Source organism: Streptomyces sichuanensis, from assembly GCF_020328095.1.
Taxonomy (GTDB): domain Bacteria; phylum Actinomycetota; class Actinomycetes; order Streptomycetales; family Streptomycetaceae; genus Streptomyces; species Streptomyces cinnamoneus.
Genome location: NZ_JAIXMK010000004.1, coordinates 167,837 through 223,626 on the forward strand (window position 1 = coordinate 167,837; position 55,790 = coordinate 223,626).

Genomic DNA, 55,790 nt, shown 5'->3' on the forward strand with positions numbered 1-55,790 from the left:
ACGGCCGGGGCGCCCACCTCCGCGACGCCCTGCAGCTCGGCGCCACCTGGAACCAGGCCGCCGCCGCCCTCGATCTCACCCCCGACGAAGCCCGCCGGCTGCTGCGCGCCTGGGCCGAGGGCCAACGCCACCAGTACACCGAATCCGAAGAACGCGGCGAACAACCACTCGGCCTCACCACCGAACAGCACACCGCCGTCCTCGCCCTGACCGAGCTCGCCGACGACGAGCCGGCCACCGGGCAGCCCGAGACCGGCCAGTGATCAGCCCCCGGATCGATCGTCAACCTCGTCACTGCCGTCGGCACCGGCCAGTCGGGGCGGCGGTCACTGCTTCGGCAGCCGGTCGAGGCGCTGGAGGGTGAGACCGTGTTCTGCGAGCGACTCCGGGAGGCGGGCCAGGGTGGGCAGTTGCTCGATGTGGTGGACTCCGGCGGGCAGAGAGCCGCTGAGCAGTTCCCGGGTGACATGTGCGGCCACCAGTGCCGTGATGCGGCTTTGCGCCTGTCCCGTGAGGACGTACGCCACGCGGCGGTCGCCGCGGTGGGCGTCGGCTCGCAGGACGAATCCGTCGCCTCCCACGTGGATCCGGCGGAAGACGGCGGTCAGGGCCCGCCGAACGGCCGGCCAGCGGGCGGCTTGCCGCAGTGCGAAGAGGGTCGCGGTCAGCGGCCTGGAGTCCAGGCACAGGCGGGTGGTCACCCGCTCGACGCCGAGGGTGCGGGGCAGGGTGTGCTGGTCGGAGAAGGGGAACGGGTGCGCGGTGCGCATGCCGTAGCCGGGCAGCTCGGTCCTGAGGGAGCCGGCCGCGGCCGGTTCGGGGAGGTGCTCGACCGTCCAGCGGACCGCGTCGGCGCCATGGCGTTCACCCGCGCCGAGCAGCACCGTGAGGTCGATCCGTTCGGCTCCCCCGACGGCCTCATGTGCGCGACGAGCCAGGAGGTTGGTCAGGCCGGGGGCGGCTCCGACGCTGAACACCCCGGTGGCTCCGGCGCCGGCCGCCACCTCGTGAAGGTCTGCCACCTCGTCCAGCAGGTGCCGGGTCGCGCCGATGTCCACCAGATGCACACCGCGTTCGAAGCAGACGCGTGCGACGCCGGCGCCGGGCGGCTCCACGCACATCACGACCGCCGTCACGTCCCCCAGCTCTCCCAGCGTCCTCCGAAAGGCAGCCGGATCGGTGACGTCCACCCGCAAGCCGCCCAGACGCTACGCCCTGGCCGCGTCCCGCCCACCCACGACGACCCGCCGCGGGAACCAGCCGGCGAGCGTCGACGTCACCGTCGCTCCCACGGCTCCGTAGCCCCCGACGACCAGGACCCGCCCCGACTTCACTGTAGTCACACTCCAGTGAAATACACTGCAGTGTCATGTGCAGTCAAAGTCCTGAGGCAAGGGAGAGCCGGTGGCCGCAGCCCTGACCCGCGCGGAGAAGGCCCGCCGCACCAGGCAGCGGATGCTCGACGCCGCCGCCCAGCTCTTCACCGAGAAGGGCTGGACGGGCACAACCGTCGAGGACATCGCCCGCACCGCCGAAGTCGCCGTGCAGACCGTGTACTTCACGTTCGGCAACAAGCGGGAGCTACTGAAAGAGCTCCTGGACACGGCCGTCGCCGGTGACGCTGACCCGGTTGCCACCCTGGACCGGCCCTGGGCCCGGCAGGTCATCGACGAGCCCGACCCCACCACCCAGCTCGCCCTCCAGGCCGCCGGAGCCCGGCACATCCTCGACCGCGCCGCGCCGGTCCTCGACGTCGTACGCGGTGCCGCGACAGCGGACCCCGAGATCGCCGCCCTGTGGCGCGCCAACATCGCTCAGCGGCACGCCGTCCAGCTCCGCTTCGCTCAGGCCCTGGTCACAAAGACAGGCGGAGTCCTGCGGCATGGCAACGACAACGAGTCGGCAGCGGACATCACGCTGACCGTACTCGGCCCCGAGAGCTACGGCCTGCTCGTCACCCTGCGCGGCTGGACCCCCACCCGCTGGGAGGAGTGGGCCACCGACTCCCTCGCACGCCAGCTCCTTCCCTGAACACGCAGCGCAGCACCCGCTGAGGCAAGGCAGTTGCGGCGGTCCCTCATGTCCTCGGGACCTTGTGCTGTTCAGTGCTCGGGTGCTCAGGCCGACGGCCGGTGGCATGGCTGGGCACGGCCGGCGGAACGAGTGGTTCCCGGCCAAAGCCCGTCCGGCACCGCTCCGGCACTACCGAGTGTGCGCGCCCGGGGGTAGCGTCGCCCTGCGCGATGATCGAACGATTTTCGACAGGAGGGCACATGGGAATCCGCTATCGGGTCGCGACCGCCGGCATGGCTCTCGCCCTCGCAGGCGGGGGTGCGGTGGTCGGGGCAGCACCCGCTTCGGCCACCGGCAAGACTGCCGCGTCCTCGTTTTCCTGCGACGCCTGGCAGTACCAGCGGGGCAGCAGGGGGCATGGCGCGTCGATCACATGCCACGGCAGTTCCTTCACCGGGTACGTCGTCTGTCACCAACCCAACGGCTACCTGTACGTCCGCTTCGGCAACCGGGCTCGGTCCGGTGGCACTTCCACCGCCTGGTGCGACCTGAACGCCGAGGTCAGCGAGGCCGGGGCTCTGCCGATCTGATCGGTGCGGAGGGGCCACCCCCGGGGGTGCGTCCCGGGCGGACGCGAGGACGACGACCGCTTCGGGCCGCCGAAGCCCCGGGAGTGGCTCAGCTCCGGCTTTGGGGTCCTGCCCCATGGGCCCCCGGGGGCAGGCGGTTGACGGGGTCGCCTCGTTCCCTGACATTGCGCCTCTGCACCTCTCGCCTCGTTGACGGGGGCCTCGGCCCGGCCGGCCTCCGACCACCGTTCCCCGACCGGCCGCGTGCCTGGCCGTACGCAGCCGAAAACCTGGCGACATCCGGCACCGAGCGCGCTAACGTCCGCAGGCGTGTCCCCTGAACTTGAACGTCCCCCGTTGCAGGCCGACGAGCGCACCGCGCTCCTGGGCTGGCTGGATCTCCAACGGCAGATCCTGCGCTGGAAGTGCGAGGGCCTGAGCGAGGCTGATGCGCACCGCTCCGTCATCCCGACCTCGCCGGCGATGACGATGGCCGGGCTCATCAGCCATATGCGGTGGGTCGAGCACACGTGGCTGGAGGTGCTGTTCCTCGGTGGTGACGAGAGGCAGAACCCGTCCTTTGACGAGACGAACGAGGACGGCAACTGGCGCACCGACGGCCTCACGCTGAAGCAGTTGCTCGCGGCTTACGAGGCCCAGTGCGCCCGGAGCAACGAGATCGTGGCCCAAGCCTCCCTGGACGACGTCGGTCGCCATTCCGGCTACCGCTCGGGCAGCGCCAATCTCCGCTGGATGCTCATCCACCTCGTCGAGGAGACCGGACGGCATGCCGGGCATGCGGACATCGTGCGGGAGCTGCTCGACGGGGCGAAGGGGTACTACTGAGGACGAGTTCGGTGTGGTGGTCGCCCGCTCGATGTCCCGCCGTCACGGCAAGGGCATGAGCCGGTAGAGGACGGTGGCGACCAGGTCGCGGGCGTGCCCTGCGTCGAGTGGCCCCGGGCGGAACAGGACGCGGTACATCATCGGGGCCACGACATGGTCCATAACGGTGTCGGCGTCCGGTACGTGTTCGCCGCGCTGCACGGCCCGGGTGAGGATCGTCCCGACCTGCTCGCGCGCGTATGCGGAGCACCGGCCGGCGTTGGATCCGTCCGGGTCGCCCGCGAGGGCGTCCCGGACGTAGGACCGGCCGGGCCCGGACGACATCTCCTCCAGGAAGCCGGCGGCCCAGTGCTCCAGGTCCGCGCGCAGGTTCCCGTGGTCGGCCGGAGGGGACTCGGGCCGCAGCCGCTCCACCGCGACGTCCGAGAGCAGCTCCTTCAGGTCTCCCCAGCGGCGGTAGACGGTCGACGGCGTCACTCCCGCCCGCGCTGCGACGAGCGGCACGGTGAGAGCGGCCTGCTCGGACTGCAGTTCGCGCACGGCCTGGTGCACCGCTTCCTGGACACGGGCGCTTCGTCCGCCGGGGCGTGCCGCTGGTCTGGGACTCATGACACCTACCTTAACGCGAATTCATTGCGCGAACCGCAGGCGGGGAGTGCCAGGTTGCAGGGGCGGCCACCCTACCCAGCCCCACTGAAGGCATGATCTTTGCGTGAGTGGCGGGACGCGGACTAGTGTGCGGCTAACGCAAAGAAGATGCTTTTAGCTCTCACGGAGGACCTCCCCATGGACCGGCCCGTTCAGTCTCCCCAGCCGCCCGGCCAGACCTGGACGGTCGGTGGAATCGTCATCCATCGCATCGACGAGACCGCCCTCCCGCCGCAGACCGGTGCCTGGCTGCTGCCCGCCGCCACCCCGGAGGTCGTCACCGGGCAGCCCTGGCTCCGGCCCGACTTCGCCGCTCCCGACGGCACCCTCCGCCTGGCCAGCCACACCTTCGCCTTCGAGGTGGACGGCCTCCGGGTCCTCGTCGACACCGGCATCGGCAACCACAAGCCCCGCGCCAACCCCGCCTGGAACCACCTCGACACCGACTACCTCCGGCGACTCACCGACGCGGGCTTCCCGCCCGAGAGCGTCGACCTCGTCGTCCTGACCCACCTCCACACCGACCACGTCGGCTGGAACACCCGCCGCGCGGACGACGGCTCGTGGACCCCCACCTTCCCCAACGCCCGCTACGTGACCTCCCGCACCGAGTGGGACTACTGGGCCGGCATGGCCGAGCACATGGACGACGGCCGCCGGCAGATGTTCCTCGATTCCGTCCACCCGGTCCACGACGCCGGACTCCTCGACCTGATCGACGTACGGCACGAGCCCACGGACATCGCTCCCGGTCTCCGGCTGCTCCCCACCCCCGGGCACACGCCGGGTCAGGTCGCCGTGGAACTCCGCAGCGCGGGACAGGCAGCAGTGATCACCGGCGACTGTGTCCACCACCCCGTGCAGCTCGCGCACCCCGGCATCACCAGCTGCGTCGACATCGACCCCGCCCAGGCCGTCCGCAGCCGTCGCGACCTCCTCACCACGCTCGCCGGGACGGACGTCCTGCTGCTGGGCAGCCACTTCCCGCCCCCGACCGCAGGATTCGTCGTCGCCGAGGCCAACGGCCACCGGCTCGTCCCCGCACACTGAGCACGGGGTTCAGCCCCGGTAGGCGCGGGCGAGTGCGAGGGAGTCCTCGTAGATGCGGTAGGCGGTGATGCGCCCGTCGCGGACGGTGAAGCGCATGACGAACTCGTCGTCGTACACCGCCCCGGTGGCGTGCATGCGAAAGACGAACCGGCCGTTCACCAGGACCTGGTCCGGGCCGAACGCCGTCATCCCGTACAGCTCGAAGTCCTTGCGCTCCCCGGCGCCGGCGAGCAGGGGGAACCACTCGCGCATCGCTGCGTGGCCGCTGCGCGCGCCTGCCCAGGAAACCAGCGCGGCGTCACCGGGAACGAACCACTCGACCTCCGCATCGAGCAGAGCGAACACCGCCTGGGCACCCTGCTCTTCCACCGCGAGAACCGTCGCATGACCCCCACCCCCGCAGGCGACGCGGTGCTCGCCCGCGCCCGGGTGATCCTCGCCGAAGCCCAGGCCGCACGGGAGGACGTACACCTGGCTGCACAGGGGCTGCGTGGACGGCTGACCATCACCTTCGCCGGCTCCGGGATCAACGGCCCGCTCGGCGCCGCCCTGCGCACCGTCCGCGAGACGCTCCCCGACGTCGAGCTGCGCCTGGTGGAGAGCTTCGACGACGCGCGGATGTCCACCGAGGTGCTGGAAGGCCACTGCGATCTCGCCGTACAGCGACTGCCCGCACAGGACGAACGGCTCGCCGTACGCGCATGGTGGCGCGAGCCCCTCACGCTCTTCCTGCCCTCCGCACACCCACTGGCCGCAGGCAACGGCGAACTGCCGCTCACCGCACTCGGCGACGTGCCCCTGGTCCTGTGGCCGCGGGAAGCCTCACCACTGTCGTACGACGAGATCACCGCCCTGTGCCGACAGGCCGGGGTCACCCCGCGGATCGCCGCCGAGGCCCACACGGTGCAGACGCTCCTGGCCCTGGCCGTCGCCGGCTTCGGCGCCGCCGTACTCGCCGACTCGTACCGGGTACTGCACCGCACCGGCGTCACCCCACGCCCGCTCGCCGACGCCACCACCTCCAACTTCCTGGTGTGGCGCCGCAACACGGCCAACCCGCTGGTGACCCGTTTCCGCGAACTGATCCGCTGGGGGGCCGGGGACCCGGAAGCGCAAGGGCGGTAGGGGCCCGGCCCGGGAGGTTCGACTACGTGAACATGCGGTCGCTGCTGGTGGCCATACGATGGGTGGCGCCGTGGCGGTTCACCCAGTCACGGATGAGGTTGATGGCGTTGGCGCACTGCCAGCCGTTGTCGTACTCGTGTTCTCCGGTGAAGTTGCCGTAGCCGGCGATGATGCCGTCCACCCGTGCCTCGCCCAGCAGCTTGTCGACGTACCACGGGTCGTTGTAGGTGGTCGTCCAGGACAGCGTGGCGGCGAGCCGTCCGGCGGCGCGGTCCCCGGCCCCCTTCTTCAGTTCCGCGCACGTGCTGCGGCCGGCTTCCGTGCAGTTGCCGAATCCGTTGGGAATGTTGCCGTCGCCGTAATCCATCACCCGTCGCCCGGCCGGGAACCCGGAACCGGACCGGTTGAAGGCGTTCAGGACCTGATCGCGGGTCCCGGTGGTCGTGATGCCCTCCAGTTTGCCGAGCTTGCCCTCCAGGCTCTTCCAGCCCCTGCCGCCGACGTCCGGGGTGCTGCCGCCGTGGTACTCGTAGAAACCGTAGAGCACCTGGATTCCGGCGGCCGTCAGCCGCTGCGCCTTGTCGCGCAGCCCGGCGACGCTGCACGTACGGTTCGGTGCTTCTCCGCAGTAGTTCGGGTCCTTGATGTCCAGCCAGACCAGCGCCAGCCGACGCCCTGCTTGGGCGTGGGAGAGAATACGGTCGATCATGCTGTCGAAGCTGGGGCCGTGCCGGGTGTCACCGGCCGAGGAGCAGTCGTGATAGGCGCGCCATTCGTTCGGGTTCCACCAGGCGCAGACGTCGACCTCGATGGCGTTGGCGCCATGCTTGAGCGCGGCGTCCACGCCGTCCAGGGTGTCGACCCGGTGCGCGATGGCGTAGATCGCCTGACGCTGATCGGCTGCCGCCGCCTGGGTCGTACCGAGCGCGGTGGCTCCGATGATGCCGCACAGTGCCGCCACCAGCGCCAGTAACCTCCGCGGGCCGGCGCCATGTCGAAGGTGAGTGGTCAAGGAAGGTACTCCTTCATGTGTCGGTGTCCTGAAGCGGACAGCCGATCTCATCAACTGCGGGTTGACATGTGATAGATGGGCAATAAACGAATTCCGGGTGGAGACGGGCCATGAGCGGCAGGTAAGCACGCTTAGGGTGTTCCGCATGCAATTTCCTGTACATGCTCTTGCCCACCGGCCGCTGACGGCCGGGGCCGTTGCTGAACTTGTGGGTCTGCCGGCCGCGTCCCACGTCTCCGACAGCTTTGACGCCGTCGATGCCGTCGATGCCGTCGATGCGGAAGTGCAGCGGCGGGGGTGGGACTGGGAGCACAGCCTGGTGTGTGAGTCCTTCCGCACCGCGGACCAGCATGTGCTGTGTTCCGACTCCGACAACCCGTTCGGGGACCCGGACGCACGGACCTTCCTGGTCTTCGGAGAGCTGTACCCCGTCGACCCGCACGACGAAAGCATGGCCAACGGATCGTGGTTGTACGGTCTCATGGACCGCTGGCAGGAGCAGCCCGGCTGGAGCGGCCGCAGGCCATGCACAATCCAGGACTGTGAAGCCGTACTCGCGCAGGCCGCGCAGGCGGTGACCGAACACCTCGGCGCGCCCCCTGAGCGGACGATTTCGTCCTCTGCGACCGTGGTGACCGGGCCCGCACTGACGCACCGCATCTGGCGCACCTCCACTCACGCCCTGATACTCGGGCCGGCAGCCGACAACGGCCCCTACGGCTACCTCACCCATGTGCAGCTGTCCTGCACCCCCCTCACCTGTGGCCCCGATCTTCCCTCCACCGACGACGAAGACGGCTTGGTCGGCTGGATCACCGCGCACATCGACTGGTGATGCCGTGTCGGGGCACCGGATCCAGGCGCATGTCTGTCCGGCATCGGGGTACTCAGCAGGCCCCGCCGTGTCCTGGGCGGGGCCTGCGAAAGAGCCGCACGAACGGGAGGTGGGCGAAATGGCCCGGGACAAGCGCAAGAAGGCCAGTTCCGATCCGTACGAACGAGCGCGGAGCGACGAGGAACCCGGATCGCACTCGGGAAAGGAGAGCCGCGCGCGTGAGCGTTCCATTCCCGGAACGGCCAGCGCCCGAGAGGGCTACCAGAACGAGGGCGGTACCGCGCGTGGCGATGCCCTCGGAGGCGTCCAGGGGCGAAGCCGGGACGCGGAGGGCAAACGCCCTGGCAAGGGTAGGTCCGGCAAGGACCGGCCGTCATGACGGACCGGCGCCGGGGCAGCATCCCCCGGGACATGCAGGACCAGCAGGCGCGTGACGACCGCCAAGGCCAGGTCCCGAAGACCGGCAGGAAGGCCGACGACCGGCGGGGGACCAGAACCGGCCACACCAAGGATACCGGCAAGGAGAAAACCCGGCGCCCCGACGACACGACCGGCCAGGCAGCCCCGCCCCCGAGCGAGCCGCCCGACTGACGTCGCGTTCCCGCAGCAATCCGGGCCGGAGACCGCTTTCCGAACGGGCCTCCGAGCTTTTGCCGACCGTTCGGCCGCGGGCGCGATCAGAGGTGGCTCCCCCGCATGGGGGAGCATGATCGTTCGCGCGGACGACGCCCTGTCGTCGAGGTTCGGCGACGGTGGAATCGTGACGATCAAGCTTTCTTTGGATGACGCAGTGCGTCCGGCCCCGGGCTGGGTGCTCCGTCTCCGTTCCCGTCCGGGCGTGTGGCCCGGGTTCGCCGTTGCGGCATGGGGGTTTCTGTTTGCGGTGCCCAGTTTCGTCTGGGCGTTGGGTGGCACCTTCGGTGCGCAGTCGACGGTGGCTCCGTCGCTGGTGAAGCTTGCTCATGACCGGGTGCCGTGGTTCCTGGCCGTCTTGTGGGTGACCGGTTTTCTGAAGCTCTTCGGGGCTTTGCTCGGTCTCGGCCTGACGCGCCGTCGTGACACCTGGGCGGGGCGTTTTCTGGTGTTCTGCGGCGGCGGTGCGACCGTGCTGCTCGTCTGGCACGGATGTCTGTTCGTCGTCCACGGAGTGCTGGTCGAGGCCGGGGCGCGCGCTGTCTCGCCTGATCTGCTCGGGTTGACCCGCTGGTACCTCTACCTGTGGGGGCCATGGTTCGTTGCCGGTGGTCTGGCCTTTGCCGCGGCCGCCACACGCTATGTCCGCCTCTACGATGGCCGGCGCGAGCTGAGGCTTTACGGCTCTGTGGGGGCGCTGGGCGCGTTGCTCCTGTCTGTGGCCTCGATGGTCACCGGGGTCGGCTGACGGCTCTCCCGCCCGGTCATGTGCCCTGAGCCGGGGGCATCCCGCCCTTTTCATCTGCCTCCCGCAGAGTCTGTGCTGTGGCCAGCTCTCGGTAGGCGGTGCTGCTCAGCAGCAGTTCGTCGTGGGTGCCGGAGGCGATGACGCGTCCGGCGTCGAGGACGTAGATGCTGTCGGCGTTCTGCACGGTCGAGAGGCGGTGGGCGATGACCAGCAGTGCGCACTCCCCCGAGATGTCCCGCATCACCTGGCTGAGAGCAGCCTCGTTGATCGCGTCGAGGTGGGAGGTCGGCTCGTCCAGCAGGAGCAGCGACGGCCGGGTGAGCAGGGCGCGGGCCAGGGCCACGCGCTGGCGCTCGCCCCCTGAGAGGGTTGTCCCGCGCTCGCCCAGGACGCACGCCAGGCCGCCGGGGAGGCGTTCGACGACGTCGGTGAGGTTGGCCAGCCGCACCACACGGTCGACCTGGGCCGCGGCGGCGTCCGGAACCGCGTAGGTGATGTTGTCCCAGAGGGTGCCGTGGAGGACGTGGGTGTTCTGGTCCACCAGGGCGATGCGTTCGCGGCACTGCCGGCGGGTCAGCTCCGATGCGGGCCGTCCGTCGAAGAGCACGACGCCGGCCTGGGGGTCGTAGAAGCGGGCGGCCAGGGAGAAGATCGTGGTCTTGCCGGCCCCGGAGCGTCCAACGAGCGCGACCTGGCCGCGGTGCGGTACGCACAGCGATACCCCGCGCAGCACCGGCCGGCCGGGGCGGTAGGCGAAGTGGACGTCGCGCAGCGTGAGGGCGTCAGGGGTGCGGGTGGTGGCCGGGGGGTTGCGCCGGGCGTCGGCAGTTCCGGAGGTTCCAGCGGTTCCAGGCGTTCGGGCAGTTCCGGAGGTCCCAGCCGTTCCGGCGGTCTCCCGGGGCAGGGTCAGGGCCTCGTCGACGCGCTGGTAGGCACCCATGCCCCGCTGGAGGAGGCCGATGGCCCGGAAGACGGACGACAGGGGGACGACGAGGTAGGAGGCGTAGAGCAGGAACGCCAGCAGTTCGCCGAGCGAGTCGGCGTTGCCCACGCGCATGCCGCCGATGACCAGGACGACGAGGAAGGAGCCCTGGACGGCGAGTTCGACGGCGGAGCTCATGAAGGAGGCCAGCTTGGCCGTGTCCACTCCGGCGCGGTACGCGCTGTCGACGCGGGTGCCGATCCTGGCCGCCTCGCGGTCCTCCGCGCAGGTGACCCTCACCATGGGCAGTGCGCCGAGGGCCCGTTCGAGGTCGGCGGCGATGCCGCCGATGGCCCCCTGGGTGCGTTCGGCGGCACCGCGGATGCCGGACAGCAGCGAGGTGACGAGGACGGCTGCCGCGGCCACGGTGGCGGCGACCAGCAGGAGCAGGACGGGGTCGAGCCAGGCCATCAGCGCCAGGGCCCCGGCCGAGACGAGCAGGCCGGTCAGCAGGTCGACCAGGGCCTGGGCGGTTGCCTCGCGCATGACCGTGGTGTCGGCAGTGACGCGGGAGATCAGGTCGCCGCTGCGATGCCGGCCGTACTCGCGCATGTCGAGCCGGAGCAGGTGTGCGACCAGGCTGTGGCGCAGGGTGCGGATGACGCGTTCGCCCATGCGTTCCAGCAGGAAGCGGCTCACCGCGCCGGTCACGGCCTCGGCCAGGAACAGTCCGGCCAGGAGCAGGAGGGGCCCTGCGACGGGTCCGTGGCCCGCGGCGTCGACGACCTGCCGGGCCAGCAGTGGCTGGGCCAGTCCCATGGCCGAGGCGGCCAGGCCGAGCGCGCAGGCGACGGCGATGGCGGGCCGGTGCCCGGCGGTCAGGCGCACCATGGTGGCCAGCGCGCGGGGGGTCGCGCGGCGGTCGCCTGCCACGGGGGCCGGCTCGGGGGTGACCGGTTCGCCGGGGCGGGGGCCGGCCTCCTTGGTGAGCTGCTCCGTCACGGCGCGCCCCGCCCGGTGGGCGCCACGGTCAGCAGGCGGCTGAAGTAGTCGTCGGGTACGCCCTCGCCCACCGGCCGGCCTTCTGCCTCGATCCAGGCGTGAGCGGCGAAGGGCGGCACCACGCGGACCCCTGCGCACCAGGTTGGCCACACGCCCCACAGACGGCACACCAGCGCTGCGGCCACCGAGCGCGGCAGGCATCCCCGCGGACCGGCGCAGTACAGGCTGACCGCGCACACCGCGTCCCGGGCGGCCTGCGCCCGTTCGCGGCCGGCCGGTGCGGCGCCCCGGCTCAGGACGGTCAGCAGGGCACGGATGCGGTGGGGGCTCAGCCGGGCCAGCATCAGGGCGGGCAGCAGGACGGCGCGGGCGGCCAGGCGGTGCCCGAGCGGCACGTCGGCCGGGCGGGCCAGGGCGCTGGGTGTGCTCACTTGGCCAGCCCGCTGGTGCGCAGGTGATCGGTCAGCGCGGCGACGTCCCGGGCCGCCTGGTCCCGGTCGATGTCGAACTCCGCGAGGAGGGCGTTCACCGCGTCCTCCTCGTCGCCGCCCTCCAGCAGGGTGCGCACGACGAGGGTTCCGGTCGGGTTGAGCTCCCAGTACGCACCGCTGCGCTGGTCCAGCAGGATGGTGCCGTACTTGGTCGTGGCGGTGCAGACGTCGGCGCCGAGCTGCAGTGCCATGTGCCGTACCCCCTCTTGTCGGGTTTTTCGGGTTTCCTCGACTTCTCTTTCTTGCGTGCTGTCGCTCAGGCCGGTCGCCGGGGTGCGTCATGGCCGGTGGTGCGTGCCAGGCTGCGCAGCCACACTTCGCAGGCGATGGTGGAGTAGAGGATCGCGTCCTTCAGGCCGGGGGCGTTCGGGCGGTGGGCCAAGGTGCGCAGGGCGTCGCGGTCGACCAGCCCCATCCGGGCCAGGTGGGAGTCCTCCCAGAGGGCGAGCAGGTCGCCGCGGTGCTCGCGCAGCCCGTCGGCGGCGTCCATCGATGCCTGTGCCTTGCTGGTGCGGCTCAGGCACTCGTCGGGGACGATGCCGCGCATCGCCGCGGTCAGCAGGGGTTTGTAGGCCCACGGGGTGACGCGGTCGGCGGGACGGACGGCCAGGGACGCCTCGATGACCCGGTCGTCGAAAAAGGGCGAGGCCATCGGGAGGCCCGCCCGGCAGGCCATCGTGTCCCACTGGCGGACGATGCGGGTGCAGCTGCGGATGGCCTCCAGGTCGGTGTGCAGCCCGCGGTCGGGGTGCAGCGGCCGAACGTCGGCCGCCGCGTCGGTCAGCGCGTCGCGGACGAGCGCGGCGGCGTCGTCGGTGACCCAGTCGAACAGCCGGGGTTCGGCCGACCAGCCCAGCGTCCCGCTGACCGGTGCGGGAAGGGGGTCACGCAGGCGGCCGGCGGCGTGGGCGAGCCAGCGGTCGTACGGCCGGGAGTCGGCCAGGGCGCGCGCCGTGCCGGGCAGGGGCCAGGTGAAGAGGACTTTGAAGCCGCGCAGCCGGCCGAGGGCGAACAGCGGCCGGCGGCGCAGCAGCCGGTGGTAGTACGCCTCCGAGCACCAGGCGATGTGGTCGCCGCCGATGCCGGTCAGGTGCAGCCTGCTGCCGCGCTCCCGCAGGCCGGGCAGGTGGTGCAGCACCCGGGCCCGGTCCATCACGCCGATGGTCGGCTCGTCCATGGGGTCGTCGATGTCCAGCAGGTCGGTGTAGACGAGCGGGGAGGCGTGGGCGTCCCAGACGACGTGGTCGACCTCGGGCAGGTGTCCCACGGCGCGTTTGGCCCATTCCAGGTCGTCGTCGGCCGGGTCGCGGCCGGGCCAGGTGCTCGCCACCACACGGGCGGGCGAGCGGTCGGCCAGGAAGCAGACGGACGTGGAGTCCAGGCCCCCGGAGAGGTCGCAGCTGACGACACCGCCCTGCCGGGTACGGGCGCCGACCGCGTCCGTGAGCGCCTCGCGGAGCAGCGGTGCGCCGTCGGCGAGGGCGCGCACCGGTTCGGGCGGTGTCCACCAGCGGGATGTACGGGTGGTGCGCCCGTCGGCCGACACGTACAGGGCCTCGCCGGGGGGCACGGCGCTGACGCCCTGCCAGACGGACGTCTCGTACAGGGGGTGGGGGACGGGCCACAGCAGGCGGACGGCCACCTCGCGCGGGTCCGGCCCGGCGCCGGTGGCGCGGGCGAGGAGCCGGGCGTCGGTGGCGGCGATCCGGAGGCCCTCCAGTGACGTGTGGAAGACCAGGCGCAGGCCGGAGGCCGTGCCCTGGACCCTGACCCGGCCGTCGAGGGAGGCCACCAGATGGAAGCTGCCGGGCAGGGCTCGGGCGAGGGCGTCCAGTTGGGCGAGGTCGGTCAACCGGTCGGCGTGGCGCCGGAGTGCATCGGCGTCGACGGGGCAGCAGCCCAGTACGGCGAGGGCGGTACGGCGGGTGGTGACGGCGACGCATTCGTCGTCGGCCCAGTGGCCGGTGATCCAGGGCCTGCGGGAGGGGTGGTCGAGGGTGCGCGTTCCGGGGCGGCGGGGCAGAGAGCGGGCCGCGGCCAGCGCGCCCTCACAGTCCGGGAGGACCGTGAAGTACGCGCCGCCGCAGCCCGCCTCCGCATGATCATGCGATGACGCCATGGCGTGCGATCAGCTGCCCTGCCTCAGTTCTTGCTGAGGACGAGACGGTCGTTGCCCTTGAACTGCAGCAGACCGGTCTCGGTCCGGAAGTCGCCCCGCCGGACCAGGGTGGGGGCCTCGTACGCCTTCTTCATGAGCTTCTCCTCATTCACTGGGAGGATGAACCAGTCCTGCATCAGACGTAACTCCCGCCTGATGCAGGGAGGTTCGCTGCTACGGAAAACGTAGCACCGGAACCCGGTAAGCCGACCATACGCTCATATGCGTATTCATAGAGCTATTCGCATATATATCCGCAGAAATGGCTTTCGAACCCTGTGTTCCGCTACTCCCCCAGGGGTCGAAGCGCCTTGGGGTGCAACAGGTAAGGCGGCTCACTGTTCCGGAGACCCGGTCTCCGTCAGTTCTCCTCCGGCCAGCCGTAGCCACCGCGTCACGCCGATCTCCTTGAGGAACCGTTCGTCGTGGCTGACGATGACGAAGGCTCCCTGGTAAGAGTTCAGGGCGCTCTCCAGCTGTCCCGTGCTGACGAGGTCGAGGTTGTTCGTCGGTTCGTCGAGGAGCAGCAGGTGCGGAGCCGGCTCGGCGTACAGGACGCAGGCCAGGGTGGCCCTCAGCCGCTCACCGCCGGACAGCAGGCCCACGGGCAGGTGGGCCCGGGCGCCGCGGAAGAGGAAGCGGGCCAGCAGATTCATCCGCTCGGCGTCCGTCCGGTGTGGCGCGAAGGCGGCGAAGTTCTCGGCGACGGGACGGTCCATGTCCAGCAGGTCGAGGCGCTGGGAGAGATGGGCGATCCGCCCGTCGGCGCGCTTGATCTCTCCGCCGCCAGGAGCGAGGTCGCCGTTGATCAAGCGCAGCAGCGTGCTCTTCCCCGCTCCGTTGGGGCCCGTCAGCGCGATCCGTTCGGGGCCCCGGATGGTGAGGTCGAGGCCCCGGCTCCCGAACACGGGCCGGTCGCCGAGCCGGACCTGCAGGTGCTCGCCGAGGAAGACGTTGCGGCCAACGGGGACGTTGGTGTCCGGCAGGTCGAGGGTGAGGCGCTGTTCGTCGCGCAGCGCGCGCCCGGCCTCGTCCAGGCGCGCCTTGGCCTCGCCTACCCGGGTGGCGTGCATCTGCCCTGCCCGCCCCGCCGACTCCTGTGCACCGCGCTTCATGTTTCCGGCGAAGATGCGAGGAAGGCCGGCGTTCTTCAGGTTGCGCGCGGCATTGCTCTGGCGGCGTTCGGCGCGTTCGCGGGCCTGCTGCATCTCCCGCTTCTCCCGCTTCAGCTCCTGCTCGGCATTGCGGACGTTCTTCTCGGCCACTTCCTGTTCGGCGCGCACGGCCTCCTCGTACTCGGAGAAGTTGCCGCCGAAGAGGCGCAGTTCACCTCGTTCGAGTTCGGCGATGCGCTCCATGCGGTCGAGCAGCGCACGATCATGGCTGACCACCAGCAGGCAGCCGTTGAAGTCCTCCAGCACGTCGTAGAGCTTGTGCCGGGCGTCCACGTCGAGGTTGTTGGTGGGCTCGTCGAGCAGCAGCACGTCGGGCCGCTTCAGCAGCTGGGCGGCGAGGCCGAGTGAGACGATCTGGCCGCCGCTGAGCGTGCCGAGGCTGCGGTCCAAGGCGAGATCGCCGAGGCCCAGGCGGTCGAGCTGGGCGCGGGTGCGTTCCTCGATGTCCCAGTCGTCGCCGATGGTCGTGAAGTGTTCCTCGTCCACGTCGCCCGACTCGACGGCGTCGATGGCCTGGATCACCGCGGCGACACCCAGGACCTCGGCCACGGTGAGGTCACCGGTCAGCGGCAGGCTCTGCGGCAGGTAGCCGAGGGTGCCGGCCACCGACGCAGACCCCGTCCAGGGGCGCAGTTCGCCGGCGATCACCTTGAGCAGCGTGCTCTTGCCGGAGCCGTTGGGGGCCACCAGCCCCGTACGCCCCCCGCCCAGGGCGAAGGAGAGGTCCTCGAAGACCGGGGTGTCATCGGGCCACGAGAAGGAGAGGTTCGAGCAAATGACGGCAGCGTTGGACATGAGGACGACCTCGTGGAAGAAGAGGGCAGGAAGAAATCACTGCCCGGGCAGACAAGGAGAAGGGGACGACTGAGGGACCACGGCGGCGGCGCTCACATGCGTCTGCCGGTGGTCGGTCACATCCGGGTATCACCCGGAGATGTCGTCTTCACCCGCCATGTCTGCTACTCCTCACTACATGACCAACGTCCGGGCCAGGCTAGCAGATCTTCGCGGCGCCCCGTGCCTGGGTGGGCGTCAGGTGCCATTGTGAGGCGCGGAGTTGCGGTGATGACCGATTGAGCGGACCGCTGCTGCAGTACTGCTTGTTCCGGCTGCGTCCGTCGCCGATGCCGGCGGAGCGATCAGCACCACGGAGCCGAGCCCGGCCGGACTGTCACCGCGTGTTACCCTCGGATGTTTGCACAGCCGTGACGGCTGGCGGTTCCGTGCGCCGGTTCCCCTCTGTTCGTCTTGTTCGTCGGCTACTCGTTCCTGCCGGGCCTTCCTCGGTACGTCCCCCTGCGGAAGGCTCTCCATGAACCACCCGGACCGCCCCGGCACCTCGCACGCCTCCTTCGCCGAGCTGGACCTGCCGGCCGCGGTGCTGCGCACGCTCACCGAGCGTGGTCTGCGCGAGCCCTTCCCGATCCAGGCGGCCACGCTCCCCCACTCCCTCGCGGGACGCGACGTCCTGGGGCGCGGGCGCACCGGGTCGGGCAAGACGCTCGCCTTCGGTCTGGCCCTTCTCGCGCGGACGGCCGGGCGGCGCGCGGAGGCGAAGCAGCCGCTGGCTCTGGTCCTGGTGCCCACCCGGGAGCTGGCCCAGCAGGTCACCGAGGCGCTCGCGCCGTATGCCGATGCGCTGCGGCTGCGGATGGCCACGGTCGTCGGCGGCATGTCGATCGGCCGACAGGCCGCTACGCTGCGTGACGGCGCCGAGGTCGTCGTCGCCACCCCCGGCCGCCTGCACGACCTGATCGAACGCGGGGCCTGCCGCCTGGGACGGGTACGGATCACCGTCCTCGACGAGGCCGACCAGATGTGTGACATGGGCTTCCTGCCGCAGGTCACCGAGGCGCTCGACCAAGTGCATCCCGACGGCCAGCGGATGCTCTTCTCGGCGACCTTGGACAGCGACGTCGACCACTTGGCCCGCCGCTACCTCCACGACCCGGTCGTCCACTCGGTCGACCCGTCCGCGGGTGCGGTCACGACGATGGACCACCATGTGCTGGTCGTCCACGGCCCCGACCGGTACGCCGTCACCACGGAGATCGCCGCCCGCGACGGCCGCGTACTGCTGTTCCTGGACACCAAGCACGCGGTCGATCTGCTCACCCGGCATCTGCGGGCCAGCGGAGTGCACGCCGCGGCCCTGCACAGCGGCAAATCCCAGCCGCAGCGCACACGGACCCTCGCGCAGTTCAAGAACGGCCAGATCACCGCCCTGGTGGCGACCAACGTCGCGGCCCGTGGTCTGCACGTCGACGACCTCGATCTCGTGGTCAACGTCGACCCGCCCACCGACCCCAAGGACTACCTGCACCGCGCCGGCCGCACTGCCCGGGCCGGCGAGTCCGGGCGCGTCGTCACGCTGGTGCTGCCGGGCCAGCGCCGCGAGGTGAGCCAGCTGATGGCCGGGGCGGGCATCGAGGCGACGACCACCAAGGTGCGCTCGGGTGAGGCGGCGCTGAGCCGGATCACCGGGGCCAAGGCCCCCTCCGGCACCCCGCTCGACGGCGGGCCCGCCGCACCCCGGGCCAAGAACACCAATACGCCCTTCCGCGGCCTGGGCACCAGCAAGGACACCTCCCGCCACGCCGGCGGCAAGTCCCGCAAGGCCAGCGAGGCCCGTATGCTCGCTGAAGCCCGCAAGGCGGCCCGGGTGCGCCGCGGCGGCTGAGAGCCGCTGCCCCGGCGGCCGCTGCCGTCCGCGGACGATGCCTCCGCTGCCCGGCCGTGAGAGAGCGTGAGGGAGGAGGCCGCCGTGCCGGTGGGGCCCGACCCGGGTGACGCGCGAACGGAGCTGGTCGTGCTGGTGGGTCTCCAGGCGTCGGGAAAGTCGACGTTCTACGCCCGCCACTTCGCCGGCACGCACGCACTGGTCAGCAAGGATCTCTTCCGCCGGGCCCGGCACAGACAGCGCCGCCAGATGCGTCTGGTCGACGAGGCCCTGGCGGAAGGGGTGCCGACGGTGGTCGACAACACCAACCCCTCACCGCACGAATGGGCGCCCCTCATCACGGCCGGCCGCGCGCACGGCGCCCGCGTGGTGGCGTACTGGTTCCCGCCCGACGTGAGGGAGGCACTGGCTCGCAATGCCGCCAGGCAAGGACCGGAGAGAGTGCCGGACGTCGGCGTGTACGCGACGTTGAAGCGGCTTCGCCGGCCCCGGCGGGCGGACGGCTTCGATGCGGTGTACGAGGTTCGGTTCGATGGTCGCGGAGGGTTCCTGGTGGCTCCCACGGAGGATCCCGGGCCGGCCTGCGACGCGACGTGACCGGTCGCCCGGAGCACTCTCGCCAGGACACCCTCGGCTGGCCGGCCCGTCACGCCCTGCCCGGCCCGGTCTCGAACCGGGGCGGCTTGAGGCCGGTGAGGCATCCGGTGTTCGGGGCGGTCGGGTTGTCGAAGAAGGAGGCGGTGATCTCCTGGGCGCAGTGTGAGGTGGCGAACACCACGTGGGGCTCGTAGGGGACCGTGACGACGGTGGCGCGGCTCAGCGTGCGGGCGACGTACGGCCCGTTGGCCGCCCCGGTCTGGGAGTCGAAGCCGCCGGACAGGGCGAGGGTGGGGATGTCGCTCCGCGTGACGTCCCGGATCGAGCGCGGCGCCGCGGGGACGTTCCAGACGTGGCAGTCCTGACGGAGGAAGGGAAGCTGCGGGGCCTGGGCCAGTACCGAGCGCGGGAACGACGGGAACGCGGCCCGCCCGCCCCGGAGCGCCTCGGCCCGGCTCTCGTAGGGCACCCACTCGCTGCAGAAGATGCCGTAGGAGAGCCCGTGGGCGACCCTGCCGACGGCCTGGGGGCTGAGCTTGCCGCCCGCCCACTGCTCGGCGATCCGCTGCGGTTTGCCGTGGGCCAGTTCGTCGAGGGAGCGGGGTACGCCCGGCGCCACGTGGGTGGCGGAGGTCAGCCAGTTCACCAGGGCTCCGCCGTCCAGGACGACCTTCACCGGCTGCGGGTGGCCGGGGACCGTGACGGTGGTGGTGACCGGGTGGGCTTCGAGTTTCCGGACGAGGCGCTCGAAGGTGGCGGACAGGTTCGGGTAGCGGAGGTTGCACGCGGGCTGCTCCGCACATGCCTTGAACAGGCCGTCGAAGCCCTGCCGGGCGCTGCTCCAGGTCAGTGCCGACCCCGCCGTGGACGGGGGCAGGATGCCGTCGATGCCGACCGACCGGATTCCCTGGGGGTGTTGGCGCATGTAGATGAGTGCCAGGTGGGTGCCGTAGGAGATGCCGAACACGTTCCACTGGTCGATGCCCAGCGCCACGCGGAGGTCCGCGTAGTCGGCGGCGCTCTCGGTGTCGTTGTAGGCGCTGAGGTCGGCGCCGCGGCCCGCCAGCTGTTGGCGACAGGTGCGCGTCGCCTCGACGTGCAGGCGCTCGGTGGACGGCGCGCCGTAGACGAGGCCGACCGCTCGGGCGTTGAACCGGTCGATGTTCGGGCAGGTGAGCGCCGGCTCGGCCGAGTACGTTCCCCGCTGGGACATGAAGATCACGTCCCGGTCGCGGTTGAGGCCGCCGTCGACCGCCATGCCCGCCTCCCCCACCGCGTCGTCGCCGGGTCCGCCGGCGAGCCACACGATCGGGTCGGGCTTCGGTGTACTGGTGGCCGCCGGCACGATCGCGACCCCGAGGGTGATCGTCCGGCCGTGGGGTCTGGAGCGGTTCTCGGGCACGGTGAGGGTTCCGCAGCGTGCCCCCTTGAGCGCGGGTACCGGATCTGCCGTCTTCGGGCAGGGACCCGGCACGAAACGGGCGTCGCCCACTGTGCGGGTGGCCGTGCCGATCCGGGCGGCGATGGTGGTGCCGTTGCCGTGCTCCGCGTGAGCGGGCGTCGTCAGCAGGCCGGTGACGAGGAGTCCGGTCGCCACGCCGGCCGACGTGGCGTGGAGCTGTCGCGCGGTGCGGCGGCGCCGGCGGGGCGCGCGGTCGAGTGTCATCTGGCCTCCCGGTCACTTGGGGACGATCGTGAACGGCTTCGGCGCGAGGCCGGCCACGCAACCGGTGTCGGGGGGCGCGGTCGGGGACGCGAGGAACGACGCGAGCACGTGCTGTGCGCAGGGCGACTGCGGGACCACCCAGTGGCCGATTCCGGGGATCCGCACGGAGGTCGAGCGGGACAGCGTACGGGCCGCGTCCCGTGCCAGGCTCGCCCCGGTCTTCGTGTCGAACGTGCCGGAGACGATGAGCGTCGGGACCGCGCTGACGGTGGTCACGCGCTGTGCGGCGGTGCGGTCCGGAACGTTCCAGATGCGGCACACCTCGTGCTGGAAGGGCAGTTGCGGTGCCTGGGCCAGGACGGTGTCGGGCCAGCCGGGGAAGGCACGGCGTCCCGCGTTCAGGACGTCGGACGGCGAAGAACCCGGGACCCACTCGCTGCACGCCACCGACTCCGTCAGCCCGTGGGCCCACTCGCCGATCGCTTGGACCGAGCCGGCCGCGCGGGCCTGCGCGAAGCGCTCCGGATGCCCGTGAGCGAGTTCCCCGATCGCCGCCGGGACATCGGTGGCCGGGACGGAATGGGCGACCAGCAGGTCCAGCAGCGCACCACCGTCGAGGACGACCTCGACCGGGTCTCCGCCGCGCGGCGGCCGGGCGCTGAGGGTCAACGGCTGTGCCTCCAGCCTGCGCACCTGCTCGGTCAGCGTACGGGGCAGGTCGGGGTAGCGGCTCTTGCAGCGGGGCTCGGCCGCGCACGCCTCGAAGAGGTTGCCGATCCCCTCACGGGCGCTGCGCCAGGTCACCGGCAGCACGGTGGTGCGCGGAGGCGCGACCGAGTCGATCGCGACCGCGCGAATCCCCCGGGGGTGTCTGCGCAGGTACGTGAGGGCCAGGTCGCTGCCGTAGGAGTACCCGTAGACGTTCCACGAGGGGATGCCCAGTGCCGTTCGCAGGTCGGCGAAGTCGGCTGCGTTCTCGGTGGTGTTGTAGGAGCTCAGGTCGATGCCGTCGGCCGTCAGGCGGTCCCGGCACGTCTTCACCGCGTCCAGCAGGAGCCGTTCCGTCGACGGTGCGGCGTAGGGCAGCCCCACGGCCTTTGCGTTGAACCGGTCGATCTCCGGGCAGGCGAGGTGCGGCTGCCCGTGGAGGTTTCCGCGCTGGGCCATGACGATCAGTTCGCGGTCCCGGTTCAGGCCGGAGTCGACCAGGAAGGGAATGTCGTCGAAGGTGTCGGCCCCTGGGCCGCCGGCCATGAACACCACCGGGTCCGTGGCCGGTTTCGCGGACGCGGCCGCGATGACCGCCACGGCCAGCCGGATGGTCCGGCCGCCGGGGCGGGCGCGGTTCTCGGGGACTTCCAGAAGGCCGCATCGCGCGGTGCTCAGTGCGGCGATCGGCTCAGATGTCGCCGGGCAGGGGCCGGGGACGAACCGGGGCGGGGCCGCCGGCCGGGAGCCGGTGGAGGGTGGTGGTGCGGCGCCGCTCGGTGCCGAGGCGAGCGCCGACAGGAACACCAGGGCCGCGGCAGTGGCCGCCACATGGGTGAGTACGCTGCCGGACCGCCGCCGGGCGCGCCGGCCCTGCGCTCTCGTCCGTATGGACCTGCCGTTCCCCGGAGCGGATGACGGGCCTATCGGACCGTTGCTGTCCTCTGCCATACGATCCCGCTCCTCTGCCGACGTCCACGGCTGCCCGACCGGACACGACCCCAGCAGTTCGGGCGAAACGCACGATACGGACCATACCGGGTGGCGTGAACCCGCGCACACGGGCGCCGGGGCCGGTCCTCACGCCCGGGTACGGCCGGGCCGGGGCGCCTCGCCGTCAGACGGTTCCCAGGTCGGCGGACACCCAGTGTTCCGGCTGCATGCAGATGACGACGTGCTCGCCGAGCCGGTCCTGGTCGTACGCGACGAAGTCGGCGACCTTGTCCTCGGGGAGGTACCGCGCGGCCATCTCCCACGATCGCTCCCTGCTGTCCGGCACCGTCCTGGTCACCGGCCCCTCCACCGACACGTAACGCACCGTCGGCTCGGTCTGTTGCACCATCAGGCTGAAACGGCCCGCGGACCGAATCGCTCGCGCCTTCCGGGAGTCAGGCCCGGTACGCACCCACAGTTCGCCGCCCGGCGTGTAGTGGTACCAGATGGGAACCGTCAGCGGTGCGCGGTCCGGTCGTTCGACCACCGACAGCGCACCGATATGAGGTTCCGCCAGAAACTGCTCCCGTTCCTCCATCGACAGCGTCATGCGCCGACCATAGCGGCGACCGGCAGGACCCGCAGGTACGGATCAGCAGGGATCGCCCGGCACGCCTCGACCACCTGGCGCCTGCAGCCGGGACTACGGACACACGCCCGCGCCCGGGCGGCCATCCGACGTCCCCGCAGAGCAACCCGCCCGGACCGGTGGACAGTTGAACTCACGGACGAGGTGAACGGTGCGGACACACTCGGCGAAGCGCCCGGATTCACAGGCACCGGGGGAAAGCCTCTGACCTGGGGTGGAGCAGGCCGGAGACTCTTCGCTCTAGCGCAATGCGCACATCGGCAAGGTGAATCCTTTGCGGGGAGAGCAGCCAAACTATGAACCACGCCACACACGAATACCTTGCACGCCCTGTCATGCACACCTAGATTTTTTCCCGCAACCTCAACTGCGAGAGGGGGTGAATGGCATGTCGGACGAGACTTTCCTCGGTTCGCGCGATGGCGGCGACGAGACGACCGCAAAGTGGGAGGCCTAAGCCTCTAAGCTGGGTGCCGCTTCCCGCTCATCCCGGGCAGCGGCACCCAGCTCGCTCTTATTTTCTCTCCACTGGCATGAACGCTGGCTGCCAGATTCCAGCACCTGCACCAATGCACGATTTTTCTCCAAGACCACGAAGGAGATCCGCGTTGGCATCCCACGCATATGAGGCGAAGGTCAAGGAAGGGATCTCCTTTGCCGAGAAGCTCGCCGAAGAGGGAAAGATCGCAGACCTTTGCGACATGTCGCGCGACCACAAAGAGTGGCCGGTAAGGGCCTTTTGTATCGCGCTGCTCGGTGAGCATTTCGCCGACAACAAGGACGCGAAGGAGGCCATCGCCTACGGCACCCACGACCCTGTCGACCAGGTGGCCTTCACGGCCATTCGCACGGCGGGTGAAAAGCGCGTCGATACCGCAGTGCGCGATCTCATCTGCATCTCGGGATGGCCCAGCAAACTGACCCGCGATCACACCAGCAAGCCGGTCGGTTTCGGTGCCGCCTATACCAAGCGTGCTCTTATTTCGATCTTCGGAAGCGATGATCCGGACACGCTGCGCCGGCTTGAGGACGAACATTTCGCCGGGCTGCGCGAGAAGGTGACGACCGGAAAGCGCCAGCGGAACAACGACGACGTCGTGCTCGTTCCGGGCGGACCGTTCATCGCCGGTGCGTCACAGCAGCAGATCCAGGAAGTCTACAAACAGTTCGGCTCGTTCAAGATGAACGACCAGGACAACCACTTGCGGGCCGTCGAGTTGCCGTCCTACTACATCGACCGGACAGCGGTGACGAATCGACGGTACGCGGAGTTCCTCGCCGACGCACGGGGCACCGAGGAGTTCGACCACCCTGATCAGCCCATCGGCCACGATCACACCCCGGCGCACTGGCACGACCCGCGCTTCAACCCCGCTGACCAGCCGGTGGTGGGCATCGACTGGTACGACGCCTGGGCGTTCGCCAAGTGGGCCGGCGGGCGGCTCCCCACCGAGGACGAATGGGAGAAGGCGGCCCGCGGCACGGACGCGCGCATCTTCCCCTGGGGCAACGAATGGGATCCCGAGTGTGCCAATGAGGTCTCGCGGGCCTTCGGCGTCTCGCCCAAGAACCGTGCCGAACTCGAAGAGCTGCTCCTCTCGGCCCACGCCGAATACCCCAAAACTCCGGTGCTGCCCGCGGACGCGTTGCCGGGAAGCGCGAGCCCGTACGGTGCCCTCAATATGGCAGGTAATGTGTGGGAGATGACCTCGACAAACTTCTACACCAAGGAAGACATGGATCCCTTCCTCAAGGGGAGGAAGCCGGTCGAGTTCATGAACAGGAAGGAGGCGTTCTTTGTGCTGCGCGGCGGAACATGGACCTCGCCTCCGGTGTGCCTGACCACGTACTATCGCGGAAAAGACCTGATCACCGACCGGCACAACGAGATCAGCTTCCGCTGCGTCTATCCCGCATAACGGCAGAACGATCAGAGGTACCTTGCTGTGCCCACTCTAAGGATCAAGCGACAGGCCGGCGTCCTCGAACCCATGAAGGACACACCGTTCGACGTCGAAGAATTCCTTCGCCAACCGCTGGTCGCGCGTGTCGCCACCGGAAAACGGATCGTCCGGCCCGTCTGGTTCCTCTGGGAGGACGAGTCCTTCTGGATTTTCAGTGGGCAGTGGTCCCGGTTGGCAGACCGGATTCGTTCCGACTCGGCCTTCGAGCTCGTCGTCGACACCTGTGACATCGAAACCGGACAGGTTCTTCAAGTCATCGCGCGTGGTCACGGATCAGTCGTGGAGTTCGATGTCGAGCGTGCCCGCCGCAAGCTCATCAGGTACCTGGGTCCGGACGAGAGCCGATGGGACGCACGCTTCAAGCCGCCGAAGGGCGCGGCCGCGAAGGGCATATGGTGGGTGAAATTGACCCCCGATAAACTCTGGATCTCAGATCAGTCGTTCAAGCCTTCCACCGGCGGTTCCTGAAACCTCCTGCCACGCAAACCCACAGGTACACAGGGTGAAGTCCACATGCCGCAATCCGCACAGCAGGAGATGTCCTACAGCCAGGCGCTGAGGAATCCACGCCTCGCCTTCTTCCTCTGCGGCGTCGGCTTTTCCAGTATCGGCGACGGCATGCTCATCGCCACGATTCCACTGGTGGCCCTCAAGGTTCACGGCAGCCTGCCGGCCGCATTCGCGGTGTCCCTTGCCGCAGCCGCGTCCTACGTCTCCTCCACGTGTCTCGCCATACCGTTCAGCCTGGGCAGGCTCCGTCTCCCCGTGAAGGTTTCCTTGATGGCGGACTGCCTGCTGCGCGGCATCACCCTGGCCGCTCTGGGTCTGACCGCCGCCGGCGGATCCCTCGGGATCGCAACCCTGATCGGTGCGCTGCTCGTGGGCTCGTGTCTGCGGTCCCTGGCGGCCTCCGGCACCAGGCTGGCGGCGGTCGGCCTGGTGCCGGGCCATGGGCGGTACGCGGTGAACGGACTCCTGGCCACGGTCAAGGAGTTCGCCCTGTACGTGGCAGGACCTGCCCTGGGCGGAGCGGTGGCCGCGCTCTTCAGTCCGGAGTGGGCCCTGGTGATCGACGGGGCGACCTTCCTCCCTCTGCTCGTCGCCACGCTCGTGGCGATACCGCGTGAACCGTCGGTGTCCAATGGACGGAAGAAAGCGGAATCCGGACTGAGCGTGCTCCGCAGACTCCCCATCACATGGCGACTGCTCGTCATCGTGTTCTTCTACAACCTGTTCTACATGCCCGTGGAAGTCGCCCTTCCGTTGTTCGTCGACGGTCCGCTGGACGGCAGCGGCAAGGCCCTGGGAATGGTATGGACGCTGTTCGGTGCCGGCGCGATCCTGGGCGCGCTCGCCACGAACTACCTGCGGTCGGTACCCCAGCGGCCACTCCTCATCGGCATCATCGCGGGCTGGGGCGGGACGATGGCCGGGCTGGCGAGTGCGCAGAGCGTACTGACGGCGTCGATCGCGTTCTTCGTCGCGGGGGTCATCTACGCCCCGTTCACACCTGTGGCGTACTCATACCTGTACACCTTCCTCTCCGAGGAAGAGGAGCAACCGGTCATCACCCTGTGGTCCACCATCTCCACGTTGGCCGCTCCGCTGGGCCTGGTGGCAGCCGGTCCGCTGGTCTACGCCGTCGGTGGAAGAGGCAGCATCTTCCTGTCGGCCTTCATCACCCTTGCACTGTCCCTGATCGCCCTGCGCATTCTCGGATCGCAGCCGGGGCCCGTGCTGCAGCGGTCGGACGGACATGCCTGAGAACAGCTCAAGAAAAAGAGAGACGTCAATGGACTACGACATTGCCGCGTACGGGGAACGGCGTCCGGACTATGACGCCATGGACTGGGCCCTACGGCACGACGAAGACGAGGCGAGCCGCTTCCTTGCCGAACTCGCACCGGGCGGCGCGGCATTGGAACTGGGCATAGGGACGGGGCGGGTCGCGCTGCCCCTGGCCCGTCGCGGCCTGAAGGTGGTCGGCATCGAGGGCTCCCCCACGATGGCCGCCGGCCTCGAACGCAACGTCGGTGACGAGGACGTCGAAGTGGTCATCGGAGATTTCGCCGACGTGCCGGTCGCCTCCACCTTCGACCTCGTCTACTGCATCAGCGAGACGTTCTTCCTTCTGCCGACCCAGGAGAGCCAGGTCCGGTGCGTACAGAACGCGGCGGAACGTCTCGCCGACGGCGGCCTGTTCGTCGTCCAGGCCATCGTCCCCGATCACGACCTCTACTGCGGGAAGCAGAGCACCGGCACACGGCAGGTGGGCGAGCAGAGCGCGATCATCTCCGCGCGGCGGCACGACCGGGCAGAGCAGCGGGTCGAACTGCAGAGCATCGTGCTCAAGGAGAGCGGGAATACGTTCTACCCCATGCTGTACCGGTACGTGTGGCCCTCGGAACTCGATCTGATGGCGAAACTGGCAGGACTCACTCGTGTTTCACGGTCGAGTGGCTGGCGCAACGAGCCTTTCACCGCAGCGTCCGGTGAATACGTGGCGGTCTACCGCAAGAACTGATTCCGGCAGGCGCGACAACACTTCGTGGTCCCTGTGCGGTTGAAAGGTGAGGGCTGACATGCAAACCACACTTCCCAGACTGCCGTTTACGAGGCGTGGTATTTTCGACCTGCCGGAGGAGCTCCGCGCGATGCAGCGCAGCGGTGCGCCGGCGAAGGTGCTCACGGCCGCGGGGGACGAAGCATGGCTCGTCACCCGCTATGCGGACGTGCGCCCCCTTCTCGCGGACACCCGGCTGGGCCGTGCTCACCCGGTTCCCGACGAGGCGCCCCTCCTGAGCAAGTCGGCGCTGAGCACGGCGGGGCCCGTCGGAAACTATGCATCCGAGCGGGAGGACCACGCCCGGTACCGGCGCAGGCTCACGCCCGCCTTCTCGGCGAAGCGGATGAAGGCGCTGCGTGGCCGGACCGAGGAGATCCTGGCGGGCATTCTCGACGAGATGGCCACGCTCTCGGGGCCGGTCGATCTGCACAAGACCGTCTCCATGCCGCTGTCCTTGCTCGTCATCTGTGAGCTGCTCGGTGTCCCGTACGAAGACCACGACCGGTTCCAGGCGTGGTTCGACGGCATCTCGAACATGACGGACTTCGAGCGGTCGACCGATGCCCGCCAGGAGATGTCGGAGTACATGCGCGAGCTCGCGCAGCGCAAGAGCGCCGCCCCCGGCGAGGACTTGATCAGCGATCTGGTTCTTTCCGGAACGATGGATCTGTCCCCGCAGGGTCCGGGCGGCGTGGCCAAATTGGATGATCTCTCCTACGTGGCCGCGTCGCTGCTCTTCGCGGGCTACCGGACCACGGCGATCAAGGTCGACCAAGGTGTGGTGCTGTTGCTGACGCATGATGAGCAGCGCACCGCCCTGTACGACGAACCGGCCCTGGCGGACGGAGCGGTGGAGGAGGTGCTGCGGTATTCGTCGCCGGATCTTCCGCTCCTCAGGTATGTCCGGGAAGACTTGGAGATCGCGGGGACGAGCATCAAGCGGGGCGAGGCCGTTCTCCTGTCGACGCTGGCCGCGAACCGTGACGGTTCCGTCTTCCCGGACCCGGAAGCCTTCGACATCACGCGGAATCCCAACCCGCATCTGTCCTTCGGTCACGGACCTCGCCTTTGTGTGGGAGCGACGCTCGCCCGCGTCGAACTCGCGGCGGCCTTCCGGATGCTGCTGAGGCGTTTTCCCGGACTCCGTCTCGCCGTTCCAGTGGAAAAGATCACCAGGCGGAGCGGAGTGTTGATCGGCGGGCTTTCGGAAGTCCCTGTGCGGTGGTAGGCAGAACGCTTTTGTCAGATGACGGTGAAGTATGGAGGCTCCATGTCAGCGGCTGTTCTCGTGATGGGCTGCGGCCCTCGCTCTCCCCATGGCCGCGATCAGATGCAGCGTCTGTACGCGCAAGCCCGGGATCGTGGCGTGGAGCTCGTCGGCGCGGAGAGGCCCGCTCACTTGGCCGATGCCGACACGTCGCTCCTCTCCTCCGTTGTCGCCTGTGACGTGGAAGACCCGGCCGCTGCCGTCGAGGCGTTGCGGGCCCTCGATGCGACATTCGTGGGTGGACTGGCCTTCCGTGATCTCTGCGTCGAGCCGCTTGCCGCCGTGGGAGAGGCGCTCGGCTTTCCGTGTGTCAGCCCGCTGACCGCGCGTACCACCCGGAACAAGGACCTGTGCCGGGAGCAGTTGCGGCAGGCCGCACTGCCGCAACCCGCGTCACGGTTGGTCAACGGTCGGGAAGAGGCGCTGGAGTTCCTGGGGAAGACCGCGCCCGGTCCGTGGATCGTCAAGCCACGGGACGGGATGGGGAGCGCCGACGTCGACCTGGTGCGTTCTCCGGACGCGTTGGACGCGGCGCTCGCCGGACGCCCGGCGGGCGTGCCCTTCCTGGTCGAAGAGTTCGTTTCCGGTCCCGAATACTCTGCCGACGGTGTGGTCCTGGGCGGCCGGCCCGTCATCGTCGCACTGGCCCAGAAGTCCTTGGGGCCGCGGTTCGTGGAAACCGGTCACCGCATCCCTGCCGACATGTCCGCCACACAGTCACAAGACGTGCACGAGCAGGTGGAGACGGCTCTGCTCGCGGTGGGCCTGACGCACGGACTCTTCCATGTCGAATTCTGGCTGACGGAGGACGGCGTCGTTCTGGGAGAGATCCACGCACGACCGGGTGGGGCCTTCATTCCGACGATGGCGGAATACGTGCGCCCCGGGCTGGAGCTCTACGGAATGTATGTCGACGACGCCCTGGGAGCCGAGCCGGTCCCCTTGCCGGTCCTGTCGCGAAGCGCCGGTATGCGGCACATCATCGTCGAACCGCCCGGCCGGCTCGTTTCGGTATCGGGGTGGGAGGATGCGGTTTCCGCTCAAGAGGTCATTGCGGCGCGTCTCTCGGTGAAGCCCGGGGACGAGATCACGCCGGTGTGCTGGTCGGCGGACCGGCATGGCTTTGTCGTGGTGGAAGGTGCGTCAGGGGCGGACGTCGACGCCCGGCTTGACCAGATCCAGGACCGGATCGTCTTCGAGGTGACGCCGACGGGGCAGCCGACCGGTTCCGGGGACGCGTAGGCACCGCCCGCACGACTCCGTCCGGCAAGGACGAGCGGACTCCAGCCGTCACCGGGCACCTCACCGGTGACGGCGCGAGCTGCACCCGCGCAGGGGCGGCCCACCAGGCGGCGGTCGGTCGCCGGCACGACAGTGTGCCGGTCCGCCCGACCGCCGCAGGTACTGCTTCAGGCTGTGCTCGCCTTCGGCTACGGCGTCACGGCACGATCGTCCAGCGCTGACGGGTGTCGTCGCTGCAGGTCGCGATCGTCACGTAGCCCGTCTCCCGTGCCGACGGCACCAGGCACAGGTGCGCGGCCTCGTTGCGGAAGCGGAGGGTGCCGTCGCCGTACATCTCGGCCTGCCAGCGGTGGCCCGTCCCGTCCGTCTTGCTGCCGCGGCCGGTGCAGTCGTGCAGCACGGAACGCTCACCGGGACGGGGCTGGGCGCTGTCCAGGACGTCGACGCACAGTCCGCCGCCGCGTCCCTTGAGCCGGACGAGGTTGTCGCCGCTGCCGGCGTACTGGACGTCCCACCGCTGGGTGTTGACGTTGTTGTGGCCGCGGGTGATCAGTGGGGTGCCGTCTCGGGTGCCCCCGCCAAAGGTGTCCAGGTACAGGCCGTTCCACGCGCGCAGCCGGACCCGACCGTCGCTGTCCTCCCACGCGCGCTCGGGCACCGCGCGGGAGGTGTCCCACCACTGCTGGGCGGGCATGTCGCCGCACGGGTAGGCCACGACCGACGCCTCGTTCCCCGTGCCGGTCAGGCACAGGTTGGGGTAGCGGGAGTTGTGCCAGCGCAGCGGGCCGCCGGGCGTGCCCGGGTCCTCGGGGTGCCACTGGGCCTCCGGCGACTCGCACGACAGCATGAGGACGGGGCCCCAGGGCATGAACGGATTGACGCCGGGGCACGCCTCGTCGGCGGCGAGGGCTGCGCGGTCGGCCAGGGCGCCGGACGCGGCCCGGGGGCTGTTGCCGTGGGCGAAGCGGTACCAGTGTCCCCGTACGCTGTCCACCCGGAACCGCTGCCGGGCGTTGTACGCCTGCAGGCGGGTGGTCACACGCCCGGTGTTGTTCGGAACGTCGAGAACCAGCCCGGTCTGGGCGTTCTCAAGGGCGGAGGAGAAGTTGTGAACCGGGCCGTCGGGCGCGGCCGGTACGGGGCTGGGGGCCGGTTCGAACTGGACGGGGTAGTGGTCCGAGCCGCGCCCCGCGGGGATGTCCGCGTTGAACCGGGGCGTGCCGCGCGTGATGGCGTAGTCCAGTTCGCCGCCCCGCTGGTGGGTGGAGCGGTGGGGCCGGGCCAGTTGCTCGTCGGGCCGCAGGCGGAGGGTCTGCTCCCGGGCCTGCCGGTCGGTGCGGTTGCGGATGTCGAGGTTGAAGTCGCCGACCACGACCCAGTTCTCGCCGGCCCGGGTGGCGGCGCGGATGCGCCTGAGCAGAGGGGCCACGTCCGTTCCGCGCGCGTGGACGTTGTAGTAGACGGTGTTGCCGAACCGGACGCCGAGGGCGCGGCGGTAGCGGTACTCGTTGCGGGGCTCGTCCCGGTTGTACAGCGGGTTCTCGATGATGCGGACCTCGTCCGCGCGGGCGTGGGTGACCACGGCCAGGTTGACCCGGCCGCCTCGCCAGCGGTCGCGTCCCGTGGCGCTGTCGCGCTGCGGGTCGGTCTGGAGGAAGTACACGTGGCGGGTGTGGTGGCGGTACCGCCACACCGTGTGGTTCACGTGGTCCGGCAGGCCCGCCGGGAACGGGCCGGGGATGCGGATGGACTCGCCGACGCCGTGGCGCTGGTGCGCCGCGGGGGGGAGGCCCGTTACCAGCCTCCTGGAGGGCGACCACCCGGTGACGCATCGTCAGTGGGCCGACCTCGCCGTTCCAGCGCAGCCCGTTGTCGGAGCCCTGCATGTTGTAGGTGGCGAACGGCAGGCTGCCGGACGGCGGCTCCGCCTGCCGTGCCGGCCGGTCGTCCGCCCGCGCCGTGGAGCCACCCGGCCCGGGGGCGGCACCGACGAGCAGTCCGGCCGCCATCAGCGCGGAGGTGAAGACCGCCGTCAGCCACGATCTGCGCGGTCCTGAGCGGGCCCGGGCGCGGGGCGGTGGTAACGGTAATCGCATCGTGGTCTCCTCATGGAGTGGTCGGGTACGAAGAACCGCAGGAACGATCCGCCCACGATTGGAGGGTTCATGTCAAGGGCCTTCGGGCGCCACACGCCCGCCGCGGGCGGACCTCCCGGCACGCGTCGCCCCTCGGGCCTGCGCCTTCCGGCAGGCACGACGTCGTCCACGAGCGTCACCGGATCGGGAATGGCCGGACGCCTGCCCCGACCCTTCGCGCCACGCGGGGGAGGTGGCGTCGGAAGGCATATCACCGGCCGGCGCCTGAAGACTGATCAATCCAACGGTGCGCGGGGTTCCAGGACTCTGGTGACGAAGGCTGCCAGCTGAGCCCGCATCTGTTCACGGGTCATCCGCCGTTGGCCGACGAGGTGTTCGACGAGGTCCGCGCGGGTGGCGGCAAGGAGCGCATGCGCAGTGAAGCCGCCGTCGGTGAGTCCGGGAATCTGTTCCAGGGCGGCCTGGAGCGTGCTGTGCCACCGCTCGTAGTGCTCGGCCGCATAAGGGCTGTCGCCGCCGGTCCCTTCCAGTGCCAGGGCAAGGTGACGGTTGTCGATTTTGAAGCAGAGGACGGCGTCGAGGAGGGCGGGAACACGCTGCAGCGGCGGGGTGGCCGGACCCAGAGGTGACTCCCCTTCCTCGGTGGCGCGCCTGATCGGTGCGAGCCGCATCTCGTACAGCGCATGGATCAGGCCGGTGCGGTCGCCGAAGCCGCGGAAGAGCGTCGCCTTGCCGACACCGGCCGCTGCAGCGACGTCGGCCATGGTGACGGACTCAGGGCTCTCGCAACGGGCGAAGAGCGCGTCGGCGGCCGCGAGGACCGCCTCCCGGTTGCGAAGGGCGTCGGCGCGTGGCTTGCGTTCGGGCTGTGCGGACCGTTCGGGCATGAGGCTCCTCCTTTACAAAACGGACCCCGGGTCCGTATCGTCGGGGCCACGGAGAAACGGACCCGTGGTCCGTATCGTACGGGAGGGAGTAACCCATGAGCACGAGCACCGCCCCGGGGGATCTGTACCGCCACGGCCTGCGACTCCTGCTGGACAAGGACATCGCCGCCTGGGTCGACCTGTGGGACGAGAACGGGATCTTCGAGTTCCCCTTCGCGCCGGAAGGCCGGCCCAAGCGGCTGGAGGGCAAGGCGGCCGTCGCCGCATACATGCGCGGCTATCCCGACCACATAGACCTCCACGACTTTCCCCACGTCGAGATCCACCAGACCACCGCCCCGGAGACCATCGTCGTCGAGATGCGCGGTGTGGGCCGGTGGGTGGGCACCGAAAGCCCCTTCGACATGTCCTACATCGCCGTTGTCACCGTCGAGAACGGCCTCATCACCCACTACCGCGACTACTGGAACCCGCTCGTCGTTCAGAACGCGGCCGCCGACTTCACAGGGAGCAACTGATGACCGAGCCTCAGGAATTCACCCTGGTCATCGGGGCCACCGGCACCACCGGCAGCCGCGTAGCCGCCCGGCTGGCCGCCGGGGGCCGCCGCGTCAAGGCCGCCAGCCGACGCGCCACCCCCGTGGACGGATCGCGTCCCGTACGGTTCGACTGGGACGATCCCACGTCCTTCGCGGGCGCCCTTGAAGGCGTGGACCGGGTCTATCTCGTCCCGCCGCTCGGCGATCCGGACCCGGCAGCCGTCATGCTGCCCTTCCTCCGACAGGCCCGCACCGCAGGGGTCCGTCGTGCCGTCCTGCTCAGTTCGTCGGCGATCCCTGGCGGCGGCCCGGCGGTGGGACAGGTTCATCAGGCCCTGAGCGGCCTGTTCGACGAGTGGGCGGTACTGCGGCCCTCGTGGTTCATGCAGAACTTCACCGGCAACCATGCGCACGCCCGGACCATCAGAGCGGACGGGACCATTTACACGGCAACCGGTGACGGCCGCGTCGGATTCGTCGACGCCGACGACATCGCCGCCGTCGCCGTGCACGCACTGACCGAGACGCAGGCCCCGAACACCGACCTGCTCATCACCGGCCCCCAGGCACTGAGCTACGGCGACATCGCCGCCGTCCTCACCCAGGTCACCGGCCGGACCATCGCCCACTGCCGACTGACCTACGAGCAGATGCGCGACCGCCTGGCCGCCGACATCCCCTCCGAGTTCGCCGCACTGCTCGCCGGCATGGACCGCACCATCGCCCAAGGAGCCGAGGACCGCACCACCGACACCGTCCAGCGACTGACCGGCCGCCCACCCCGCAGCTTCCGCGCACTCGCAGAGCGGGAACTGGGCCGGCTGCGGGGCTGACATCGTCGCTGCGGCGCGCCCCGCACTGGCCGTCACCGGCACGCAGGTCCGGGGCCGGGTACCAGCCGGACTAGATGCCCATCACGTACCACCGCCGGGGTGAAGGGCCTCGAAGGTACAGGTGCCGCCCCCGTCCTACGGGGCGCGCGTACTGCTTGAGTGGCCCGCCGTTGGGCAAGGTGAGGCACGCCTCTTCGATCAGCAGGGCCTCGTGGTCGGTCATGCGGCAGCGGTGAAGCCGGTCCCGCTGCCGATTGCCGCCGAGCATGGTGATCTCCTCCCCGTGGACAGCCATGCCCGCCGGTGCGACCACTGGCGTCTTCCGCAGCCGGATATGCCCGTCGGTTCGGGCCTCAAGCAGTGGGAAGGTCGGGTAGTAGCAGGCCCAGGCCACACCGTCGTCGACGTTGAGGGCATAGACCGTATCGATGTATTCGACGCCCTCCGGAGCGGAGTACCTCCACTGCGGGTTGCCTCCGCTGTCCCAGCGCACGAGACCTGCGGCGCTGATCGGGTCCACGTAGACACCCTCGTCGAAGTAGGCGCTCCAGATGTGGTGCCGACGGTCGCCCATCATGAACTCCATCGCACGCCCCATCGCGAAACCGCGCCGGCGTCGGCCGTCACGGCCGTAGATCTGCGCGTTCTGCTCTCCTGCAGCACCGTGGCCTTGCAGAATGAACCGCCCATTGGGCAGCGCATCCAGGTGAGTGACCCATAGCGTCACACCGTGCAGGGTCTGTTCGTGTACGGTGCCGCCGTCGCTGATGACGAGAAGCGCGTCGTAGCGACGGGCCGGGGGGCGGGGGTAGGGCGGTCTGCCGTACGAGCTCGGTACGCGTTCCGCGTCGGGGCAGATCAGCCAGATTGCTCTGCTCCAGGCATCCACTGTGGTCGCCAGGACCTTCTGGTGGTCGTACTGCCGAGGCAACAGTGCGTGGGGACGCAGTGCCACCTTTCTCAAAAAATCACCTCACGGGCGAACGGACATCACTCACCATGATCGCAGACGGCTCCCTTGAGGGCCGCACTGGGCGATGTCCCGTGAGGCAGATGGCCGGTGATTCACGGGCTCCCAGTCACAAGCCGCGGTATACGCCGTCCTCGTCGGCTGCCTCCGCGAATTCCTCGAAATCCATGTTCGCGATCGAGAGGTTGTTCTCGATGCTCCACAGCTCGGACGCGACGACGCGGACCGTGCGGCCTCGTTCCTCCCACACGTCGATGCAGAGCAGGGGCATCTCGGGCGAGGCAACGGCAATAGCGTCCACCACGATGAGGAGTGCACACTGCGGCTCATCCGGAACCAGAGTGAGGATCTGCTCCGGCGTGAGGCGCTGGTAGACGGGATCGTCGAAGTACTCCACGCTCGCGAGAAAACCCTCGTCGCTGGGTGTCTCGATCCTGCGACGGATCGCCTTCCACGCCGCATCGTCGGTGAAGTCGGTTCTGATGACCGGTGCGCAACCGCTCATGGACGCGTCGGTAAGGGGCAGCATGTCGATCGGCATGATCCTCACCCTCTCATCCAGGCGCCTCCTGGCTTGTCCCCGGCGGCGGGCCGGACCGTCACGAGCGGGGAACGGGCCTCGGTCGTCGCCGGCTGGCCGTCCGTCGGCGACAATCGTGGCCATGAGACTTGACGATCTTGTTCTTCCGGAGTCCGCAGCCTGCTCGGCGGCCCTCGAAGTGGCGAGCGCCTACTGCTCGCCCGCTCTCCTGCACCACTCCATCCGTTCCTACCTGTGGGCTGCAGCGCACGCGGCGGCGAACGACATAGCCTTCGACCCGGAGCTTCTCTACGTCGCCTCTCTGCTCCACGACCTCGGGCTCGTGCCGGCATTCGACAGCCACACCCTGCCCTTCGAAGAGGCGGGCGGCCACGTGGCCTGGGTCTTCGCTGCGGCCGCCGGATGGCCGGCGGAGCGGCGCAAGCGGGTCTCAGAGGTGATCGTCCGGCACATGTGGAGCGCCGTGGACGTCTCCGAGGACCCGGAGAGCCACCTGCTGGAATTCTCCACCTCCCTGGACATCTCGGGACGGGGCGCACACGAGCTGCCCGAGCGTCTGCGCGCCGAGGTCCTGGAACACTATCCGCGCGCCGGGCTCGCAGAGGAATTCGTCACCTGTTTCAAGAGCCAGGCCGCCCGCAAGCCAGGCAGCGCCGCGGCATCGGCGATCGGGGCCGGCATCGCCGAGCGCATTTCCGCGAACCCGCTGGATCGCTGAGCCGCTGCACGGGGACGGACGATTCGTGCCGGCCGGCTGTCGCAGTCGCGGGCTTCTCCTTCCTACCCGCGACCGTGACAGCCGGGACCGTGTTCAGTGGGAACGGTCCGCCAGCGCCTGGGAGATGCGCTGGATCGCCTCGCGGATCGTCTGCTCCTCGAAAGCGGTGAAGCACAGCCGGAAATAGCCCTGGTCGTGAGCGGAAAGAGTGCGACCCGGGAGGAGCTGGACGCCGGCGTGGTCCTTGATGTACTGGAACAGCTCGCTCTCCGCGCTGCCGATCCCGGAGAAGAGGACCGGCAGGCGCAGGTCTCCGGGCCTGCGGGACTCCCCGCCGGCGTTGCCGTTGCCGTCGTGTGCGCCACCGTTGTACGTGTGTCCGTTGTACGGGAAGTGCGGGCCCCGCTCGTAGGGGATCTCCTGTACGTCCTGCCGCAGGTATTCCCGTAGGTCGAGCCAGAAGAACTGGGCGGAGTTCTGTTCTTCCCGGAAGACGTAGGGGATGTTCTTGGCTTCGTCGAGGGCGGTCCGGGCCGAGTCGAAGGCGCCGGTGAGGATCGTGCGGTACTCGTCCATGAGCTCGGCGGCGAAACTCCTGCCGGTGTCCTGGGTCTCCAGGAGACTGCCGATGACGTAGTGCTTGAGGGAGTCGAAGGGGCTGAACCAGGAGTAGGGCTCGCCGTCCGTGCCGTTGAGGACGTCCTTGACCGCGGAATTGCGGGTGATGGCGACCCCGGCCTTGAAGCCCGAGAGACCGAAGTCCTTGGCGAAGCCCCAGACGACGTGCACCCGGTCGCGGGCGGCCGGGTTGTCGCGGTAGGCGTCCAGGGCGAAGGCGCTCACGAAGGGCCGTTGCGAGGTCTGGATCTGGGAGTGCGCATACATCTCGTCCGAGATGATGTGCATGTCCGTCTGGGTGAGGGCCCAGGTGTAGATTTTCTCCAGCACGTCCTTGTCGTAGTTGACGCCCAGCGGATTGTTGGGGTTCGTGAGGACGAGCAGCTTGGGCCGTTCCTGTGGCCGTGGCCAGTAGTACGCCTGCTGCAGGACGTCGAGGGTGAGCTCGAAGTCCGTGCCGAGGTAGGCGGGGATGCATTCCAGCCCGGGCCGTTGCTCGAAGCACCACTTGAAGCCCTGCCAGAAGGGGGCCGGAAGCAGCACCCGGTCGCCCTCGGCGAGGGTGCCGGTCTTCTTCAGTGCGAAGGCCAGGCACTCCAGGGCCGCCGACACTCCCGACGTCCCGAAGAGGTCGTCACGGCCGAGGTCGGCACCGAACTGGGGACGGAGCAGCTCCGCGATGTCCTCGCGCATCGTCTCCGTGCCGTAGATGGGCACGGAATACCGCAGGTCCTGCTCCGTCAGGCCCCGGAGCCTGCTGAAGACCTTGTCGTTCATCTGCTGGAACAGCAGGACGTTCTCGGCCGTTCCGAGGTTGACGAGGTCGGGGAACAGCTGCTGCTCGACGGACAGGCGGCGCTCGGGGTCGGTGGTGCGGGCCAGCAGCGCGATCACTTCGGCCGGCGTGCGGCCGCTGATGTTGCGGGGAGGCATCGTTGTCTCCTGTCGGGTCGGCATGGTGATGTCGGGCGCAGGTCGTCGTTCACACGTCGGGCAGCTTGCCCAGCAGCCAGCGGACGCTGTTGTCGCCGCCGAGTCGGGGGAAGGAGGCCATCGCCTTGTCGCACAGCTCGACGAGGTGGGCCTTCCTGCCCCGCTCCGGAAGCGGCCAGTGCTCGAAGGTCGGCCCGGCCGGTACGGCGGCCATCGTCTCCGCGAGCGTCACCAGAACGCCCTGCATGACGGAGATGAAGGAGCGCTCCAGGTGATAGCGGAGGTTGCTCTCGCCGGCCTTGAGGTCCTTCCACGACGTCCGGAAGATCACGTCCAGCATGTGCAGGACGTAGCAGTAGACCGCGTTGAAGAGGGAGTTGAGCGCGGTGAGCCCGGCGTCGCCGGCGTAGTCGGGGGCGTGCGGGTCGGTGGGGAGGGAACGGACGGTGCCGATGCCCTCGATGCCCTCGGCGATCCGCTGGAACTTGGTGTAGTGCGGGAGCTCGTCCAGTCCCGCCTTGGGGTGCACCGGGTCGATGGGCACGGACGGCGTGCCCGGTTCCATGCCCTCGCCCTGCTCCACGATGGTCTTCAGGGCGTCGAGGGCGCTCTGCAGGTCGTGGACGAGCAGGGGTTCGCCGCCGCCGTCCTTGTTCCAGTACGCGGCGACGTACTGCACGTCCGGCTGGTTGTTCGCCCAGAGTTTCGGGCCCATGTTCTGGTCGAGCCGGCGCAGTCCGTCCTCGACGGCGCGGTAGAGCTCGCCGATGGTGGAGTACCAGCCCTCCGGGGGCGGAATGTCCCAGGGGTTCGGCTTGGGCCGCTCGAACTCCATGAAGACGTCCCTGACCTGCTCCGTGGTGCACCGTCCGAGGTGGAGTTCGAGCGGCGGCCACCGGTGCAGCATGAGGCTCGGGTACCGCGGCAGGAAGCCCTGGTCGTAGAAGGTGACGTTGCCGCCGTCCCCCAGCGCCACCAGGAGGTTGCGCACCAGCGTCAGGTGCAGCATCTCCTCGACGACGATGCTGCGGATCAGCCGGGAGGCGCCCACTCCGGGATCCCACTGCGAGTAGCCGCGGGTCTCGATCGAGAAGCCCGCGTAGAGGTACATGGGGATGGTGGACATCTCCAGGTAGGCGGCCTGGTGCAGATGGTTGAGAAGTTGCTCCAGGGTTTCGATGGGCTCGGTGGGGTCGACGGGGTGGGATCGCAGGACGGCGGGCAGGGAGACGTCCGCTTGGCCGGTCATGCCGTGGTCTTCTCCTCTCGGGGTGCGGGTCCTGGGACGGGCCGTGGAACGGGGCCCGGGACAGGTCCTGATACGGGCGGCCCTGGTGTGGATCCGTGCAGGGAGCCCCGTACCGCGAGCCACCCGCGGTCCCTCCACTCGCCGAGCAGGGCCAGGGCCTCGGCCGGTGGGGTCCCGGACCTGCCGGCCGCCTCGCGCACGGTCGTCGCACCGTCGAGCAGCGCGCTCAACAGCCGGTACGGGCCCGCTGCCAGCTCGGTGGTGACGACCACGTAGTCGCGCCGGAACAGCGCCAGCGCCGTCGTGCGCATTCCGGGCGGCTCGGCGGCCCGGCCCCGGAAGACCGCGGCGAGGTACTCGTGCACCGGGGCGCACACGCGCATCAACCGCAGGCAGGGGGCGGGGAACGGCACGCCGTCGAGGAGCGCGCCCGCCGGCACGGGAGAGGTTGTGCTCTCGCTGCGGCCCTGGCCCTCGGTCCCCGGGCCGTCGTACACCTCGGCGAACGTACGCTCGTACCGGGCCAGGTCGATCAGCAGGTCGATCCACGGCTCGCGTCGTCGGGGCGGCTCGTCCCGGTCGGGCCGGTGGTCGGCGAGGTACGCGGGGAACCGCTCGCCGAGCCGGGCGAGGGTGTACGAACGGGACGGGCAGGTGTCGAGGTATTCCTGGGCGAAGTCGTCGAACAGCTCGGGGCCCAGCAGGGCGCGGAGGCCCGGGTACAGCGCCCGCATGGTCTCCAGCAGGCGGAGCCGGCAGCCGCGCCGGTAGAGGGCGAGCCGTTCCGTGGAGGTCACCAGGTCGCGGGCTGCCCGGGCCGCCTGCTCCGGTGCGTCGTGCGGGGTGAGCAGGGCGTGCTGGAACCGGCGCTGGGCATCGGCCAGCGAGCGCGGGCCCGTCACGGGGCCGCGCCGGCGCCGGCGTACCGGCGGGCCTTCGCCAGCTCGTCGAGCAGGTCGTCGAAGGGCGGAATGCGGTCGTCCCATTCGAGCAGCGTGGGGACCGGTCCCGTCAGGGCGACGGTCAGCGCGTAGAGCTCCCACACGGAGTCGGCGACGGGCCTGTCGTGGGTGTCCACGATGTGCGCGCCGAGGTCGGTGTGGCCGGCGAGGTGGATCTGCACCACCTTCTCGTGCGGCAGCGCCCGTAGGTACTCCTCCGGGTCGAAGCCGTGGTTGACGGAGGAGACGTAGACGTTGTTGACGTCCAGGAGCAGGCCGCAGCCGGACGCGTCGGCGAGCCGGGAGAGGAACTCCCACTCGGTCATGGTCGCCCCGCTGAACTCCACGTAACTGCTCGGGTTCTCCAGGACCAGCTGCCGCTCCAGCACGTCCTGCACGATGCCGACCCGCTGCACGACATGGGCCAGGGCTTCCTCGGTCAGCGGGAGGGGCAACAGGTCGTGGGTGTTCAGGCCCGCCACGCCCGTCCAGCACAGGTGGTCCGAGACCCAGCGCGCACGGGTGGCGTCGGCAAGGCGCCGCAGCCGGTCCAGGTAGGCGAGGTCCAGGGGGTCGGTGCTGCCGATGGACAGGGACACCCCGTGCAGGACGAGCGGATAGCGCTCGGCGATCCGGTCGAGGGCGTGGCGGCGGAAGCCGCCGGAGTCCATGAAGTTCTCGGAGATCGCCTCGAACCAGTCGACGGCCGGCTGCCGGTCCAGGACGTGCCGCAGGTGCGGGGAGCGCAGGCCGACGCCGAACCCGAGGCCGGCGCGTGTCATGCGCCGCTGCCGTTACTGCCGTTGCCGTTGCTGTCGTTGCCGTTGCCCGGGATCGGGCGCGGCTTTTCGTAGTCCGGCACGAGGTCGTCCGGGTACCCCTCCCCGGGCGAAGGGCCGAAGGGGACGCCGGCCTCGTACATCCGCTGCTCGAAGAGCTTGCGGGCCCGTTTCCATACGCTGGTTCCGCGGTACGGGCCGGCCGCATGGACCCGGCTCTCGTTGATCGGGCTCGCGCAGCTGCCGTTCCAACGGCAGTCCTGGTCACCGGGCTTGGCCTGTTCGGCGTCCGACCCGGTGTATCCGCAGCCGCCCTGGCCCCGGCACTCGTTGTGCCCGTGACAGACGTGGAAGACGGTGGCGCACTCCCCCGTGCCGGCCATGTCGCCGGTGCCGTCGACTCCGTGCCCCTTGCAGGCGTTGAGGCCCTTGCACACGTGCAGTTCGATCGCCGCCTGCTGCTCCCGCGGATCGGCCCGCGGCGGCCCGGCCTCCTGCGCCTTGGCCCGCCGGCGTGCTCCGACGGTGCCGTCTTCGCTGTGCGGAGAATGCATGGGTATGCCCTCCCCCTCTCGGGCTCGCATGACCCACCCATCCTTCGCAAACCGCCCCGCACCGGCCAGGGCGCACTTCGGCCACGGCGGCGGCCGACGCCCTTACCGGCCACGGTGCAGATGCGGCGACTACGGGTGACGACCGGAATTCCCACTGCGCAGCGGCGGCTCCGTTGAGGGATATGGCACGTGCGTCCGACGCCATCATGGCCTGTTGTGCCCACTCGGGTACCGGTCATTGTGAACTGCTTCGGTGTGGGACACACCGGTTATGCGGTGAGGCGCAGCTGCACTGTGGGACGTGCGTGAAGGCGGCGCAGAGCTCCCATGGCGTGCGTGGGACAACTGTCGTCAGCTGGTGCCGGGCTCGACCACATATTCACGTGGCGGGAATGGCATTCGCACCCCTACTCCCCCCTTTCGCTGCAGTCCGGATCCTCGCCAGCCTTGTCCAGCACGAAAAAGGCGGAAACTTCGACCTCTACGACGTGCGACGCTGGGACGACCTGTCCATGGGGGCGCTACGCGCCTACCTCGAAAGCATGGCGCAACGCTCCCCGGCTGATCTGGACCCAGGCACAGGGCAAGCCCAAGGGATTCGTCCGTCGCCTCAGGAACCTGACGCAGGTCAGCCTGCCTGATTCCGGGCACCAGGTGCCGGCGTTCCAGCCGCAGATCTGCCGGGAGATGCTGTACAACTGGCTCTTCGACCGCCCCTTCCCCGGCTACGACCCGCAACATCTGCTCAAGCAGTGCCATCGCAACGGCAACGCCGGCCTGCGAAAGGCGTGAACGCATCCCCGCCGAGGCCGAGGAACGACTCGGGAGGGTCCGCCTTTCCCCTGTCCGTTGCGCGCCACAGAGAGGCGCGGTCCGCTCTCCCGAAGGGAGGCGTACCGCGCCTCTCCCGTGCGGCGTGCGGGTCTCAGCTGGCCGGCATGTAGTACCACCAGCGGCCCGGCTGTCCGCCCTCGACGCGGTTGCCCGAGGGTGTCCCCATGGTCAGCTCGGCGAAGTCGCCGACCTCCACCATGGCGGGTGGTTCGTAGACGCTCTGTTCCTGATGCTGTGCCCTCTGCTGTTCCATATCGGTGTCCCCTCTCGTCCCCTGCCTGATCACTGGCAGGACGTGGTGTCCTGGCGGCACCCGGTGGCGTGGCCGCGCAGCCAGAGCTCGCAACCGAGGGTGGCGTCCAGGGCGTCGGCCAGTCCGTACGGGCTCGGGTGGACGGTGAGCAGTGCCGTGCGGAAGGCGGTCGCGTCGATCAGCCCTGCGCGGGCCAGCGCCGAGGTGTCGCACACGTCGAGGAGCGTGGCGCGGTTCCGGCGCACGGCGTCGTGGAAGTCGGTGCTGTACTCCCCCTTGGTGGACCGGTCCAGCACGGCGGCGGTCACGATCGGGCGCAGCGCGTCGACGAGCACCGGCTTGTAGCGCCCGGGGGCGTTGCGCTCGGCGACCCGTACGGACAACGCCGCCTCGATGACGCAGTCGTCCAGGAAGGGCGCGGCGTACTCCAGGCCCTTGGCCGAGGTGAGGCGGTCCAGCTGTGCTGCGCCGAGGGCGCCTGCCCGCACGCAGGCGAGCGCCATGTGCTGGCCGCGTTGCCGGGCGAGCGGTTCCGTGCCGGCGGTGGCGGCCTCGCGCAGGGCGTCCCGGGCGGTGCGTACCGCGTCGGGGGTCGCCCAGACCGGCATGCGCTGCTCCGTGCCCCAGGCGAGCGGGAGCGCGCGGGCGGTCTCGGAGAGGGAGGGAACCGGGCCGGTGAGGCCGTCCGCCCAGGTGGCCAGCCACTGGCTGTAGGAGCTGCGGTCGGCCAGGCCGCGGAGCACGGGCCAGAGCGGGCCCTGGAGGAAGGCTCGTTGCCGGCGGATGCGGGCGAGCGCTGCCAGGGGGTGGCTGCGGACGTAGTCGTGCAGGTGCTGGGGCAGGGCGGTGAACAGCTCGTCAGCGGCGCCGCCCGTCATGTGCAGGCGCGAGCCGCGGTCGGTCATCCACTGAGTGAACGCCTCGATCCGGGCGGCGTCGCGGGCCCACTGGCCGGGCTCTCCTCCGGTGTCGGTCGCGTCGGCCAGGTCGCTGTACCAGAGGGGTGCGCGATCGGCGTCGGACACCACGTGGTCGGCGGCGGGGAGTTCGGCCGCGGCGCGCTCGGCCCAGGCAGTGTCGTCGTTGCTCGCGTCGCAGCTCGCCCAGCGCATGGTGACCAGGCGTGCGGTGCCGTCGCGGGCGGCGAGGAAGCAGAGGCTGGTGGAGTCCATGCCGCCGGAGAGGTCCGCGCTGATGGTGCCACCGGCGGCCGTACAGGATCCGACGGCGGCCTCCAGTGCCTTCCGTACCGCGTGGGCGCCTTCTGCAGCCGGCAGTTCCGGCTCGGGTACGGTCCACCAGCGGCGGGTGTGTGCCTGCCCGTCCGGCTCGATGACCAGGCAGTCGTGAGGGCGGACCGTCTCGACGCCCTTCCACACGCTCCGGGAGTCGAGGGGGTAGGGGGGTGGTGCGGACAGCAGCCGCAGGGCCAGCGCCCTTTCGTCGAAGCTCGCTTCGGTGAGGGTTGCAAGCGTGTCCGTCCTGCAGGCTCCGATCGTTGCCGGGCCGACCCGCGCGTGGTGCATCTGTCGCACCCCTGACGCGCTGCCGCGGGCCGCGACCCGGCCGCCGATCGAGGCGGCCACGTGGAAGCTGCCCGCCAGCCCCCGTACGGCCCGCTCCATCTCCTCGACGTTCCGCACCCGCCGTAGTCCCACCGTGAGTGCTTCGGCGGTGACCGAGCACCGTCCGATCACTGCGAGCCGTGCTGTCCCCTCCTCGGCGACGGTCACTCGCCCGTCGGGCCAGTCGCCCATCAGCCACGGCCGGCCCGAGGCGTGCCCGATGACCCGGGCGGCGCGGGGACGCAGGTCCTGTACGGCAGGCAGGGCCGCGTCGCCGTCGGGGAGGACCGCGAACCACGTGTCGACGGTCATGATGCCCACCCCTTTCCGGCGGTCACGACCGCTGCCGGGTCACGCTCGGCACGACCATGATCCGGCTGTAGTACCCGGCCGGGAAGGGCTCGCCGACCGGCTCCCCGCCGACCTCGACCCAGGCGTGCGCACGGAACGGCTCTGTCCTCACGCCCGTGCACCAGTCGGGCCATGCGCCGCGCATCCGGCACAACACTGCGGTCGCGACGGAGCGTTGCAGGCAGCCCTCCCCCGCACAGCGGGCGCTGACGGCGACCACCGCCTGACGGGCTGCGAGCGCCTGTGCGGCGGCGGCCGGCCCGGCGCCGCGTCGCAGCAGGGCCAGTACGCGGCGGATACGGCGGGGCGGCAGCTGGACGATCAGGCGGGCGAGGCCGACCGCCAGGAGGGCGGGGAGCCGGTGGCGGAAGGCGATGCCTGCCGGGGTGGCCGGGATCATGGGCTGGCTCATGCCGTCATCACCAGGCGGGCCCGGCGCAGGGAGGCGACCAGGGTCGCCACGTCGTGCGCCGCCTGCTCCGCGTCGACGTGCGGATATCGTTCGGCGAGCCGACGGGCGGCCTCCTGCTGGGGCGCGCCGTCGAGCAGTGTGCCGAGGACGAGGGCTGCGGTGCCGTTCAACTGCCAGTAGCGCCCGGTCGCTTCGTTGAGGAGCACCATGCCGTGCTCGGCGCGCGTCGTGGACACCCACGGCTGAAGGACGAGGGTCACGATGCCCCCGGGGCCCGCCGGGGCGTTCGGGTGTGGTCGCCTGGGATGCAGCGCACAGCTGTCGTCGCTCTCACGGAAGGCCCCCCGGTTCTCGCCGTGTGTGCTCGCGCTTCGTGAACCGCCAGCGCAGTGCTGGGAGCCAGAATTCCACGGGTAGCGCTGCAGGGTGGCCGTTGTCCCTCCAAAGGATGGAATGTGGGATAAGCGGATTTGCGGCCCGATGCGCGGTTTCACGCCATCGTCACCGACCTCCCACGCCGTCCGCCCGACTCCCGGACACTGTGCTTGCGCAGTCACCGTCGGCCGGCACCGCGGTCGTCCACTGAGGAAAGTTGACGCAAAACCTTTGCTTTACCTGTATTTGACTTCTTCTTGACCGCGAGTTGCCGGTAGCGTCCGGGCCCGGGTCGGTGATCCCGGCCCCGTGAGCCGTTGATGTCACCGGAGGACGCATGCCTTCTCGTATCGCCACCGCCGTCGCCACGTGCGCACTGAGTCTCGGAGCCCTCGCCTCGGGCGCGGGCGCCGCCACAGCAGCGTCCACGGGTCCCGTCACTCCCCTCAGATCCGCCGACGGCGCGCCGGCTTCGCTCCAGCCGGCGATCGACGCGCGCGCCGCGGCCGTGGACCGGTGCAGCTACCAGGTGGTCCGCACCGACGACTCCCGCTACGTCTACTCCGTGAGCGGGGTCATCGGCGCCGGCACCCGCGAGCTGCCGATCCAGAAGGAGGACTTCGTGAGGTTCTCCGGCGGCTGGCTCAAGGTCGTCCAGGTGGACGCGTGTGCGGGCGGCCAGGGCCAGGCACCCTCCGCGCTCCGCGTCACGGGGAAGCTGGGGAATCCCGAGGGTTACGACCCGTCCGTGCCTCGGACGATCCGCAGCGACTACCTCAAGCCCGCCGCCTCCTCGGCGATCCCGAAGGCACCGGCGCTGACGGCCGTCGACCGCCTCGACGCGGCCACCGTCCGTGTCACCTGGAAGCCCGTGGAGGGCGCCCCGGACCAGGTCATGCTGATGGAGCGCAAGCCCTTCTACAGCAGCGAGGTCGGCATATGGCACCCCTACACGTTCCAGCGGGACGTCCCGGGTGGTGCTACCTCCATGGACCGCAAGCTGGAGCGTCATCGCGACATCCCGCCCGCGGAGCGCACGCACGCCTATTGGATGCGCGTGGTCAAGGACGGCTTCGTCAGCGACCTGCGCGCCGAGACGCCGTTCACGGTCGAGCCGTGAGGACCTGCCCGCCCAGGGCTCAGGTGGGCGCTGGGCGGGTGAGTGCGGTGAGAGCCTGAGGGAGCGAGGAGCCGCTCGGTGGGCCGTCGCTCCACCGGGCGCCGATGTGGCCGTCAGGCCGGACGAGCAGTGCCCCGCGCGGACGAAGGCCCCAGAGTTCGGCGTGCTCGCCGGGAAGGGCCTCGATGCGCACCGGCCATGGTGCGGTGGTCTGCCGCTCCCAGTGAGTGGGGTCCGGGGTGAGCAGCGTGAACCATTCGCCGAGGGCGTCGAGCGTGGAGCGGTTGCGCGAGAGCCAGAGGTGGGGCATGCGATGCCCCGGCTGTGCGGTGGGGACATAGTCCGTGCCTGCGTCGGACGGCTCGGTCGGGGTGCTGTCGTCGGCGAGGACGGCGTCGGAGTGGTAGGTGACGCCGAGCACAAGACCGAGTTGGGCGAAGTACCGCTCCGACCAGGGAAGTTCCATCGGGGGCGGTGTTGCTCCGCTGCCGGCTCGCAGCTGGTCGCGGCGCTGGTCGTGTACGCGGACCATGAGTCGGGTGTTGGCGACGGCCTGGCGGAGGGTCCGGTGGGCGACGGGGTGTCGTTCGGTCTCGTAGGTCTTCAGCAGGTCTCCTCCGGCCCACCCGTGGAGAACACCCGCCAGTTTCCAGCACAGGTTGTGCGCGTCGGCGATGCCGGCGTTCATGCCCATGCCGCCGACGATGGGGATCGCGTGCGCGGCATCGCCGGCCAGCAGGATCCGGCCGTGGCGGAAGCGTTCGGCGACGAACGCGTTCATCACCCAGTGCTGGACCCGCAACACGTCGGCCTGCACCTCGGCACCGGGGCCGAGAGCGCGCGTGACGAGGCCGGGCCAGTCGGCGCGCGCAGCGTCCTCGGGGGTCGGAACGAACCAGGCCCAGCCTCCTTCGGGGTAGAGCGGGGCGAACAGGCCGTGCGCGGTGAAGTAGACGCCGGCGGGCTGGTGGGCGCACCAGTGGTTGAGGTCGGCGTCGAACACGACGGTGGTGAAGCCCCCCATGGCTCCGGGGCCGGTGGTGTCGATCCGCAGCCGTTGCCGGACGGTGGAGTTCGCGCCGTCGGTGGCGAGTACGTACCGGGCACGGACGCGGGTCTCTTCACCGCTCGTGTGGTCGACGAGCACGGCCACGACGCTCTCGGCTTCCTCGGTCAGGTCGATGAGCTCGACCCCGAACCGCATGGGTGCGTCCGTTGCGGCGAGCAGAGTGGGTTCCAGCCGGTCCTGCGAGGTGACCGCGCCGATCACGGGGCTTTCGGGTACCGGCGCATTGATCCCGGTCATCGCGGCTGTGGCGAAGTCGTGGCCGTGGAGGGTGTCGCGGAAGCGGATGCGGCCGTATTCCGGCCTGAAGGCATTGGCCTTGATCCTGGCGGCGAGCCCGAGCTGGCGGTAGATCTCCATCGAGCGCACATTGAGCAGCCGGGACCGGGGAAAGGGCGACAGCTCGCTGTGTTTCTCGACCAGCAATGCCCGCACGCCCCAGCGTGCCAGGAGCGCTCGGGCGGTGAGCCCGACCGGCCCGCCGCCGACGATCAATACCGGAACCTCGCCGTTTGCTACGGGCATGCCGAGTTCCTCATGCTCGCTCACCTTGAGCCTTCCGGGGCATCTGGTGACCGACAGCCGTGTCGTCCGGGGGCTCGGTGGCCGCGTCGACGATGACATGAACCGCCATGAGACCCATCTTCCGCGCCCGGCGGCAGACCGCAATGCCGGTGGGTCCCCCCGTACACCCGAACGTGGCTCCGGCACGGTTTGACCCTGACCCTGCGTCAAGGTTGGAGCCTTGTCGCATGACGAACAACAGCACGTCCCCGGAGCGGCTCGCTCCGCCGGTCGGAGGGTTCCAGGAGATCGACGACCGCCGCGTTTTCGTGCATCGGTCGGGCAGCGGCGGACCGGCCGTCGTGTTCCTGCCGGGCGCCAGCGCGGTCGGCCTGGACTATTTCGGTGTCCAGCAAGAGGTTGCGCGGTTCAGCACCGCTGTGGTGTACGACCGCGGCGGCACCGGTTACAGCGACCTCCTCCCGCTGCCGCGTACGGCCGCCGCTGTCGCCAGGGAACTGCACGAGCTGCTGCGCGCCCAGAGCATCGCCGCACCGTACGTCCTCGTGCCCCACTCCCTCGGCGGCCTCTATGCACACCGGTTCGCACAGTTGTACCCGCAGGACGTGGCGGGACTGGTCTGGCTGGACGCCCTTCAGCGCGACTGGGACACGTTCCTGCCGCCCGCGATGCATCTCGCCGCCTGCGAGCAGATGGGGCCCGGTCTGGAGCAACTCCACCGGATGCGCCCGGCTCTGCGCGAGATGCGCGGCGAGTTGCTCGCGGACTACCCGGAGCACGTGCGGCAACCGCTGATCGATGCCCATGAGAGTGACGAATGGATCCGCGTCGGCATCGCCGAGCGCGGCACATTGGCCGGACTCGCCACGGAACTGCAGGCCGGGCCGAACGTTCCTGACGTCCCGATGATCGCTCTCACCGTGGTGGGTACCGACCCCGCCCAGCAGGCGCTGATGTCGGGGCGGACATGGCAGGAGATACACGACGGCAGGACGCGAATGGACGCGGCCCTGGTGGGCGCGGTCTCGCGCGGGGAACAACGCATCCTCTCCGACACCCTCCACCACCGGCTCTGCTTCGACCGCCCCGATGCCGTGGTCCAGGCGATCCGCGACGTCGTCGACCGGGCGGCTCGCCCCTAGACTCGGGAACCATCGCGTTCCACGCAGACCCGAGGAAGACCTGAGGAGGACGGTGCTCACGATCGGCCGGCTCGCGGCGACCGCGGGGGTGACCGTGCGCACCGTTCGGCACTACCACCACGTCGGCCTCCTGCCCGAGCCCGAGCGCGATGCCTCCGGCTACCGCCGCTACAGCGCGCAAGCGGCGGTGGATCTCATCCGGATCAGGACCCTCGCCGATGCCGGTGTTCCGCTGGCCCGTATCGACGCGCTGCTGCATGCACAGCCGGCCGAGTTCGCCTCCGCCATGACCGACATCGACGCCGCATTGCAGCGCAAGATCGACCAGCTCACCGATTACCGCCGCCGGATCGCCGAATTGTCCGGCGGTGAAAAGCTTTTCCTGCCCCCCGAGGTGGTCGCCGTCCTGGACCGGATGCGCGACCTCGGCATCAGCGAACGGAGGGTGCGGCTGGAGCGCGACGCGTGGATCCTGATGCAGGCACTGGATCCGGGCGCCATGCCGCAGCGGATACGGGAGAAGAACGCCGGCTTCGACGACCCCGAGACGATGCGGCTGTATCTCGCCTGTGATCAATCGGTGGACTGGGATCCGCACGATCCACGCCTGGACCGGCTCATCGACGACCTGGACGCCTGGGAGATCGAACACGAACGGGACGGCAGCCGGCCTGGGTACCTGAAGCTGGTCTCTTCCCGGATCGCCGAGGTATCACCGGCGTGGCAACGCATCCTCGATGCGCTCGCCCACCGCGCCCGGCAGCGCCGAACCGCCGGAAACGGCAGCTGAAGCCGATCCGTTCGTACGGGGCATCCGCGCCCGCGCCGGAGAACCGCCCGCCGGACGCCCCGATGCTGCGCCTCCCGTCACGGCGGCCGACACCAGGAGGCCGCGTGTCCCGCCCCCGTGCGGGAGGGGGCGGAACACGCGGCCGGGTGCGGGTGCGGTGCCTCACCCGCTGCGTCCTCGGCGGCTGGAACCAGGACGCGCGTTACTTGTTGACGAGCACGTTGCCGTACGAGGAGTTGGCGACGCCGACGACCGAGACCGTGTTTCCTCCGACGTTCGGGGAGACGTGCGGAGCGACCTGGACGACGTTGCCGGCGGCCACGCCCGGCGACTTGGTGGCGGCGCCCTGGGCACCGTCGGCGACGGCGGCGGTGGCCCCTGCGCCGAGGGCGGCGGCGGCCATCACGGTCACGGCGGCGGCGTTACGCATGCTCATGGTTCTCTCCATGCTGGTGGGGGAAAGCCAGGGCAAAAACTCTGGCAAGGAAGAGTCTTGTGTATGAAAAGCCGCTGGTGAGACTGACGGCGATATGTTCATCAGCCCTAGTGATCACGGGCCCGGCCTTGACCACCTGTGGGTGGCCCCCGACGCGGCTGGGACGCCCGCCCTGAGACGGTTTCTCCCGCTTCTTCCCACGCCGGAAGCAGACCAGTGACGCTGACCGTGCTGCCGGTCTGAGTTCCGCAGCACGCGTCTCACGGCCCAGCACGAGCGCAAAGTCGCCGCTTCCCGCCAGCTTGCGGTCCGCGCGCGCGGGCACTGCTGCAGCGGCAGCCCGAGGCGGCCATGCTCACAGCGCCGGCCGGTTACCGCCAGTCGCCCACCCCCGAGGCCCGCGGCAGTCTCCTCAGCGCCTACGCCGCCTTCGGCGCCAGCTGGTTCGGCGGGCATACCAGCGCCATGACGGGGGGGCGCGTTCAGCCCCGACGGCGGGACGCCGGCCACGGTCGGCGCCGACACCGCTGCCACCAAGACCTGCGAGACCCTCCGCAACCGTCCGTGGGAAGAACTCGCACCCGACCTGCACTATCCCGCCCCCCGCCCGTAAGGCGCGACGTGCGGGGCGGCCTTCACCGGCGGCGGACGCGGCGTACGAGGTCGGGGGCGGCGTGGTGCCACTGCTCGTACCGGAAAGCGAAGCCGGATTCCGTCAGGCGTCCCGGAACGACGCGACGGCTTTTGAGGAGCAGTTCGGTGTCGGAGCGCAGGGCGAAGGCACCGGTCGCGGCCATCCACTTCGTCGCCGGCAGACCGATCGGCATGCCCCAGGTCCTGCGCAGGATGCGCATGAACGCTCGCTGCGGAAGGGGGCCGGGGGCCGCGAGATTGACCGCTCCGGTGAGGTCCTGCCTGTCAATCAGGAACTCGACCGCGCGCACGAAGTCGTGGTCGTGGATCCAGGAGATGTACTGCGCGCCGCCTGCCACGGGCCCGCCCAGGCCGAGCCTGGCGAGCCACAGAAGGACGTCGAAGACGCCGCCGCGGTCCGGGCTCATCACCATGGCGGAGCGCAGGGCGACCTTCCGGGTGTCCGGGGTCGCGGCGTCCCGTTGTGCCTGTTCCCACCTCCGGGCGATGTCGACGCTGAAGGCCCAGTAGCCCGGCACGCCGGCTTCGCTGCCGCCGATGACGCCGGTCCGCTCGTCGTTGGGGGCGTCGTAGCGGTGGGCGTAGATGGTGGCGGTGCTCATCTGGAGCCAGACGCGGGGCGGACGGCGGGCGGCCGCAATGGCCTCGCCGACGGCGCGGGCGGACTCCACGCGGGAGTCCATCATCTCCCGGAGGTTGTCGTCGGTGTAGCGGCAGCTGACGCTGCGCCCGGCCAGATTGATCACGGCGTCGCTGCCGTCGAGCTCCTGCGTCCAGGGGCCGGGGCTCCGGCCGTCCCAGCGGACGTCGCCGGGTTGCGCCGGGTGGCGGGTGAGGATGACGACCTCATGGCCGGCGGTCGTCAGAGCGCGGCGCAGTATCGTTCCGACCTGGCCTGTTCCGCCCGGTATCACGATCTTCATCTGGTGCCCTTCATGACGGTTCCGACAGCGTCAGGGGCGGCGGCTGTTCAGTGCAGTAGCGAACGCCGGGCCCGGTCGATGGCGCGGAGGACCTCGTCTCGGTGGCCCGCGCGCTGGACCCATGCCGGCAGGCGGGCCACGGCCGTCATCTTCCGCCCCGTCTCGTACCAGGGGGCACGTTCGCGCAGCGACGCCGCCACGAACCTCCGGATGAGATCCAGGTGCTCAAGGTTGTAGGCCCACAGCACGCCGTGCCGGGTCCGGGCCTGCAGCCACAGGGGAAGGCCGAACCAGGGGTCCACTGCAGGGCCCGGCCCGTAGCGGAACACGGGCCCCCGCCCGGCCCGCCGGGACAGCCCGCAGCCCGGGCAGAGCACCCGCCGCTGCCCGGCGGCCACGGGTGTGCCGTCCTGCGCCGCCTCGGGCAGCGGGCCGGGGCGGCGCAGCGCGGACAGCGTACGAGGACGGACGTGAGGAAGGTGTACGAGGTGAGCTGCGGGTCCCTGAACCGGGGCAGCACGGAGGAAGGACCGTTCATCACCTCAGTATCGGCCCGTGCCGCCGGGACGGGGGCAGTGGGGGCGCGCACGCCGGCCGGGCGCCTCAGGCGCGGGCCAGCCGGTCCACGGCGGCGATGACCGGGGCCGTCCCGTCCTCCGCACGGATACGGGCGCCCAGGACACGGGCCCGTTCCCGGTAGGACGGGTCGGTGGTGACGCGCAGCAGGGCGGCGGTCAGGGCGTGCGCGGTGATGTGGCGCAGTGGTACGGCCGGGGGCGCTACACCCAGGGTGGTGAGGCGGGCGGCCCAGAAGCCGGTGTCGAGCTGGAGGGGAAGCGGCACGGCGGGCACGCCCGCGCGCAGGGCCGCCGCCGTGGTGCCCGCCCCTGCGTGGTGCACCACGGCGGCGGTCCGGGGGAAGAGCGCGGCGTGCGGGAGCTCGTCGACGGTGAGCATGTCGTCGCCGTCGGCCTCCAGGCCGCTCCAGCCGCGCTGGATCACCCCGCGCAGTCCGGCCGCGCGCAGGGCCCTCACCACGGTCACGCCCAGCCTGGCCGGGTCGGGCACGGGGATGCTGCCCAGTCCGACGAAGACGGGCGGTGGGCCGGCGGCCAGGAAGTCCTCGACGTGCGGGGGCAGTCCGGCGCCGGGCGGGTCGTGCTGCCACCAGTAGCCGTCGACGGTCAGCTCCGGGCGCCAGTCGCGCGGGCGGGGGACGACGAGCGGGCTGAAGCCGTGCCGGACGGGCCAGCGCCGGCGTTCGCGGGTGCGGCGGGCGGCGCGGGTGCTGCGGGGCGGCAGGCCGAGGCGGGCCCGCAGGGTGCGGGCGGTGCCGGAGTAGACGGCGTCGATGGCGACGTTCACGGCCTGTGCGGCGATCCGGTTGCCGGCCGGGCCCCAGGAGCGGGTGCTCATCACGCTCGGGGCGAACTCGCGGGTGGCATGGAGGGGTTGGAGGTAGACGCCCATGGCGGGCAGTCCGAGCCCCTCGGCGAGGGTGTGCCCGACCAACTGCAGCGAGCTCGACACGAGGAGGGCGTCGGCCTCCTGTGCGGCCGACAGGAAGCCGTCCGCCATCCGTCCCGCGCCCTGCCGGGCGAGCGCGAAGGCCCGGGCCCGCTGTACCGCATCGTTGGCGCTGCGTTTCAGTGCGCGTCCTCGGGCACTGTCCAGCTCCGCCCGAGGGTCCACCGGCAGCGGGTGGAAGCCCATGCCCGCGTCCTCGGCAAGAGGCCGGAACCGGGCATGGGTGACCAGGGTGACCCGGTGCCCGGCCCGCTCCAGGGCGTGCCCCAGCCCGGTGTAGGGAGCAACGTCACCACGCGAACCAGCGGTTAACAGAGCCACTCTCATGTACAGCAGTATGGCGAAGAAGGTGCTGTAGCGAACCGTCGAGAACAAGCCGCCGATGCGGTGGCGTGTGAGGGCGATCGCCGGTGCAGGCCCGGGCGTTCACGCACCGGAGGTGTTCCGGGGGGAGCGTGCCTGTGCGGCGGCCTGCTCGGCCTCGGCTGCTGCCGCGTGATCGCCGGCCAACTCGTGTGCCTTGGCCAGGGTGTCCAGGCCCACGGCCAGCCAGGTCTGGGCACCGATGCGCCGCCACAGCCTGACAGCGGCCTCGGCGCGCCGGCGGGCGTGCGTGGGGCGGCCGACGGCCAGCTGGGCCTCGGCAAGGGCGTAGAGGGTTGCCGCCTCGCCCCACAGATTGCCGAATTCGCGGTAGGCCCACAGGCTCCGGGCCAGCGACCGACGCCCTTCCCGGTGTTCGCCGAGGCGCACCAGTACGTCTCCGAGCCAGCAGGTCGCGTGGGTGGCGCCGAGCCGGTCGCCGAGGTCCTCGCTGATCGAGGCGGCCAGCCGGAAGGAGTCGGCGGCGAGCGGATAGGCGCCGCGTGCGCGGTGGCTTTGTCCCAGGCAGCGCAAGGCTTGGGCCTCGCCGGGCCGGTAGCCCCCGCTCCGGCTCGCTTGCAGGCACTCGGTGAAGCGTTCCATGGCCGCCTCGACACGGCCCTGTTCGAGGTCGATGACGCCGATGCCGTTGGTCGCGTAGACGAGGCAGTTGATGTTTTCCGCCGATCGGGCCAGGTCGGCGGCCTTCTCGAAGTGACGCACGGCTGAGGAGTACTGGCCGAGCAGGCGGTGGACGTACGCCAGTCCGGCCATGGCGCTGGCCCGGTAGGTCGGCCCCATCCCCTCGGCGAGGAGCAGTGCCTGTTCGAAGTGCTCCAGCGCCTCCGGGTACCGGTCGAGGATGGTGGTGAGCTCGCCGAGGCAGCGGTGGAGCTGGGAGGCCGTGCGTCTGTCGCCGACGGCCAGCGCCGCCTTGAGCCCGCGTCCTTGGAGCCGCTCCCAGTCGTCGAAGTGGCTGCCGACCTGGAAGAGCGTCGTCAGCGCTGTCGCCAGCCCGGCCGCCGGTGCGATGTCCGACCGGTCGAGTGCTTGGTCCGCCACGTCGATGAGGAACTGGCGTTCCTCGTTGAACCACGCCATCGGGTCGACGAACAGTTGCTCGACGTCCGTGGTGGAGAGCCGCCAGGACGCCAGGTCGGTCTGTGAGATGCCCTGGAAGTCGACGCTGAGCGTTTCCGCCGCGAGGTCGGCGAGGTGCAGGCTCGCTCCGAGCAGCCGGGTGAGCGCGGCAGTGCGGTCCTGTGGCGAGTCCTCCTGTTCCGCTCGCTCCCGGCCCAGCAGTCGCACCAGGTCGTGCAGCTGATAGCGGAAGCCGGTGGTGCCGACCGACCTGACGCCCACCAGGTGGACCTCGACCAAGTCGTCGAGCACGTTCTCCGCGCGCGCCAGGTCCACGTCCAGCAGCGCCGCCAGGGCCCAGGCCCCGAAGTCGGGTCCGGGCAGCAGCGCGAGCATCCGCAGCGCGTGCCGTGTTCCGGCTGCCATCGCCCGGTAGGTGAGTTCGAGGCTGGCCCGTACGGCGATGTGACCGACTGCCAGTTCGTCGAGTTTGCGCTGTTCGTCGGCGAGGGCGCGGGCGACTTTGGCCAGTGGCCAGTGCGGCCGTGCGGCCAGGCGCGCCCCGGCGACCCAGACCGCCAGGGGGAGGCCGTCGCAGGTTTCCACGATGGAGCGGGCGGAGTCGAACTCGGCGGCGGTGCGGTCGGGTCCCAGCATCTCGCGCAGCAGTGCGAGCCCTGTCGCGGAGTCCAGAACGCCCAGGGAGAGCCGGCGACCGCCCAGGTCCGCCAGGGTGGTTCTGCTGGTGACGATGGTTGCGCAGCGCGTGCCGTTGGGCAGGAGGTCGTTCACCTGCTGGGCGTCGGCCGCGTTGTCCAGAACGACCAGTGTCTTCCGCTGGGCCAGCACGGTGCGGTAGAGGTCGATCCTGCCGGGCAGCTCCGGGGGTACGGCGCCCCCGCGTACGCCGAGGGCGCGGAGGAACGCGCCCAGGACGGTGAACGGCTCGGCCGGCTCGTCGCCGAAACCCCGCAGGTCCACGTAGAGCTGGCCGTCGGGGAAGCGGGGGGCGAGCAGATGACCCGCGTGCACGGCGAAGGCCGTCTTTCCGACACCGGCGGGGCCGGTGACCACCAGGGTCACCGGCCCAGGTCTCTCCTGGCCGAGCAGACGTGAGGCTTCGTTCAGCTCGTGGTCCCGGCCGACGAAGAGGGAATGGTCCGCCGGCAGCAGGCACGGGACGAACTGCCGCCCGATCGCCGGGTCCCGTTCCTGAA

Annotated in this window: 57 protein-coding genes (2 of these 57 running past the window's edge); 24 read left to right on the forward strand and 33 right to left on the reverse strand. The window is 70.3% G+C overall.

What is annotated here, in order from left to right:
* A protein-coding gene (locus LE181_RS02600; protein ID WP_225659230.1) for a hypothetical protein crosses the window boundary here: on the forward strand, nt 1-263 show its 3' portion. It extends 226 nt beyond the left edge of the window; only the last 263 of its 489 coding nucleotides appear in the window; its start codon lies beyond the left edge, outside the window; it ends in the stop codon at nt 261-263.
* Nucleotides 264-326: 63 nt separating this feature from the next.
* On the opposite strand, the gene LE181_RS02605 is transcribed toward LE181_RS02600, so the two are convergent.
* Together LE181_RS02605 and LE181_RS32085 are read right to left on the reverse strand one after the other, a co-directional pair.
* Nucleotides 327-1,136 (reverse strand): saccharopine dehydrogenase family protein, encoded by an 810-nt coding sequence (locus LE181_RS02605; protein WP_225659231.1) that lies wholly within the window; start codon nt 1,134-1,136, stop codon nt 327-329.
* Nucleotides 1,137-1,208: 72 nt separating this feature from the next.
* Entirely contained in the window at nt 1,209-1,343 is a 135-nt protein-coding gene (locus LE181_RS32085) for a hypothetical protein (RefSeq protein WP_263868327.1), read from the reverse strand.
* A gap of 61 nt (nt 1,344-1,404) precedes the next feature.
* Between LE181_RS32085 and LE181_RS02610 the strand changes: the two genes are divergently transcribed.
* From LE181_RS02610 to LE181_RS02620, 3 genes are all read left to right on the forward strand, one after another.
* Nucleotides 1,405-2,031, forward strand: a complete 627-nt coding sequence (locus LE181_RS02610) for a TetR/AcrR family transcriptional regulator (RefSeq protein WP_225659232.1) — start codon at nt 1,405-1,407, stop codon at nt 2,029-2,031.
* Between the two features lie 242 nt (nt 2,032-2,273).
* The gene (locus tag LE181_RS02615) at nt 2,274-2,603 is read left to right on the forward strand and encodes a hypothetical protein (protein ID WP_225659233.1); all 330 of its coding nucleotides are present in this window, start codon (nt 2,274-2,276) and stop codon (nt 2,601-2,603) included.
* A gap of 309 nt (nt 2,604-2,912) precedes the next feature.
* A complete protein-coding gene (locus LE181_RS02620; protein WP_225659234.1) occupies nt 2,913-3,428 on the forward strand; it encodes a DinB family protein in 516 nt (171 codons plus the stop codon).
* Between the two features lie 42 nt (nt 3,429-3,470).
* On the opposite strand, the gene LE181_RS02625 is transcribed toward LE181_RS02620, so the two are convergent.
* Nucleotides 3,471-4,037 carry a TetR/AcrR family transcriptional regulator gene (locus LE181_RS02625; RefSeq protein WP_225659235.1) on the reverse strand — a complete coding sequence of 189 codons (567 nt, stop codon included), beginning with the start codon at nt 4,035-4,037 and terminating at the stop codon, nt 3,471-3,473.
* A 177-nt stretch (nt 4,038-4,214) separates the two neighbouring features.
* Here LE181_RS02625 and LE181_RS02630 point away from each other — a divergent pair, with 177 nt between their 5' ends.
* Nucleotides 4,215-5,126: an MBL fold metallo-hydrolase gene (locus tag LE181_RS02630; RefSeq protein WP_225659236.1), complete on the forward strand. Its 912-nt coding sequence runs from the start codon at nt 4,215-4,217 to the stop codon at nt 5,124-5,126.
* Between the two features lie 9 nt (nt 5,127-5,135).
* Here the strand turns inward: LE181_RS02630 and LE181_RS02635 are convergent, their stop codons facing one another.
* Complete coding sequence (locus LE181_RS02635) at nt 5,136-5,495, reverse strand: nuclear transport factor 2 family protein (RefSeq protein WP_308103051.1); 360 nt, start codon at nt 5,493-5,495, stop codon at nt 5,136-5,138.
* 15 nt (nt 5,496-5,510) lie between these two features.
* On the opposite strand from LE181_RS02635, the gene LE181_RS02640 reads away from it, so the two are divergent.
* The gene (locus LE181_RS02640) at nt 5,511-6,251 is read left to right on the forward strand and encodes a LysR family substrate-binding domain-containing protein (protein ID WP_225659238.1); all 741 of its coding nucleotides are present in this window, start codon (nt 5,511-5,513) and stop codon (nt 6,249-6,251) included.
* Between the two features lie 22 nt (nt 6,252-6,273).
* On the opposite strand, the gene LE181_RS02645 is transcribed toward LE181_RS02640, so the two are convergent.
* A complete protein-coding gene (locus LE181_RS02645) occupies nt 6,274-7,263 on the reverse strand; it encodes a PI-PLC domain-containing protein (protein WP_225659239.1) in 990 nt (329 codons plus the stop codon).
* A 145-nt stretch (nt 7,264-7,408) separates the two neighbouring features.
* On the opposite strand from LE181_RS02645, the gene LE181_RS02650 reads away from it, so the two are divergent.
* From LE181_RS02650 to LE181_RS02660, 3 genes are all read left to right on the forward strand, one after another.
* The gene (locus tag LE181_RS02650; protein ID WP_225659359.1) at nt 7,409-8,098 is read left to right on the forward strand and encodes a hypothetical protein; all 690 of its coding nucleotides are present in this window, start codon (nt 7,409-7,411) and stop codon (nt 8,096-8,098) included.
* Between the two features lie 375 nt (nt 8,099-8,473).
* Nucleotides 8,474-8,689, forward strand: coding sequence for a hypothetical protein (locus LE181_RS02655; protein ID WP_225659240.1), 216 nt, complete (start codon nt 8,474-8,476; stop codon nt 8,687-8,689).
* 169 nt (nt 8,690-8,858) lie between these two features.
* Complete coding sequence (locus LE181_RS02660; protein WP_225659241.1) at nt 8,859-9,479, forward strand: DUF3995 domain-containing protein; 621 nt, start codon at nt 8,859-8,861, stop codon at nt 9,477-9,479.
* A 16-nt stretch (nt 9,480-9,495) separates the two neighbouring features.
* On the opposite strand, the gene LE181_RS02665 is transcribed toward LE181_RS02660, so the two are convergent.
* The 6 genes from LE181_RS02665 to abc-f form a co-directional block, all read right to left on the reverse strand.
* Nucleotides 9,496-11,292, reverse strand: a complete 1,797-nt coding sequence (locus LE181_RS02665) for an ABC transporter ATP-binding protein (RefSeq protein WP_225659361.1) — start codon at nt 11,290-11,292, stop codon at nt 9,496-9,498.
* Between the two features lie 107 nt (nt 11,293-11,399).
* Nucleotides 11,400-11,834 (reverse strand): lasso peptide biosynthesis B2 protein, encoded by a 435-nt coding sequence (locus LE181_RS02670; RefSeq protein ID WP_225659242.1) that lies wholly within the window; start codon nt 11,832-11,834, stop codon nt 11,400-11,402.
* A complete protein-coding gene (locus LE181_RS02675) occupies nt 11,831-12,085 on the reverse strand; it encodes a lasso peptide biosynthesis PqqD family chaperone (RefSeq protein WP_225659243.1) in 255 nt (84 codons plus the stop codon). Before LE181_RS02675 ends, LE181_RS02670 begins: the two co-directional genes overlap by 4 nt.
* Before the next feature lie 65 nt (nt 12,086-12,150).
* The gene (locus LE181_RS02680; protein ID WP_225659244.1) at nt 12,151-14,013 is read right to left on the reverse strand and encodes a lasso peptide isopeptide bond-forming cyclase; all 1,863 of its coding nucleotides are present in this window, start codon (nt 14,011-14,013) and stop codon (nt 12,151-12,153) included.
* Nucleotides 14,014-14,036: 23 nt separating this feature from the next.
* Nucleotides 14,037-14,147 (reverse strand): keywimysin-related RiPP, encoded by a 111-nt coding sequence (locus tag LE181_RS02685; protein WP_225659245.1) that lies wholly within the window; start codon nt 14,145-14,147, stop codon nt 14,037-14,039.
* Between the two features lie 240 nt (nt 14,148-14,387).
* Nucleotides 14,388-16,022 (reverse strand): ribosomal protection-like ABC-F family protein, encoded by a 1,635-nt coding sequence (abc-f, locus tag LE181_RS02690; protein ID WP_225659246.1) that lies wholly within the window; start codon nt 16,020-16,022, stop codon nt 14,388-14,390.
* A gap of 517 nt (nt 16,023-16,539) precedes the next feature.
* Between abc-f and LE181_RS02695 the strand changes: the two genes are divergently transcribed.
* Nucleotides 16,540-17,907, forward strand: coding sequence for a DEAD/DEAH box helicase (locus LE181_RS02695; protein ID WP_225659247.1), 1,368 nt, complete (start codon nt 16,540-16,542; stop codon nt 17,905-17,907).
* Between the two features lie 84 nt (nt 17,908-17,991).
* Nucleotides 17,992-18,504: an ATP-binding protein gene (locus tag LE181_RS02700; RefSeq protein ID WP_225659248.1), complete on the forward strand. Its 513-nt coding sequence runs from the start codon at nt 17,992-17,994 to the stop codon at nt 18,502-18,504.
* A 49-nt stretch (nt 18,505-18,553) separates the two neighbouring features.
* Here the strand turns inward: LE181_RS02700 and LE181_RS02705 are convergent, their stop codons facing one another.
* From LE181_RS02705 to LE181_RS02715, 3 genes are all read right to left on the reverse strand, one after another.
* Nucleotides 18,554-20,170: an alpha/beta fold hydrolase gene (locus tag LE181_RS02705; RefSeq protein ID WP_225659249.1), complete on the reverse strand. Its 1,617-nt coding sequence runs from the start codon at nt 20,168-20,170 to the stop codon at nt 18,554-18,556.
* Between the two features lie 12 nt (nt 20,171-20,182).
* A complete protein-coding gene (locus LE181_RS02710) occupies nt 20,183-21,709 on the reverse strand; it encodes an alpha/beta fold hydrolase (protein ID WP_225659250.1) in 1,527 nt (508 codons plus the stop codon).
* A 286-nt stretch (nt 21,710-21,995) separates the two neighbouring features.
* A complete protein-coding gene (locus LE181_RS02715; protein ID WP_225659251.1) occupies nt 21,996-22,421 on the reverse strand; it encodes a pyridoxamine 5'-phosphate oxidase family protein in 426 nt (141 codons plus the stop codon).
* A 647-nt stretch (nt 22,422-23,068) separates the two neighbouring features.
* Here LE181_RS02715 and LE181_RS02720 point away from each other — a divergent pair.
* The 6 genes from LE181_RS02720 to LE181_RS02745 all read left to right on the forward strand — a co-directional run bounded on the left by LE181_RS02720 (nt 23,069) and on the right by LE181_RS02745 (nt 29,499).
* Nucleotides 23,069-24,379, forward strand: a complete 1,311-nt coding sequence (locus tag LE181_RS02720; RefSeq protein WP_225659252.1) for a formylglycine-generating enzyme family protein — start codon at nt 23,069-23,071, stop codon at nt 24,377-24,379.
* A gap of 72 nt (nt 24,380-24,451) precedes the next feature.
* On the forward strand, nt 24,452-24,892 hold the full coding sequence (locus tag LE181_RS02725; RefSeq protein ID WP_225659253.1) for a pyridoxamine 5'-phosphate oxidase family protein: 441 nt from the start codon (nt 24,452-24,454) through the stop codon (nt 24,890-24,892).
* Nucleotides 24,893-24,937: 45 nt separating this feature from the next.
* Nucleotides 24,938-26,188 carry an MFS transporter gene (locus LE181_RS02730; protein WP_225659254.1) on the forward strand — a complete coding sequence of 417 codons (1,251 nt, stop codon included), beginning with the start codon at nt 24,938-24,940 and terminating at the stop codon, nt 26,186-26,188.
* Nucleotides 26,189-26,216: 28 nt separating this feature from the next.
* On the forward strand, nt 26,217-26,948 hold the full coding sequence (locus tag LE181_RS02735) for a class I SAM-dependent methyltransferase (RefSeq protein WP_225659255.1): 732 nt from the start codon (nt 26,217-26,219) through the stop codon (nt 26,946-26,948).
* A gap of 58 nt (nt 26,949-27,006) precedes the next feature.
* Nucleotides 27,007-28,218, forward strand: a complete 1,212-nt coding sequence (locus tag LE181_RS02740; protein WP_225659256.1) for a cytochrome P450 — start codon at nt 27,007-27,009, stop codon at nt 28,216-28,218.
* Between the two features lie 138 nt (nt 28,219-28,356).
* Nucleotides 28,357-29,499: an ATP-grasp domain-containing protein gene (locus LE181_RS02745; protein WP_225659257.1), complete on the forward strand. Its 1,143-nt coding sequence runs from the start codon at nt 28,357-28,359 to the stop codon at nt 29,497-29,499.
* A 196-nt stretch (nt 29,500-29,695) separates the two neighbouring features.
* Here the strand turns inward: LE181_RS02745 and LE181_RS32380 are convergent, their stop codons facing one another.
* Both LE181_RS32380 and LE181_RS02755 read right to left on the reverse strand, forming a co-directional pair.
* Complete coding sequence (locus LE181_RS32380; protein ID WP_225659258.1) at nt 29,696-31,204, reverse strand: ricin-type beta-trefoil lectin domain protein; 1,509 nt, start codon at nt 31,202-31,204, stop codon at nt 29,696-29,698.
* A 666-nt stretch (nt 31,205-31,870) separates the two neighbouring features.
* Nucleotides 31,871-32,482 carry a TetR/AcrR family transcriptional regulator gene (locus tag LE181_RS02755; protein ID WP_225659259.1) on the reverse strand — a complete coding sequence of 204 codons (612 nt, stop codon included), beginning with the start codon at nt 32,480-32,482 and terminating at the stop codon, nt 31,871-31,873.
* Between the two features lie 95 nt (nt 32,483-32,577).
* Here LE181_RS02755 and LE181_RS02760 point away from each other — a divergent pair, with 95 nt between their 5' ends.
* Both LE181_RS02760 and LE181_RS02765 read left to right on the forward strand, forming a co-directional pair.
* A complete protein-coding gene (locus tag LE181_RS02760) occupies nt 32,578-33,000 on the forward strand; it encodes a nuclear transport factor 2 family protein (RefSeq protein WP_225659260.1) in 423 nt (140 codons plus the stop codon).
* Complete coding sequence (locus LE181_RS02765; protein WP_225659261.1) at nt 33,000-33,854, forward strand: NAD(P)H-binding protein; 855 nt, start codon at nt 33,000-33,002, stop codon at nt 33,852-33,854. The genes LE181_RS02760 and LE181_RS02765 overlap by 1 nt, the downstream gene beginning before the upstream one ends.
* Before the next feature lie 70 nt (nt 33,855-33,924).
* Here the strand turns inward: LE181_RS02765 and LE181_RS02770 are convergent, their stop codons facing one another.
* Nucleotides 33,925-34,809 carry a hypothetical protein gene (locus LE181_RS02770; protein WP_225659262.1) on the reverse strand — a complete coding sequence of 295 codons (885 nt, stop codon included), beginning with the start codon at nt 34,807-34,809 and terminating at the stop codon, nt 33,925-33,927.
* A 124-nt stretch (nt 34,810-34,933) separates the two neighbouring features.
* Nucleotides 34,934-35,365, reverse strand: coding sequence for a DUF6924 domain-containing protein (locus LE181_RS02775; protein ID WP_225659263.1), 432 nt, complete (start codon nt 35,363-35,365; stop codon nt 34,934-34,936).
* Between the two features lie 121 nt (nt 35,366-35,486).
* Here LE181_RS02775 and LE181_RS02780 point away from each other — a divergent pair, with 121 nt between their 5' ends.
* Nucleotides 35,487-36,083, forward strand: a complete 597-nt coding sequence (locus LE181_RS02780) for an HD domain-containing protein (RefSeq protein ID WP_225659264.1) — start codon at nt 35,487-35,489, stop codon at nt 36,081-36,083.
* 93 nt (nt 36,084-36,176) lie between these two features.
* On the opposite strand, the gene LE181_RS02785 is transcribed toward LE181_RS02780, so the two are convergent.
* The 5 genes from LE181_RS02785 to LE181_RS02805 are packed head-to-tail and all read right to left on the reverse strand — an operon-like array spanning nt 36,177 to nt 41,157.
* Nucleotides 36,177-37,634, reverse strand: coding sequence for a pyridoxal phosphate-dependent aminotransferase (locus LE181_RS02785; RefSeq protein WP_225659265.1), 1,458 nt, complete (start codon nt 37,632-37,634; stop codon nt 36,177-36,179).
* Between the two features lie 49 nt (nt 37,635-37,683).
* Nucleotides 37,684-38,883, reverse strand: coding sequence for a ferritin-like domain-containing protein (locus LE181_RS02790; RefSeq protein ID WP_225659266.1), 1,200 nt, complete (start codon nt 38,881-38,883; stop codon nt 37,684-37,686).
* Nucleotides 38,880-39,785, reverse strand: coding sequence for an HvfC/BufC N-terminal domain-containing protein (locus LE181_RS02795; RefSeq protein ID WP_225659267.1), 906 nt, complete (start codon nt 39,783-39,785; stop codon nt 38,880-38,882). The genes LE181_RS02790 and LE181_RS02795 overlap by 4 nt, the downstream gene beginning before the upstream one ends.
* Entirely contained in the window at nt 39,782-40,606 is an 825-nt protein-coding gene (gene bufB / locus LE181_RS02800; protein ID WP_225659268.1) for an MNIO family bufferin maturase, read from the reverse strand. Before bufB ends, LE181_RS02795 begins: the two co-directional genes overlap by 4 nt.
* Entirely contained in the window at nt 40,603-41,157 is a 555-nt protein-coding gene (locus LE181_RS02805; protein ID WP_225659269.1) for a hypothetical protein, read from the reverse strand. Before LE181_RS02805 ends, bufB begins: the two co-directional genes overlap by 4 nt.
* A 447-nt stretch (nt 41,158-41,604) precedes the next feature.
* Here LE181_RS02805 and LE181_RS02810 point away from each other — a divergent pair, with 447 nt between their 5' ends.
* Nucleotides 41,605-41,949 (forward strand): S10 family serine carboxypeptidase-like protein, encoded by a 345-nt coding sequence (locus LE181_RS02810; RefSeq protein WP_225659270.1) that lies wholly within the window; start codon nt 41,605-41,607, stop codon nt 41,947-41,949.
* Nucleotides 41,950-42,082: 133 nt separating this feature from the next.
* Here the strand turns inward: LE181_RS02810 and LE181_RS02815 are convergent, their stop codons facing one another.
* Genes LE181_RS02815 through LE181_RS02830 form a run of 4 tightly spaced genes read right to left on the reverse strand, consistent with a single transcriptional unit; the run spans nt 42,083 to nt 44,832 of the window.
* The gene (locus LE181_RS02815) at nt 42,083-42,244 is read right to left on the reverse strand and encodes a lasso RiPP family leader peptide-containing protein (protein WP_225659271.1); all 162 of its coding nucleotides are present in this window, start codon (nt 42,242-42,244) and stop codon (nt 42,083-42,085) included.
* A 29-nt stretch (nt 42,245-42,273) separates the two neighbouring features.
* Entirely contained in the window at nt 42,274-44,121 is a 1,848-nt protein-coding gene (locus LE181_RS02820) for an asparagine synthase-related protein (RefSeq protein ID WP_225659272.1), read from the reverse strand.
* Nucleotides 44,122-44,143: 22 nt separating this feature from the next.
* Entirely contained in the window at nt 44,144-44,572 is a 429-nt protein-coding gene (locus LE181_RS02825; RefSeq protein WP_225659273.1) for a lasso peptide biosynthesis B2 protein, read from the reverse strand.
* Complete coding sequence (locus tag LE181_RS02830) at nt 44,569-44,832, reverse strand: lasso peptide biosynthesis PqqD family chaperone (protein WP_225659274.1); 264 nt, start codon at nt 44,830-44,832, stop codon at nt 44,569-44,571. Before LE181_RS02830 ends, LE181_RS02825 begins: the two co-directional genes overlap by 4 nt.
* 452 nt (nt 44,833-45,284) lie before the next feature.
* On the opposite strand from LE181_RS02830, the gene LE181_RS02835 reads away from it, so the two are divergent.
* Entirely contained in the window at nt 45,285-46,067 is a 783-nt protein-coding gene (locus LE181_RS02835) for a hypothetical protein (RefSeq protein ID WP_225659275.1), read from the forward strand.
* 19 nt (nt 46,068-46,086) lie between these two features.
* Here LE181_RS02835 and LE181_RS02840 read toward each other — a convergent pair whose 3' ends face one another.
* Nucleotides 46,087-47,658, reverse strand: a complete 1,572-nt coding sequence (locus tag LE181_RS02840; protein WP_225659276.1) for an FAD-dependent monooxygenase — start codon at nt 47,656-47,658, stop codon at nt 46,087-46,089.
* Nucleotides 47,659-47,885: 227 nt separating this feature from the next.
* Here LE181_RS02840 and LE181_RS02845 point away from each other — a divergent pair, with 227 nt between their 5' ends.
* Nucleotides 47,886-48,800: an alpha/beta fold hydrolase gene (locus LE181_RS02845; RefSeq protein WP_225659277.1), complete on the forward strand. Its 915-nt coding sequence runs from the start codon at nt 47,886-47,888 to the stop codon at nt 48,798-48,800.
* A gap of 52 nt (nt 48,801-48,852) precedes the next feature.
* Nucleotides 48,853-49,590, forward strand: a complete 738-nt coding sequence (locus LE181_RS02850; protein ID WP_225659278.1) for a MerR family transcriptional regulator — start codon at nt 48,853-48,855, stop codon at nt 49,588-49,590.
* A 202-nt stretch (nt 49,591-49,792) separates the two neighbouring features.
* Here LE181_RS02850 and LE181_RS02855 read toward each other — a convergent pair whose 3' ends face one another.
* The 5 genes from LE181_RS02855 to LE181_RS02875 form a co-directional block, all read right to left on the reverse strand.
* Entirely contained in the window at nt 49,793-50,026 is a 234-nt protein-coding gene (locus LE181_RS02855; protein WP_225659279.1) for a chaplin, read from the reverse strand.
* A 635-nt stretch (nt 50,027-50,661) separates the two neighbouring features.
* Nucleotides 50,662-51,603: a TIGR01777 family oxidoreductase gene (locus LE181_RS02860; RefSeq protein ID WP_225659280.1), complete on the reverse strand. Its 942-nt coding sequence runs from the start codon at nt 51,601-51,603 to the stop codon at nt 50,662-50,664.
* A 47-nt stretch (nt 51,604-51,650) separates the two neighbouring features.
* Nucleotides 51,651-52,001 (reverse strand): hypothetical protein, encoded by a 351-nt coding sequence (locus LE181_RS02865; protein ID WP_443742917.1) that lies wholly within the window; start codon nt 51,999-52,001, stop codon nt 51,651-51,653.
* 205 nt (nt 52,002-52,206) lie between these two features.
* On the reverse strand, nt 52,207-53,457 hold the full coding sequence (locus tag LE181_RS02870; protein ID WP_225659281.1) for a glycosyltransferase: 1,251 nt from the start codon (nt 53,455-53,457) through the stop codon (nt 52,207-52,209).
* 99 nt (nt 53,458-53,556) lie between these two features.
* Nucleotides 53,557-55,790 carry the 3' portion of an ATP-binding protein gene (locus LE181_RS02875; protein WP_225659282.1) on the reverse strand. 352 nt of this gene lie beyond the right edge of the window, so only the last 2,234 of its 2,586 coding nucleotides appear in the window; the start codon falls outside the window, past its right edge — the gene reads right to left on this strand; the stop codon is at nt 53,557-53,559.

Bases quoted from the DNA above. Each gene is read 5' to 3' on its own strand.
- LE181_RS02615 (WP_225659233.1), top strand. From the start codon at position 2,274: ATGGGAATCCGCTATCGGGTCGCGACCGCCGGCATGGCTCTCGCCCTC.
- LE181_RS02625 (WP_225659235.1), bottom strand. From the start codon at position 4,037: ATGAGTCCCAGACCAGCGGCACGCCCCGGCGGACGAAGCGCCCGTGTC.
- LE181_RS02630 (WP_225659236.1), top strand. From the start codon at position 4,215: ATGGACCGGCCCGTTCAGTCTCCCCAGCCGCCCGGCCAGACCTGGACG.
- LE181_RS02640 (WP_225659238.1), top strand. From the start codon at position 5,511: ATGACCCCCACCCCCGCAGGCGACGCGGTGCTCGCCCGCGCCCGGGTG.
- LE181_RS02650 (WP_225659359.1), top strand. From the start codon at position 7,409: ATGCAATTTCCTGTACATGCTCTTGCCCACCGGCCGCTGACGGCCGGG.
- LE181_RS02655 (WP_225659240.1), top strand. From the start codon at position 8,474: ATGACGGACCGGCGCCGGGGCAGCATCCCCCGGGACATGCAGGACCAG.
- LE181_RS02665 (WP_225659361.1), bottom strand. From the start codon at position 11,292: ATGGTGCGCCTGACCGCCGGGCACCGGCCCGCCATCGCCGTCGCCTGC.
- LE181_RS02675 (WP_225659243.1), bottom strand. From the start codon at position 12,085: ATGGCACTGCAGCTCGGCGCCGACGTCTGCACCGCCACGACCAAGTAC.
- LE181_RS02680 (WP_225659244.1), bottom strand. From the start codon at position 14,013: ATGGCGTCATCGCATGATCATGCGGAGGCGGGCTGCGGCGGCGCGTAC.
- LE181_RS02685 (WP_225659245.1), bottom strand. From the start codon at position 14,147: ATGAAGAAGGCGTACGAGGCCCCCACCCTGGTCCGGCGGGGCGACTTC.
- abc-f (WP_225659246.1), bottom strand. From the start codon at position 16,022: ATGTCCAACGCTGCCGTCATTTGCTCGAACCTCTCCTTCTCGTGGCCC.
- LE181_RS02695 (WP_225659247.1), top strand. From the start codon at position 16,540: ATGAACCACCCGGACCGCCCCGGCACCTCGCACGCCTCCTTCGCCGAG.
- LE181_RS02705 (WP_225659249.1), bottom strand. From the start codon at position 20,170: ATGACACTCGACCGCGCGCCCCGCCGGCGCCGCCGCACCGCGCGACAG.
- LE181_RS02715 (WP_225659251.1), bottom strand. From the start codon at position 22,421: ATGACGCTGTCGATGGAGGAACGGGAGCAGTTTCTGGCGGAACCTCAT.
- LE181_RS02725 (WP_225659253.1), top strand. From the start codon at position 24,452: ATGAAGGACACACCGTTCGACGTCGAAGAATTCCTTCGCCAACCGCTG.
- LE181_RS02730 (WP_225659254.1), top strand. From the start codon at position 24,938: ATGCCGCAATCCGCACAGCAGGAGATGTCCTACAGCCAGGCGCTGAGG.
- LE181_RS02735 (WP_225659255.1), top strand. From the start codon at position 26,217: ATGGACTACGACATTGCCGCGTACGGGGAACGGCGTCCGGACTATGAC.
- LE181_RS02740 (WP_225659256.1), top strand. From the start codon at position 27,007: ATGCAAACCACACTTCCCAGACTGCCGTTTACGAGGCGTGGTATTTTC.
- LE181_RS02755 (WP_225659259.1), bottom strand. From the start codon at position 32,482: ATGCCCGAACGGTCCGCACAGCCCGAACGCAAGCCACGCGCCGACGCC.
- LE181_RS02760 (WP_225659260.1), top strand. From the start codon at position 32,578: ATGAGCACGAGCACCGCCCCGGGGGATCTGTACCGCCACGGCCTGCGA.
- LE181_RS02765 (WP_225659261.1), top strand. From the start codon at position 33,000: ATGACCGAGCCTCAGGAATTCACCCTGGTCATCGGGGCCACCGGCACC.
- LE181_RS02775 (WP_225659263.1), bottom strand. From the start codon at position 35,365: ATGCCGATCGACATGCTGCCCCTTACCGACGCGTCCATGAGCGGTTGC.
- LE181_RS02780 (WP_225659264.1), top strand. From the start codon at position 35,487: ATGAGACTTGACGATCTTGTTCTTCCGGAGTCCGCAGCCTGCTCGGCG.
- LE181_RS02785 (WP_225659265.1), bottom strand. From the start codon at position 37,634: ATGCCTCCCCGCAACATCAGCGGCCGCACGCCGGCCGAAGTGATCGCG.
- LE181_RS02790 (WP_225659266.1), bottom strand. From the start codon at position 38,883: ATGACCGGCCAAGCGGACGTCTCCCTGCCCGCCGTCCTGCGATCCCAC.
- bufB (WP_225659268.1), bottom strand. From the start codon at position 40,606: ATGACACGCGCCGGCCTCGGGTTCGGCGTCGGCCTGCGCTCCCCGCAC.
- LE181_RS02805 (WP_225659269.1), bottom strand. From the start codon at position 41,157: ATGCATTCTCCGCACAGCGAAGACGGCACCGTCGGAGCACGCCGGCGG.
- LE181_RS02815 (WP_225659271.1), bottom strand. From the start codon at position 42,244: ATGGAACAGCAGAGGGCACAGCATCAGGAACAGAGCGTCTACGAACCA.
- LE181_RS02820 (WP_225659272.1), bottom strand. From the start codon at position 44,121: ATGACCGTCGACACGTGGTTCGCGGTCCTCCCCGACGGCGACGCGGCC.
- LE181_RS02825 (WP_225659273.1), bottom strand. From the start codon at position 44,572: ATGAGCCAGCCCATGATCCCGGCCACCCCGGCAGGCATCGCCTTCCGC.
- LE181_RS02835 (WP_225659275.1), top strand. From the start codon at position 45,285: ATGCCTTCTCGTATCGCCACCGCCGTCGCCACGTGCGCACTGAGTCTC.
- LE181_RS02840 (WP_225659276.1), bottom strand. From the start codon at position 47,658: ATGCCCGTAGCAAACGGCGAGGTTCCGGTATTGATCGTCGGCGGCGGG.
- LE181_RS02845 (WP_225659277.1), top strand. From the start codon at position 47,886: ATGACGAACAACAGCACGTCCCCGGAGCGGCTCGCTCCGCCGGTCGGA.
- LE181_RS02855 (WP_225659279.1), bottom strand. From the start codon at position 50,026: ATGAGCATGCGTAACGCCGCCGCCGTGACCGTGATGGCCGCCGCCGCC.
- LE181_RS02860 (WP_225659280.1), bottom strand. From the start codon at position 51,603: ATGAAGATCGTGATACCGGGCGGAACAGGCCAGGTCGGAACGATACTG.
- LE181_RS02870 (WP_225659281.1), bottom strand. From the start codon at position 53,457: ATGAGAGTGGCTCTGTTAACCGCTGGTTCGCGTGGTGACGTTGCTCCC.